Genomic DNA, 55565 nt, shown 5'->3' on the forward strand with positions numbered 1-55565 from the left:
CTCGGTCTCGGCCCTCGACTCGCGGACGTCCTCGACGCGCCCGTCCACCTGTTCGACGACGCCGATCTCGTGGCCGACGCCGCGCAGCGGTTCGGCTCCGTCGGCACCGACTTCCTGCTCGTCCGCATCGGCACCCGCATCGGCACCGCGATCCGCGTCGTCGGCGACGACGGCGCCCCGGTGGAACGCTCCATCGGCGCCCGCGAGCTCGCGCACGTCGGTGCGGGTGGCGACCCCGGCGAGCTGTGCCTGTGCGGCCGCGACGGCTGCGTCCACGCGTGGGCCGCGGCTCCCGCGATCGCCCGGCGCCTGGAGACGCCGGGCGCAGACCACGCGACGGTGCTCACCGCCGCCGGCGCCCGGCTCGGCACGTCGCTCTCGGTCATCGCCGCCGCCGTCGACCTGCCCACGATCGTCCTGAGCGGTCCGGACGGGATCGTCTCCCCGGAGTTCGTGGACGCGACGGCCGCCGCGGTCCGTGCCGCCTCGCACCCCTCCCTCGGACCGACCGTGGTGCCGAGCGCGCTCGACGACGCCGTCCTGCTGGGCGCGGCGACCCGCGTGGTGGCCGCCGAGTTCAGCCCGCGCTGACGGACGCGCCCGTCATCCGTCCCCTCCCGCCCGGAAGGGATGGGAGACTCGATCCCGCGAGGCGGCCGTCCGTCGTCTCGATCCGTCCTGGGAGGGAATCCGCATGAAGGTACTCGTGATCGGCGCGACCGGCAGCATCGGCGGGGTGGTCGCCGCCACCCTCGACGTGCGGGGACACGAGGTCGTGCGGGCGTCCCGCTCCGGCGAGCAGAACGTGGACGTGACCGACCCCGCCTCCATCCGCAGCCTCTTCGAGCGGGTCGGCCCGGTCGACGCCGTCGTGGTCGCCGTGGGCTCCGTGCCCTTCAAGCCGCTCACCGATCTCGACCGCGACGACTATCTCGCCGCCTTCACCGGGAAGACCCTCGCGCAGCTCGACGTCGTGCGGGTCGCCCTCGACCACGTGACCGACGGCGGCTCCATCACCCTCACCAGCGGCGTGCTCGCGCGGGAGCCGATCGCGACGGGAGCGGCGGCGGCGATGGCCAACGGCGCCCTGGAGTCGTTCGTGATCACGGCGGCGGCCGAGGCCCCGCGGGGGATCCGCATCAATGCGGTCTCCCCCGACGTGCTGGCGAACTCCCCCGGGTACTTCTCGGCCTTCCCCGGCCACCGCCCTGTCACCGACGACGAGGTCGGCCAAGCGTACGTGCGCGCGGTCGAGGGCATCGTCTCGGGGCGGGTGCTCCCCGTCTGATGGCGCTCTCCCTCACTCCCGTCCCCACCCTGACCACCGAGCGGCTGGACCTCGTGCCGCTCGGACCGGAGCATCTCGACGGCACCTGGGCGGCCCTGCAGGAGCCCGAGGTGCTGCGGCTGACCGGCACCCACGCGCGCTTCACCCGCGAGGGCGTCGAGACCTGGCTCCGGTCGCTCGCCGACCGGGACGACCGGGCGGATTGGGCGATCCTCCGTCGCGACGACGGCGCGCACATCGGCGAGGTGGTCCTCAGCGACCTGGACGAGGACAACGGCTCGGCCGGTTTCCGCATCGCCCTCGCCGGCCCGCGGTGGTTCGGCGCCGGATACGGGACCGAGGCGACGCGCGCGGTCATCCGGCACGCCTTCGACACCGTGGGACTGCATCGCGTGGAGCTCGAGGTGTACGCGTTCAACCCGCGGGCGCAGCGCGCCTACGAGAAGGCCGGGTTCGTCGTCGAGGGCCGGCGTCGGGAGGCGCTGCGCTGGGACGGCGAGTGGGTCGACGCCATCGTCATGAGCGTCCTCGCGGACGGGTGACTGCACGCCGAACGGTGGTGAGCGCAAGGGGGAGGCGGAGCACAGGTCCGTGTCGGAAGATGAGGGCATGACCGACGCGCCGCTGTCTTCCCGTCCCTGGCTCCGCTCCTATGCCGAGGGCGTGCCGGCCGACATCGACGAGCCGACGCAGACCCTGCCGCAGATGCTGGCCGCCGGCATCCGGCGGTATGCGCGCCGCCCCGCCCTCGAGTTCTTCGGTGCCGTGACCACCTACCGGGAGCTCGGCGAGCAGATCGACCGCGCCGCGGAGGGACTCCGCCACCTCGGGGTCACGAAGGGCGACCGGGTGGCGCTGGTGCTGCCGAACTGCCCGCAGCACGTCGTCGCGTTCTACGCGGTCCTGCGCCTCGGCGCGATCGTCGTCGAGCACAACCCGCTCTACACCGCGCGGGAGCTGCGCCACCAGTTCGAGGACCACGGGGCCCGCGTCGCGATCGTGTGGGACAAGGTCGCCGACACCGTCGCGGGGTTCCCCGACGACCTCCGGGTCGGCCACATCGTGAGCGTCGACCTCACGGCGGCGATGCCCCTGTCGAAGCGCCTCCTGCTGCGACTCCCCGTCCCGAAGGCCCGGGCATCGCGGGCGAAGCTGACCGGCACGCCCCGCGCGCGGCACCTGACGCCGTGGAAGAAGCTCGTGTCGCACCGGCGGCTCCCCCGCCGCACCCCCGGGCCGTCGCTGGGCGACACCGCCGTCCTGCAGTACACGAGCGGGACGACCGGGATCCCCAAGGGCGCCATCCTCACCCACGCGAATCTGCGGGCCAACGCGATGCAGGGGCGGGCCTGGGTGCCAGGACTCCGCGACGGCGAGGAGACTTTCTACGCCGTGCTTCCGCTCTTCCACGCCTACGGACTCACCCTGTGCCTCACGTTCGCGTTGAGCATCGGGGCGAAGGTGGTGCTGTTCCCGGCCTTCGATGTGAGCCTGGTCATGGACGCCGCCCGCACGAGCCCGCCGACCTTCCTCCCCGCCGTCCCGCCCATCTACGACCAGCTGGCCCGCGCGGCCGCCCGCGGCACGGTGGACCTCTCGACGGTGCGGTTCGCGATCTCCGGGGCCATGAGCCTCCCCGTGGCGACGGTGCGACGCTGGGAGGAGGCCACCGGGGGACTGCTCGTCGAGGGGTACGGGATGACCGAGGCCTCCCCGGTCGCGCTCGGCAACCCGATGGGTCCGACGCGGCGCCCCGGCACCGTCGGCGTCCCGTTCCCGAGCACGGAGATCCGCGTCGTCGACCCCGACGACCCCGATGTCGACGTGCCCACGGGCGAGCCCGGTGAGCTGCTGCTGCGCGGACCGCAGGTCTTCCAGGGGTACTGGGGGCGCCCCGGCGATACGGCCGAGACCCTGTTGCCGGACGGCTGGCTCCGCACCGGCGACATCGCCGAGGTCTCTCCCGACGGGTTCGTCACCATCGTCGACCGCCGGAAGGAGCTCATCATCACCGGCGGCTTCAACGTCGCGCCCAGCGAGGTGGAGAGCGCGCTGGAAGCCCACCCGGACGTCGTCGCCGCCGCCGTCGTGGGGCTCCCTCGGGCGAGCGGCGGCGAGGAGGTCGCCGCGGCAGTGGTGCTCCGCGAGGGCGCGGCGGCGGACATGGACGGGCTCCGCGACTTCTGCCGCACCCACCTGACCGCCTACAAGGTGCCGCGCCGGATCACCGCCGTCGACGACCTCCCCCGGTCGCTCATCGGCAAGGTGCTGCGGCGCGAGGTGCGCGACCGGCTGCTCGCCGAGCGCGGGGCCTGACGCTCGGGCTCAGCGCCCCTCGGCGGCCTCGGTATGGTGGCGGATGACCTCGGCCACGACGAAGTTGAACCACTTCTCCGCGAACTCCGGGTCGAGGTGGGCGTCCTCCGCGAGCGCGCGGAGCCGGGCGACCTGCTGCTCCTCACGGTTCGGGTCGGACGGCGGCATCGCGTGCTCGGCCTTGAGGTGGCCCACCTGCTGTGTGGCGCGGAACCGCTCCGCGAGCAGGAAGATCAGGGCCGCGTCGATGTTGTCGATGCTCGCACGCAGCCGGAGCAGTTCGGCCTTCGGATCCTCAGCGGCAGTCATGCCCCTACTCTAGAGCCGCGGATCACCCGGCCTCCGACGAGGGGCACCGCTATCGTGTGCTCATGAGCAACGACCAGTCGCCGGCCTCCGCTCCGCACGACGGCCAGGGCGGTCCCGCCCCGGACTCCGTCCCCGCCCCCGTCGACGCCGCGCTGGTCGGAGCCGCGGTGGAGGCGCCCGATGCCGCCGCGAAGCCGTCCGTCCCCGTGGTGATCGAGCCGACCACGCCCAGCCGCTCGTTCTGGACGCGGATCGATCGGCCGTTCGTCTTCGGGTTCCTCGTGACCCTCGGAGGCCTCGGGGCGATCGTGATCGGCAGCGCGCTCTACAACCTCTCCACCGTCCTCATCTACATCGCGCTCGCCCTGTTCGCCGCGCTCGGCCTCGACCCGGCCGTCCGCTTCCTCGAACGCCGCGGTATCTCCCGCGCGCTCTCCGTCGTGGTGACGATCCTCGCTCTCATCGTCGTCGTGGCCCTCGTCCTCTGGATGATCGTGCCCATCGTCGTCGATCAGATCGCGGGGTTCGTGAAGTCGGTCCCCGGCATGATCCAGGACTTCACGAAGTCCGACCTCTACGCCACCCTCAACAACCAGTTCGGTGACCAGTTCCAGGACCTCGTGTCGGAGGTGCAGAAGTTCCTCTCCGACTTCGGCAACCTCGCGACGATCGGCGGCGGGGCGCTCCAGGTGGGCGCGTCCATCGCGAGCGGGATCTCGGGCGCGATCGTGGTGCTCGTGCTGACGCTGTACTTCCTCGCGACCCTGCCGGCCATGCGCCAGGGGATGCTGCGTCTCGTCCCGGCCCGCGACCGCGACCGCGCCGGCGACATCTCCCAGCAGATCACCGATTCGGTCGGCGGCTACGTGATGGGGATGGTCATCCTCGCGTTCTGCAACGCGACCCTCGCCCTCATCCTCTACACCGTGCTCGGCCTGCCGTTCCCGCCGCTCATGGCCGCGATCGCCTTCTGCGTCACACTCATCCCGCTCGTCGGCTCCGTGCTGTTCTGGATGATCGGCACCATCCTCGCGCTGTTCACGAACCCGATCGCCGCGCTGGTCTTCGCCGCGATCTACCTCGTCTACATGCAGATCGAGGCGTACGTGCTCACCCCCCGGGTCATGAACAAGGCGGTGGCCGTGCCGGGCTCGCTCGTCGTCATCGGCGCCCTCGCCGGCGGCACGCTCCTCGGTCTGCTCGGCGCCCTCGTGGCCGTGCCCGTCACCGCCTCGATCCTCATCATCGTCAAGCAGGTGGTCGTGCCGAAGCAGGACTCCCGCACCTGACCCCACCCCTGCACAACTTCGGAGATCCGAGGCGACACGCCGTGAGCCCAGGGTCCTCCGCGGCGTGTCGGGCGAGATCTCCGAAGCTGTGCACGCGGCGGTCGAGAACGACGAAGCGCCCGACCCCTGAGGGCCGGGCGCTTCGCGGGGAGACGACTCAGATGAGGTCGTTGTCCGTCAGCCACTGCTTCGCGATGTCCTCCGCCGACTTCTGGTCGACCGTGCTCTGCACGTTGAGGGCGACGAGCTCCTCGGCGGTCAGCTTGGCGCTGATGCCGTTGATGACGTCGGCGATCTCGTCGGCCACGTCGCTGGAAGCGATCGGGACCACGTTCGAGGCCAGGATGATGTTCTCCGGGTCTTCCAGCGCCACGATGTCCTCGGTCTGGAAGGCCGGGTCGGCCGAGTAGATGTCCGCGACCTGGATCTCGCCGGCGAGCAGCGACTCCAGCGTCGTGGGACCGGTGGCCGAGAACGCCAGGTCGACGCCGTAGACCTCCTTGGCCGCGGCGGGACCGTACGGACGCTGCTCGAACTCCGGAGCCGCGCCGATCGTGACCGGGGTGGTGACGTCCGCGAGGTCGGCGATCGAGGTGAGGTCGTTCTCCTCGGCGAAGCTCTTGAGCACCGTGTAGGTGTCCTGGTCGGAGGCCTCGGCGTAGTCGAGCGCGGTGAGGCCGTCCGGGAGCGCGTCCTTCAGGGCCGCGTAGACGTCGTCCGGGCTGGTGGCGGTCGCATCCTTGTCCAGGTACTCGAGCAGGTTGCCCGTGTACTCGGGGAACAGGTCGATCGCCCCGGACTCGACGTCCGGCATGTAGGCGTCGCGCTGGCCGATGCTGAACTGACGGTCGACGTCGAAGTCGGCGGCCTCGAGCGCCTGCGCGTAGATCTCGGCGATGATCTCGTTCGAGTAGTAGGCCTGCGAGCCGATGACGATGGTGTCGCTGCCCCCACCGTCGCCGGCGTCGTCGGTCGGCGCGTCCAGCGGGTTGCTGTTGGCGCAGCCGGAGAGGGCGAGGGCGGCGGCGAGCGCGACGCCGCCGGCAAGGGCGAGGCGGGACTTTCGTGCAGTGAACATGGACTTCCTCTTCTCTGGGGGACGATGCTGTGGTTCAGGCGGGTGCGGCCGCGCGGGCGGTTGCCCGAGCGCGGCGGCGTTGCGGACGGGTGCGCACACCGCGGGGCACCGCGGCGTGCTGGGCGAGCGCGAGCAGGAGGTCGACGAGGAGCGCGAGCACCGCGACGAGGATCGCGCCGCCGAGCACCTGGTCGAAGCGGCGGAGCGGGATGCCCTGGATGATCGGCCAGCCGAGGCCGCCGAGGTTCACGTAGGCCGCGATCGTCACCGTGGCGATGACCTGCAGCAGCGCCGAGCGGAGGCCGCCGACCAGCAGCGGCATGCCGAGCGGCACCTCGACCTTCCAGAACACCTGCCAGCCGGTCATCCCCATCGCCCGCGCCGCGTCGATGGTGCGGCGATCGACCGCCTCCAGGCCCGTGTAGGCGCCGGCCAGCAGGGACGGGATCGCCAGGACGACGAAGGTGATGATCGCCGCGAGGGGCGTGCGCAGCACCCCGAGCAGGAGCACCAGCAGCACCATGAGGCCGAAGGACGGGATGGCGCGGGCCGCTCCGGAGACGGCGACCGCGATCTCCCGCCCCTTCCCGGTGTGCCCGATGAGCCAGCCGAGCGGTACGGCGATCACCGCGGCGATCAGCACGGAGACCACCGTGTAGAAGACGTGCTGGCTGAACAGGACGGGGAGCGAGTACGTCCCGACCCAGCGGTCGGGAGAGAACAGCCAGGCGAAGGCCTCGGTGAACACGTTCATGCGGCCGTCCTCAACGTGATCGTCCGCCGCGCAGCGGCAGGGGTGGCCGCCGCCCGCGTCCACGGCATGAGGGCCCGCCCGAGGAGGACCAGCAGGAGATCGATGACCAGGGCGATGACGACGACGGCGACGATGCCGGTGAAGACCTCGGCGAGGATGCGGCGCTGGAGGCCGTTCGTGAACAGGTAGCCGAGGTTCGTGACGCCGACGAGGATGCCGACCGTCGCGAGCGAGATGGTGCTCACCGCCGCCACTCGGAGGCCCGCGAGGATGACCGGCCCGGCGAGCGGGAAGTCGACCGTCCAGAAGCGGCGGAACCCGCCGTAGCCCATCGCGACCGCCGACTGCCGGATCGCGGGGTCGACCGAGTCCAGGCCGTCGGACACCGCGCGGACGAGGATCGCGATCGCGTAGATCGTCAGGCCGATGACGAGGTTGGCCGGGCTGCGCGCCGGGTAGCCCGCCACCGACGGCAGCAGGATGAGGAGGGCGAGGGAGGGGATCGTGTAGAGCAGCCCGGTGAGGACGATGACCGGACCCTTCACAAGCTGATAGCGCCAGGCCACCCACCCCAGCGGGAGCGCCAGCACGAAACCGAGCACGATCGCGATCGCGCTCTGCTGCAGGTGCACCGCGGTGAGCTCGAGGATCAGCCCGAGGTTGTCGCCGACCCAGTTCACGGGGCCGCCTTTACCGTGTCGGCTCCGTCGACCACGCCCTCCGGCGCATCGACGATCGCCCCCTGCGTGCGGCCCTCGGAGTCGACGACCACGGTTCCCCGCGGGGTCTGCTTGAGGTGCAGCGCGCGGCGGCCGCGGTCGGCCCCGATGAAGGAGGAGACGAAGTCGTCGGCCGGGTTCTCGATGATCTCGCTGGGGCTGCCGACCTGCACGATCCGGGCGCCCTTGTCGAGGATGACGACCTGGTCGCCGAGGAGGAAGGCCTCGTCGATGTCGTGCGTGACGAACACGACCGTCTTGTCGAGCTCGTGCTGCAGCCGCAGGGTCTCCTGCTGGAGGTCGGCGCGGACGATGGGGTCGACCGCACCGAACGGCTCGTCCATGAGGAGGATATTCGGATCGGCGGCGAGCCCGCGGGCCACCCCGACACGCTGCTGCTGACCACCCGACAACTGACTCGGGTACCGGTCGGCGAGCGCCTGGTCGAGGCCGACGGTCGTGAGCAGCTCGCGAGCACGCTCGTGCGCCTGCGCGCGCTTCACTCCGTTCAGCCGCAGCACGGTGGCCACGTTGTCGATGACGGTGAAGTGCGGCATGAGCCCGGAGTTCTGCATCACATAGCCGATGCGCCGGCGCAGGGCGACCGGGTCGCCCGAGAGCACGCTCTCCCCGTCGATCTCGACCTCTCCCGACGTCGGCTCCACCATGCGGTTGATCATCCGCAGCAGGGTGGTCTTGCCGCAGCCGGACGAGCCGACGAACACGGTGGTCTTGCGGGAGGGCAGCACGAGGCTGAAGTCGTCGACGGCGAGCGTTCCGTCGGGGAAGCGCTTCGTGACGTTGCGGAACTCGATCATGAGGGTGTCTCTCCGACGGTCGTGCGGACGTGCGGTCGTGGGTCGTGTGGGACTAGGCCGAGACCTCGACGCCCGGGGCGAAGGCGACGTAGCCGGAGAAGTCCTTGCCGACCCGGTCGAACGCCGACGGGTACGGGTGCGGGTACGACCACGCGAGATCCTTGTGCAGCTCTCCGTCGACCTGGACGGAGTAGTACTGGCACTCGCCCTTCCACGGACAGGTGTACGGCGTGGGGCTCTCGACGAGGACGTCCGGCGCGACGGCTGCCGGCGGGAAGTACCAGTTCCCCTCGATGCGGATGAGGTCGTCCTGGTCGGCCTCGGCGATGACGTTTCCTGCGAGTACAGCCTTCATGGTCCTGCCTCCTCGGATGTGGGTTCGAGCGTATAAGACGGGTGCGACATCCGGCACGGGGTTGCGCGCGTGGTCGTCAATCTGGGACACAATGCGCGTTCTGTTCGTCACGCGACCGGGATCGGATTGCCCGGATCAGGCCGAGTCGCGGCCGTAGCCCTCCAGCAGCCGCAGCCAGATCTCGCTGATCGTGGGGTAGGAGGGCACGGCGTGCCAGAGTCGGGCGATCGGGACCTCGCCGACGATCGCGGTGGTCGCGGCCTGCACGAGCTCGGCGACCTCGGGGCCGACGAACGTCGCACCGATCACGACGTCGCGGTCGGAGTCGACGACCAGGCGCGCCTGCCCGGCGAAGCCGTCCTCGTACAGGCTCGCGCCCGCCACCCACCCGAGGTCGTAGTCGACGACGCGGACGGCGGTGCCGGCGTCCTTCGCTGCCGCCTCGGTGAGTCCGACGGACCCGACCTCCGGGATCGAGAAGGTGACCTGGGGCACCGCGGCGTGGTCGGCCGTGGCGACGTGACGGCCCCAGGGCGCGTCGTCCACCGCGTCGCCCTTCGCCCGCGCGACGATGACGTCGCCCGCGGCGCGCGCCTGGTACTTGCCCTGGTGGGTCAGCAGCACGCGGCCGTTGACGTCGCCGACGGCGTACAGCCAGTCGTGCCCGGGGACGCGGAGGGTGTCGTCCGTCTCGATCCAGCGGCCCGGCTCGAGTCCGACCGCGTCGAGCCCGATGTCGGCGCTGCGGGGAGAGCGTCCGGTCGCGACGAGCACCTCCGCCGCGGTCACCGTCTCGCCGTTGTCGAGAGTGATCGTGACCCGGTCACCGTCGCGGTGCACCGCCGTCGTACCGGTGTCGGTGCGGACGTCGACGCCGAGCTCACGCAGGCCGTCGGCCACCCGCTCTCCGGCGAAGGGCTCCATCCCGCCCAGCAGCCCGCTGCGCGCGAGCAGCGTCACCGACGAGCCGAGCGCGGCGTACGCGGTGGCCATCTCGACCGCGACCACGCCGCCGCCGATGACCGCGAGACTGTCGGGCAGCTCCTCGGCGCTGGTCGCCTCGCGGCTCGTCCAGGGCGAGGCCTCCCGCAGACCCTCGATCGGCGGGATGACCGCATCCGAACCGGTGCTGATGGCGACCGCGTGGCGCGCGCGCAGCACCCGGGTGCCGCCGTCCTGGTCGGTCACCGTCACCTCGCGCTCGCCGGTCAGCCGGCCGTGCCCCCGGGCGAGGTCGATGTGGGCGGACTCCAGCCACTTCACCTGCCCGTCGTCGGACCAGTTGCTCGTGAAGGAGTCGCGACGCTCGAACACCGCGCGCACGTCGAGGGAGCCGGTCACGGCCTGCGCGGCGCCGGCGACGTGCTGCGCGGCACGGAGCGCCTGGGCCGAGCGGAGCAGCGCCTTCGACGGCATGCACGCCCAGTACGAGCACTCCCCGCCGACGAGCTCGCTCTCCACGATGATCGCGGTGAGACCGCCCTGCACGGCACGGTCCGCCACGTTCTCCCCGACCGGACCACCGCCCAGCACGATGAGGTCGTATTCGTCGGTCTTGTCGGCAGCAGTCATGCTCGCCCCTCTCGTGGCCGCGGCGGTCCGTGGCCCAGTCTCGCTCATGAGGAACGTCGAGTCACGGGTGAGTTGTTCCCGTCCGCCGATATGCCCGTCCTTCCCGTTCGGTTCCCGGTTCCGATGTTCCGGGTGCACGACCTGGATGCACGACGTTCCTTCCTCCGACGTTTCGGATGCACGACCTGAGGACGGCCGCACGACTCGGACGGGACGATCCCCCGGCAGCCGTCCCCCGGTCGTGCATCCGAAACCTGAACGACCGGGACTGCCCGGACCAGCCCGGGGGTGGTTCGATCCCAGCCGAGTCGTTCTTCGTGGTCCCGTCAGAGAGGTCGGGTCAGAAGGGTCCGGTCAGAAGGGTCCGGTCAGAAGGGTCCGGTCGGAAGGGTCGGGTCAGAAGGGTCGGGCAGACGTTCCGGATGCACGACCTCGGGACGGATGCACGACCGGGACGGGGCGATCCGCCGGCAGCCGTGTCCTGGTCGTGCATCCGCAACAGGACCGACGGAGTCGACGGGACAGACGGAGTCGACGGGACGGACGGTGCCGACGGGACCGTCCGGGACCGTACTGGGGTCAGGCGACGACGGCGGGGCGCGCGGGACGCGTGTCGGCGAAGGCCCGGGGATAGGCGCGACGGAGGGCCACGACGATGAGGGTCGCCGCGGTCACCTTGATGAGGTCGCCCGGGAGGAAGGCCAGGGTCGAGAGGGCCGTGAGGTCGAGGGGAACGCCGGTGACGAGGGCCTGGACGGGGATGCCGAAGGCGTAGACGACGAGCACACCGCCGACGAGGGCCGCGAGCGCGGTACGCCACCAGGTCGGGCGGCCGGTGCGCATCAGGAGTCCGATGACGACGACGCCCGCGATCCAGCCGAGCAGGTACCCGGCCGTGGGGCCGACGAAGACCCCGAGACCTCCGCGTCCGCCCGCGAGGACGGGAAGACCGACCGCCGCGAGCACGAGGACGAGGGCGACCGACCACGGTGCGACCCGGGGGCCGAGGACGAGACCGGCCAGCATGACGGCGAGCGTCTGTCCGGTGATGGGCACCCCACCGGGCAGCGGGACGACGACCGTGCCGAGCACGATGATGAGCGCGGCGAAGACAGCGACGCGGCCGAGGGTCGCGGAGGTGTCGCGGGGGGTGGATGCCATCGGGTGTCCCTTCCTGAACGGTGTTCACCTGAACACCGTTCACCAGGGTAGGGGCGCCCGCACATCCCGCGCAAATCACTCCGCAGCGGGCTCCACACTCCTGGTCCGCGGGGCGAGGACGGCCGCCGCCGCACCGATCACCGCGGCGAGCGCGAACACTCCCGCGAACGCATCCACTCCGGCAATGGCCCCGAGCGTGACGAAGAGCGAGCCCGTGACGGCGAGGGCGAGCGCGCTTCCGAAGGAGTCGGCCACGGTCATCGCCCCGCTGTTGAACCCCTGCTCCGCCGGGGAGGACATCGCGAGGACGAGCGCACTGGATCGCGGGCTCATCAACCCCATGCCCGCACCCGCGACGACCCAGGCGAGGGCGGCGAGCAGCGGGGTGGCCTGCGTAACCGTGATCGCCAGGATCAAGGCGATCCCGATGACCACGAGGACCGTCCCCACCCGCACCGCGGTCACGCTCGACAGGCGCTCGCCCATCCGCCCCTGGACGGTCGCCGCCGCCGACCAGGCGAGCGCACCCCCGGTCAGCGCGAGCCCGGCGAGGGTCGGCGACAGCAGGTACCGATCGGTGAGCAGGTACGGCAGGTAGATCTGCGCCCCGAAGAACGCCGCCGCCCCGAGACCGCGCACCAGGATCACCGACGGCAGGCCCCGGCGGGCGATGAGCGCGCCCCGCGGAAGGAGCGGGCGCACCGCCGCGATCGCGATCACGACCGCGGCCGCCGACAGGAACGGCCCGGCGACCGGGACCTCGCCCACGAGGTCGAGGGCGAGCACGGCGGAGGCGGCGAGCACCGACCACCCCAGCCGTCCGAGAGCCCACGGCGTGGTGGCGTCTCCGCTGCGCGCGAGGCCGCGGAGGGCCGGGACGACCATCAGCAGCGCGAGCACGACGAGCACCACGACCCCGAGGAAGACCCAGTGCCAGCTCCATACCTCCGTGACCGCACCCGCGATCGTCGGACCGATCAGCGAGGGGATGACCCACGCGGCGGCGAACCCCGCGAAGATCGCCGGATGCAGGGACGTCGGGTACACCCGGGCGACCACGACGTAGAGAGCCACCATGAGTCCGCCGTTGCCGAGCCCCTGCGCGAAGCGTCCCGCGACGAGGACCTCCATGGTCGGCGCGAGCCCCGCGACGAGCAGTCCCACGGTGAACAGGGCGACGGACGCGTATAGCGGCGCCACGGGGCCCCGCCGATCGGACCAGTTGCCGGCGACCACCATGCCGATCACGCTCGTCGCGAGCGGTCCGGCGAAGGCCAGCGCGTACAGCCGCTCGCCGTCGAGGTCGGCGCTGACCGCCGGCATCACCGTGGTGACCGCCAGCGATTCGAAGGCGCCGAGGAACACGAGGGCGCACGCGCCGATCGTGATCCAGACGTACTCGCCGCCGAGGATGCGGGACGGGGCGGGCGTGGACGGCGCGGTGCGCCCGGTCTCGGTCGTCATGAGGACGACGCTAGAACCTCAAGAATGGTTGAGGTCAAGTCCCGGATGGACGCAGGTCCGGAAGGGAGTCAGCGGAGCGGGAGGATGCTCGTCGGCGCGGGAGCCTGCGCCTCGTGCCGGACTCCGAGCGGTGCTCCCGTCCGCTCGTCGAGGTCGAGCAGCGTGACGGTGTCGGAGCGCTGACCGGCGACGAGGAGCTTGCCCTGGTAGACGAGGTGGTGTCGCGGCCAGTCGACTCCGGAGTCGGCGAGCGCGACCGGCTCCAGGGCATCGCCGCTGCCGCGCACCCGCAGCGCCGCGATGGTGTTGCTGCCACGGAGGGCGGTGTAGAGGAACTGACCGTCCTTGGAGCGGGTGAGCTCGGCAGGGAAGTCCACGCCGACCTGCGCGATGGGGCTGGCCGGAGCCGAGGAGACGACACCCCAGGTGCCGTCGGCGGCGGCCGCGAGCGTGAAGACCTCGCAGGAGTACTCGGTCACGACATGCAGGTGACCGCTCGGATGCACGACCATGTGGCGCGGACCGGTGCCGCGCGGGAGCACGACCTCCTGGTCGAGGACGAGCCCGGGGCCCTGCAGGCGCCAGAACCGGACGAGATCGAAGCCGAGGTCGGTCGTCGCCACGCGGCCGTCCGGCAGGAAGGCGGCGGCGTGCGCGTGAGATGCGCGGCCCGTGGCGCCGTACGGGTCGACCGCCGCGATGCCGTCCCCGGCGGGCGTGGCGGGGGCCGCATCCGGGTCGCCGTCGCCGAAGAGGGCGGCACGCAGGGCTGCCGCCGCATCCTCCTTCGCCGGCACGAGACGACCATCCGCGGCGAGTCCGAAACGGACGACCCGCCCGTCGCCGTAGCAGCTGGCGACGAGCGTCTGGCCGTTCGGCGACACCGCGAGATGACAGACGCCGTCCCCCGTCGCCACCGGATCGCCGAGCGGCGTCAGCGCCAGCTCCCCCGTGCGCGCGAACGCCTGCAGGGCGGCGTCGCCCTCCAACGCCGCGTACACGACGTCGAGGGACGGATGCGCCGCCAGCCACGACGGCGACGGCGTCTGCGTCACGGGTCCGCGGTAGGCGAGCGTCGCGGCCTCACGGCCCTCGTCGCCTGCCAGCACGCCGATCCCCTCGGCGGAGCCCTCCATCGCCGGGCCGTAGCCCCCGAGCCAGAACCGCGTCATGCCGGTCAGTCGAGCAGGTCGTGGCGCACGATCACCTGATCGCGCTCCGGACCGACGCCGATCACCGAGATGCGCGTGTTGCTCATCTCCTCCAGCGCGAGCACGTAGTCCTGCGCCGTCTGCGGAAGGTCCTCGAAGGTGCGCGCGGTCGAGATGTCCTCGCTCCACCCGGGGAAGTACTCCAGGATCGGCTTCGCGTGGTGGAAGTCGGTCTGGTTCACCGGCACCTCGTCGAACCGCTCCCCGTCCACGTCGTAGGCCACGCACACCGGGATCTTCTCGAGCCCGGTGAGGATGTCGAGCTTCGTGAGCACGAGGTCGGTGATGCCGTTGATGCGCGTGGCGTACCGCGTGATGGGGGCGTCGTACCAGCCCACGCGGCGCGGACGCCCGGTCGTGGTGCCGAACTCGAAGCCCTGCTTGCGCAGCCACTCGCCCTGCTCGTCGAACAGCTCGGTCGGGAACGGACCGGAGCCGACGCGGGTCGTGTAGGCCTTGACGATGCCCACGATGCGGTCGAGGGCGCCGGGGCCGACCCCGGAGCCGGTCGAGGCGCCGCCGGCCGTGGCCGAGGACGAGGTGACGAACGGGTAGGTGCCGTGGTCGATGTCGAGCATCGTGGCCTGGCCGCCCTCGAACACGACGACCTCGCCGCGGTTCAGGGCCTGGTCGATGAGGTAGCCCGTGTCGGCGACCATCGGGCGCAGACGCTCGGCGTAGGAGAGCAGGTCGTCGACGATCTCGTCGCAGGTGACGGCGCGGCGGTTGAAGACCTTCACCAGGAGGTGGTTCTTCTGGTCGAGGGCGCCCTCGACCTTCTGGCGCAGGATGTTCTCGTCGAAGAGGTCCTGCACGCGGATGCCCACGCGGTTGATCTTGTCGGCGTAGGCCGGACCGATGCCGCGGCCGGTGGTGCCGATGTTGCGCTTGCCGAGGAAGCGCTCGGTGACCTTGTCGAGTGTGCGGTGGTACTGGGTGATGATGTGCGCGTTGGCGCTGACCTTGAGCCGCGAGACGTCGATGCCACGGGCGGACAGGGCCTCCAGCTCGGAGAAGAGCACCTCGAGGTCGATGACCACGCCGTTGCCGATGACCGGGTTCACGCCGGGCGACAGGATGCCGGAGGGCAGCAGGTGCAGGGCGTACTTCTCATCGCCCACGACGACGGTGTGCCCGGCGTTGTTCCCGCCGTTGAACTTCACCACCCAGTCGGTGCGCTCACCGAGCAGATCGGTGGCCTTGCCCTTTCCTTCGTCTCCCCACTGCACGCCGACGATAACGATTCCTGGCATGGGTAACCCCTTGGCTTTCGCCGGGTTTGCACCGGCCGATGAGCTGGCCCTCTTCGGGCGCTCCCATCCTATCGGCAGGCCTCGGACAGCCCCCGGGAAGGCCGATACGGGACGGAATACGCACCTTCCCGGGGCCGCGGAGGCACCTTTTCGGTCCCGCATCGTGCCGGGCGGGACGGCAGAGGGGGCCGCTACAGTGGCGACGGAGGTGGCGATGACGCGGTGGTGGCTCTATGTCCGACTCTCGGCGGCGGCGCTCGCGGTGGCGGCGATCGTCGCGCAGCTCGTGCGCACGCTGGAGATCGCCCTCGCCGCGGACACCGCGTGGGGCGCGCACCTGCCCACCGTGTTAGCGAACTTCTTCAGCTTCTTCACGATCCTCTCCAACGTGCTGGCCGCGGTGGTGCTGGCCGTCGGCGGGATCTGGGGGCTGACGCACCGCGACGCGAGAGTCGAGCCGACGTGGCTGGCGACGCTGCTCGTGTGCGCGAGCACCTACATGATCGTCACGGGCGTCGTCTACAACACGCTGCTCCGCGGGATCGCGCTGCCGCAGGGGGCCACGGTCGCCTGGTCGAACGAGGTGCTGCACGTCGTCATCCCGCTCGTCCTGCTCGCCGACGTGCTGTTCGCGCCGCGTCGTCGTGCCCTCGGCTGGGGCACCGTGGGGATCGCCGCGATCTTCCCCATCGTGTGGGTGGTCTACACGCTGCTCCGCGCGAACCTCGTGACCGCACCCGCGACCGGGAACCCGTGGTGGTACCCGTACCCCTTCCTCGATCCCGCACTGAACGGCGGCTACGGCGGCGTCGCGCTCTGGGTGCTCCTCATCGCCGCGATCATCCTCGCCACGGCCGCGCTCGTCGTGGGGATCGGGCGGCGTCGGGCCCGGCCGTGACCCACCCCTTCCCGTGCGCCCCACCCCCTTGCGGACGTACGAAAAGGGGTGGGACGACCGGAAGGGGGTGGGTCGGCGATCAGACGAGGAGCGCGTCGGCCTCGAGATAGCGCTCGAGGGAGTCGTCGAGCTCGTCCAGCCACGGGGTGTGGTGTGCGGCGGCGAGCGTCCCGGTCATGACCGAGGGGTACACGCGGTCGCGGTAGCCCATGATGTCGGCCTTCTTGTCCCGCTTCCAGGCGAGGAAGATCTCCACGACGCGATCGAGGTCGAACGCCGGATAGTCGGTGCACTCCAGCAGGTCGCGAATGTAGTCGGCCTGGAAGCGGATCTCCGTCGCCGCCGAGTCGATCTCCGCGAACCGCTTCCGCCACGCGGCGATGGACGCGGCGCGCTCGCCCTCGTCGGGCAGGGCGATCCGGCCCAGGATGACGTCGCGCACGAACCACGCCTGCGCGTCGAACATGTTGAACGTGAACCACTGGTCCTGCGCGCCGAGGTAGGCGAGGCGCGGGTTGCCCTGCCAGAGCACGCCCCGGTACAGCCCGTCGGGGTAGACGTTGTTCGGCGAGGACAGGGCGAGCTCCGCGGGCAGGAACGGGTACTTGTGCAGGTAGCCGGTGCAGAGGATGACCGCGTCGACCTCCTTCGAGGTGCCGTCGGCGAAGTGCACGGTGCGGCCCTCGAAGCGCTCGACGCACGGGCGCTCCTCGAAGCCCTCCGGCCAGTCGTAGCCCATCGGCGCGGTCCGGTAGCTCGCGGTGACCGAGCGGGCGCCCATCTTGAAGGCCTGGCTGCCGATGTCCTCCGCCGAGTAGCTCGACCCGATCACGAGCACGTCCCGCCCGGCGAGGGCCTCCGCGCCCCGGAAGTCGTGCGCGTGGGCGACGGATCCGGGGAAGGTCTCGATGCCGTCGAAGTGCGGCACGTTCGGGAAGGAGAAGTGTCCGCTGGCCACGACGACCCGGTTGAACTCCTCCGTGGTCGTGCGCCCGGTCGGCAGGTGCTCGCTGGTGAGACGGAACACCTCACGGTCCTCGTCGAACTCCACCCAGCGCACCGCGGTCTCGAAGCGGATGAGGTCGCGCACCTGCGTCTTCGCGAGGCGCCCGGCGATGTAGTCCCACAGCACCGGACGCGGCGGGTACGACGAGATCGGCCGTCCGAAGTGCTCGTCGAAGGTGTAGTCGGCGAACTCCAGGGCCTCCTTCGGGCCGTTCGACCACAGGTTGCGGTACATGCTGGAGTGCACGGGCTCGCCGTACTCGTCCAGCCCGGTGCGCCAGGTGTAGTTCCACTGGCCGCCCCAGTCGGCCTGCTTCTCGAAGCAGACCAGTTCGGGGATCTCCGCCCCCGCACGGGCTGCGGATTCGAAGGCCCGCAGCTGCGCCATCCCCGAGGGGCCGGCGCCGATGATCGCTACTCGTTCACTGTTCGTCACGTATCGTCCTCAAACTCTTCCGTCATGTATCGGGCGCAGCCGTATCCGGGAGAGGAGGACAGTTCTTCCCCGGTGGGAGCGGAACGCTCGACCTGCCCGGACAGTGGCTGCTCTTCGACGTTAGCAGTGCCCCGCGGCGACGCTGGCGGGAATGCGACGACGGCTGTCGCTTCCGCGCATCGCCGATGTCGGCGGCCGGTGCCAGGATCGGACGGTGCGACAGGACATCAGGGCATCGGAGCGGCTCGACCCGCAGGGCTCGCCGGCGCGATCGCGCGGCGCCTTGGTCCTGCTCGCGGCAGTGGTGACGGTGGTGCTCTGGGCCTCGGCCTTCATCGGGATCCGTGGCGCGGGGCCGCACTACGACCCCGGGGCCTTGGCGCTGCTGCGCATGGCCGTGGGCACCCTCGTGCTGACGATCATCGCGCTGCGGCACGGCATCCGGCTCCCGGAGCGCCGCCACTGGCTGCTGATCGCCGCGTGGGGTGTCGGATGGTTCTGCATCTACAACCTGGAGCGAGCGAAGTTCCTTTAAAAGAAAGAAATTCCGGCGCTTCGAGGTGCATCCAGCCTACATCTTTGCACTGTGAGCCACGTCCCGAACCGCGTCGGATGGACACTCCTTGCGAAAATCTTCCGCTTAACGCATGATTGAACCGTTAAACGGAAGGAGTCTCATGGCCGCGAACGAGTTGCCCCCCGGTTCAGCGAAGCTGCACCTGACCCCCGGGGTGGAGTTTCTACACGAGCGGGAGACAGTTTTCGCGGGCATGGTCGCGGGGTGGGGGGCTCAGATGCGTGGCGGCCGCGGCCTCCGGAAGGCGTTCGTAGCTCGCAGCCAGTCGCAGGTGTGCGCGTTTCAAGAGTTCGTAGACGAGTGGCCTTGGAACTGGTCGTCGCGGATGTTCGACGAGTGGGCGTCGGAACTGGAAGCGCGGGGGCTAGCGTTGTCCACGCGCCGCAACTATCAATACTCGATCCGTGGTTTCTGCGAGTACTTGTTGTCGCCTCACTACGCGTGGGTCGAGGAGTGCGAGGACCGATTTGGCACGCACCCGGTCCAGATCGTGCACGAAGAGAACTCCATTCGGCACACTCCGGGAGTGGATGGCGACCCCAGGCGTCGTGGACTCTCGTCGGATGAGTTACAGCTGCTTTTTGACCGAGCGGATCGGGAAGTAGACATTCGACTAACAGAGAAGAGGAAGGGCGCCACGCTCGCATACCGAGACGCCACTCTCTTTAAAGTGATATTCGCATGGGGATTGAGGGCAAATGAGGCATGCCACCTCGAGATCACCGACCTATTCCGATCCCCGAGACAACCGCAGTTCGGCAACATCGGCGTTGTCCAAGTTCGGATGGGCAAAGGTTCCCAGGGGAGCGGTCCGAAGAGTCGCACAGTCGCGACCCTCTACGAGTGGGCTGTCGAGGCGTTACAGGACTACCTCAGCGAGGTGCGGCCGCTCCTCGCGAAGCCGGGGATCTCCGGTAACACCATATTCCTCACCGAGAGAGGCACCCGAATGAAGCCGCGTGACATCGCTGACCGCTTCGCGTTCTATCGGGACGAGCTGTCCCTCGACCCCTCGCTGACCCCCCACTCGCTCCGTCACTCCTATGCCACAGGCCTCGCGCTGCAGAAGGTCGACGCAAAGTTCATCCAGGAACAACTCGGCCATACCTACGCGTCCACGACCGCGATCTACACGCACCTCGCATCGGATTTTATGAACAGCATGATGCGAGACGCGATTCGAAAGGTCACAGGAGAGCCTGAACACGGTTAAATCGTGAGAGTGATCGAGTACGAGTGGTGCCTACGTGACCTGATGAACTCCGCGCGCCTTTTCAAAGCGGCCGACATCCAGAGGGCGCTCAAGTCTCGGGACGTCGACATGTCCTACAGCCAGGTCTACCGACTCGTCACTGAGAAGCCCGACCGGCTCAACCTCCACGTGCTCGTCGCTCTCATGGACATCTTGAAGTGCAGCGCGGACGACCTCATCCGCCCAGTCGCCGCCAACACCCCTTCCGTACGCACGGGAACCGCCCTCAACGCCGATGTCCCCGGCGGGTCGTCGGCCTTGAGAGCCAGCGGCGCGCGGCCCAAACGAGCCCAAATCCTCCCAGATGCACCCACTTGATGAACTTGTCCAAAAAGTCATAGCAATCCTTACGCCCGACGCCGAGCCGAGCTTCACAGACGCAGTGGCGGCAGCCACTACTGCGGTGTTGACCAGCACCTCACAGGCGCGCCGCCTGCTCGCTGCATTGACGGATGATCCCTCTATGCCCATCCGCGGTGATGTTCGCATGCCACGCGCGCTACACAGAATCGTGTGGGAAGCGGACCCGTCGCAGCAACACTTTCGCCTGCCCGCCTGCGAGAGATGCTCTGCTACGCCCAAGCGCTCGCTCGTTAGCGTTGCGTCGGCGCGGATGTGTCCTTCCTGTGCCCAGACGCTTACGCGCACGACTCTCGACTGTGCGGAGTGCGGCAACAGCGTCCGCAACGCGCGGCGTTCGGGCGAATTGGCGTACTGCCGACCCTGCTGGCGCAGTCTCTGCGACAGACGCACCAGGATCGCGGTCACCGCGACGGAAACTGCCGGACTCACTGTGACCGCTTCGGAGGTCGAACGAGCACTGGAGGCGGCGTCTCCGAACGTCGCCAAACAGCTTCAGGTAGCACTCGAACTCGCATCCGACCCAATAGCCCTGCTGAGCAACCCGGCCAGCGGCACCCCCGCTCTCGGTCGCCTGTACCTCGAGCTGCGAGAACACTCTCCTGACCTACCTCCCGTCCTATGCGCAGTGTGCCGGACGGAAAAGCCACTCCCGAACCGAACGAGTCAGGGCCGAACCTGCACACCGTGCGCCACGAAGGCACGGGCGCAGAGCTGCAGCAAATGCAAGAAGATTGCCCCGGTCTCTTCCAGACTCCCGGACGGCTCACCGCTATGTCAGACCTGTGCTCGTACGCTGCCGGATAGGCTACGCACGTGCAGTTCCTGTCACAAACTACGCCCGGTAGCTTCATGGCGCGACAAGGAGCCACTCTGCTCATCGTGCCGTCTCGCCGCCGCAGTGGACACCTGCACCAGGTGCGGCCTAATAGGAGAATGCCGATTCGCAGGCACATCGCGCGCTGTCTGCGAGAAGTGCCGTCGTAAGGTCGTGCGATGCTTCAGCTGCGGGGCCATGCGCCGAGTACACGCCCGAGACGATCTCGGCAACCCGCTCTGCGCCACGTGTCGACGTAAACCCGGCCATCAATGCGCAGGCTGCGGCAACATCCGTCCTGTCATAGCCCGAGTCGACGGGGCGCCATATTGTGACCACTGTTGGCGCCATCACCCGGCGAGTTTCAATGACTGTGCCGTGTGTGGCGAGCGTGGACGAGTTCGGCGGTCCGGACTGTGCGACCGATGCACGATCAGGAACATCATTGCGTCCCTGTTCTCCTCGCAAGCGCTTTCACTCCACCCTGAGATGACGGCAGTTCGCGACGGGTTGTTGGCGCATTCCGCGGGCAAGGACCTCCATGTCTTCCTCAGCACGAAATCGTTTCGAATACTAGAGACGCTGCTCTCGGCCGATACCCCCATCACGCACGAAGCTCTCGACGACATCGGAGTCGATCAGACAACGCGACACGTTCGCTCTCTCCTCGTCGAGTACGGAGTTCTCGAGCCAGTCGATTTCCACCTGAGGAGATTCGAACTGTGGATACCAGACATCGCAGAGAATATCGCTGGCGCAACTGAGAGAACGGCGTTCATTCAATACGCACGATGGAAGCACGTGCGGGAGCTCCAGGCACTGCCTGCACCGATCATGGGGTCGCGGACCACGTCACGCCGACGTGAGCTGTATATCGTCATCGACCTGCTGAGCTGGTTCGATCAACGCAGGATCTCCTTACGCGATATCACTCAGTCGCAACTCGATGAGTGGGCGCTCACGGGAACGGAGCGGCATCGTGTAACGGGATTCTTGAGGTGGGCAAGGCGGAACGGTCTCGCCAGAGAGTTGACGGTTTTCCGAAGGAAGCCCCCCGGCCCCACACCAGGAGGACCAGCAGATGAGGAACGAAAGTCGCTGCTACACCAGATCCTGCACGATGCGTCTCTCGCGCCGGGGACGAAGCTCGCGGGAGCGCTGCTGCTGCTCTACGGAGTCGATCCGTATCGCCTCGTTCGCATCACATTGGATCAGATCGACACTTCGGACGGCTTGGCGCGAATCGACCTCGGCCCGGAGACGCTCTACCTGCCAGAGGAACTCGGGCTCGTTGCGTTGGCAACCCAGGAGGCGAGAGAAGCTCAGCGCTTACAGCACACCGTCGAAGACACCTTCTGGCTATTCCCGGGCACGCGATCGGGGTACCACCTCGCAAACACCACCTTGACCTCGAGGTTGCATCGGGCAGGGCTTTCCGTTGCGAATACCCGCAGGGGCGCTCGCACGTCGCTGGCCGGCCAGCTCCATCCCACTATCCTCGCGGCGCTCACAGGCATACACATTCGCACAGCCGTCAAGTGGTATGAAGCGCTCGCTGTTTCCCGCTCCACGTACGTTGCGGCGTTGCTCGAAGACGGCCGGTTGTCCCCGACCACCTAGAGCGTGTCTGACACATCGATCGGTGACTCATTGAGAGCCTGCGAGGGTGTCGCGGTTGCAGGTGCCCTCGAATGCGCAGGGCATTCCGAACGCCAGGTCAGAGAAAGCAGGATTCCGGAGGTTGGTGGATACTGCGGACTCTGCCGGACGTGGGCGCCGGTCACCCGCACCCCTTCGGTCCACCGGGCGCCCACATCTCCGATCGATCTGAGAGTCCTGCTGGCGCTCTGGAAGCTCAGCAGAGGGCCAGGTCACCGTCTCCCGACAGCAGCGGCTCAACGACTGCGAAGGTCGGGAAAAGGGTGCGGAAGCAGCGTGTCGATCGACACTTCGAATACCTGCGAGATCGCGATGATAGAACGCAACGCCGGGTTCATCGGCTCGCCTCGCCTCGACTCACCGCTCTCGTACTGCCGATAGATGAAACGGCTGAGGTTCGCGCGTGAAGCCACCTCTTCCTGGCTCAATCCAGCTTCTTGCCGAAGCTGGCGGAGGCGCACGCCGAGGCTCTGTGCGAACACAGCCCATTCGACGTCGCTCGTCCGCCTGCGCCCAGTCACGTCTCTAGCGTTTCCGGGATTGCTTACCGGTATGGGCTTACAGGTATGCCATAATTTTGGTGGCCATACGAAACAATCGACTTCTGCCGGATCCTCTCCACTCTGCACGTGTGCTGCCCGCCCTTCGGACACCGCGGTCGCACCGCAGGGCAGGCCCGTCGCGTGCGACCGCGATTGTGAGGGTGATCGTGGCACAAACGGCATGGTCGGCTTGGTGGCGAACCACAAAGCACCCCCCGCCCGCAGCCTGGAGCTACGCCTTCGAGGAGCTCACAAGCGACGACACAGCTGACGAATGGGCGCTGGCCGCCGCGATCTTCATAGCCCAGTATCGGCGTCGCCACTCGCAGGGACCTACGTTTCGGGAGCTTTTCGAACACTTGCTCCCCGAGTCGGGCGGAATACCGTCTCGTCTTCCGACGGATTGGGACGCTTCGGATCGCCGACGCGCAGCCAATGATCTCCGTCGGCATGTAGCCATCGAATGGCGTCGTCGTGGCTATATCGGGTACGACAAGCAAGTGGCGCGGAGTCTGAGAGTAGGTCCGCGCTTCCGCGCGCAGTCTCGAGCGCGGAACACCCGAGCGCGCGAAAGCAGCCATGAGCGCCCCGGGGAGTCCTTGGCGAACCGCGTTGAGTCGGAGGACTCGCTGAGTGCGGACGCCGCGCACGTGCTGCTGCGTGTGACTCCGACTGTCTTGCGACGGCTCACCCGCCGTGGCTACCTGCATGCTGTGGGATGCGGCTCGCAATTGCGGTACCCGTCCTGGCAGTTCGCCGGGCGCCCGAAATTCAAAGTTGTGCCGGGAGCCTCAACCGTTGTTCCCGCCATCCCAAAGCACTGGGCAACAGTGACGATCAACTCGTTCATGACGACCCCGAACCGGCACCTTGAGGGAGACGGCGGCTTAGTTTCCCCGGTCGATTGGTTGATGCGCGGAAACGATCCGCGCCGCGTCGCCGACGCGCTTGAGGCATCGGAGGTGTCCAGTGCCCGGCGCGCCGCAAGACCCTGAGGGAGGTTCCCTCTCATATCAAGACAGCAGTCGCGATCGCGACAACGGCCAGGACCACCGCCAGGACCAGGACCAGGACCAGGAGGGGATCGAAGCAGTTCTCGAATCGTTCACGCGCCTTGTGCAGGCCGCGGCGGAAGCTGGGCGCGATTGGAAGCTCGTCGACGCACTGCTCCACACGATGGTGGACCTCGTACTCGAGACCTCAGGCGATCTGTTCGCGCCGCCTGAAACGTCCGTCGCCGAGGCGCTCACCGACAGTGAGTCAGCGGCAGCCCAGACCATAGCGCCCGGTAGGTCGAACCGCCGGCTTCGCGTCGAATACCGGCTTCGGCTCGAAGCCGTCATCGATTCCTGGAGCGATGACGAAACAGCCGACTTCCTGATGATCGGCCTGCGCCAGGTCCGACGGCGCGCGCAGCAGGGCTCCCTCTACTACTTCCTCGTGAACCGTAAACGTCGATATCCGGTGTGGCAGTTCGACAGATTCTGCACGGTTGTCGAGGGCATCGCAGTGGTAGGACAGGCATTCCCAAAGTCCTGGCCGGCTGACCGTGTCTATGCATTCATGACGGACCCGTCCCTCGAACTCAGGCACCTAACTCCAGCACAGTGGTTGCTCGGCCACCGCGACCCTCACCGGGTTGCGGCAGTCATCGCCTCAATTGCAGACAGGTGACTTGAGGTGGCCTGGGCCGAACATCGACTCAGATTGCGACGACCGCCAAAGCGATGACGAGATCGTTCGTGGGCAGTGCCCCCGGGGTCGCGGGCTCGCTATCAATTCTCAGAGGACAGCAATGAACAATGACTCGTCTTTGGATCCACAAGCGCGACGAGTGCTGGCTGCGATCGAGGTTGGGCACCAGCTCGGAGGTCATCGACTGGCCCGCGAGGAGGTCGATCGCGTTCGGCGAATACTAGCTGGGAACCTGTCGCCAGAAGCAGCTCGAGTCGAAATGCGGGCGGCACTTCGAGCGCTAGTCGACAACGACCGATCGCAGCCGCCTACCCCGTGAATGAATCGTCCGCCAGCGCCTGAGCAGCACCGATGACTTCATCGAATCGGCCGTCACGGATCGCAGTGATCGCAGTGTCCTCATTATGAAGAAACGGATTGGCGCCGACAAACCACAGCCGGGCCACCTGGTCACCTTCGGCGCCGCTAACCGTGCGCCAGACCGCGTCGGCGCACTCGAGGCGCCGGAGTGCGTCCTGGCTAGGACGGTTCCCACCTTCCTCGCTCCAACTGAGCGCAGCTCGCGTGTCTCTGGAACCTGCCAGCGTTGAAACGAGAGTCGGACCGAGGGCGGCGGTGAGACGACGAGTGAGATCGACAGTGTCCGACGAGACCATGAACGCGATCATACTTTTCTCTCGCGCTACCCTCCCCGACTTTCGAGCACCCTTATCGGAGATCGGGGGCGCTTTGACGGAGGACCACTTCGACCGCTTCACTCACGGCGAGCGATCCATCCCTTCAGAGCGCGGCCTGAGCAGCCTTGTACCCACCACTCCCGGCTGGGCGCCAACGAACACCACGGAGGGGTGCAGTTCGGCGGCACCGCCTGCAGTTAGTGGACGCGATGTCGCGATTGAAGATCCTGCGCAGCTCGTCCGACTACAGTGACGATTTTCGCACGCCGAACAGAAGAAATCGATCGCCGCCGCGTGTCTTCAGCTCATCGGACGCAACGACGGGCGCGCGATACCGAGACTGCCCGCAAGCGGCAGAGCGCGCGAGCCGCGGAAGCCACGGCTTGCACCGCCCGCGACGCCGAAGCCACCCGGGTTGCACGTGACGCTGCCAAGCGTCAGAGGACACGTTATCGCGGGATGGACCGATAGGGCCGGCTAACCGAAACCCCGAACGTCCGCTGCTGACGCCACGATGTAGCGGTGGGAACGAACAAGCGCTACCCGCATCTGCCGGCGCAGAGGGGCGAACAGCGAGAGCTGCGCGAGGCTCGCAAGCGCGGGCCGTTGCGTACCCTCGACGCACTCCAGCTGCGGTTGCACGGGCAGCCTCTCACGATCGTTCCCGAGCAAACGCGCCTATGGGGTCACGCGTGGCTGCAGTTCGGGGATACGAACGTGCGCTGCGTCGTGCAGGTGAAGCGCTGGACCGCGGATGCCGTGGGCGTCGAGGTGACGATCGACGATGAGACGCTGCGGTGCTGGATATGGCAGGGAGCGTGCCAGCGCATTTCGGCGCCGACCGACGTCTGGTGACCCTGGATCAGCGGGAGGGCTCGACCTCCGCGACGGGGATCTCCGGCCGGGCGCGGACGAACCGCACGACATGGCGGAAGGACTGGCCCGCCATCGCCACGTCCGCTGAGATCTCGACGACCAGCGGCTGCACGAGCGTCAGTCGTACCGGCTCTCGTCCTGATCGGTTGAAACGGCTCAGGGCTCCCGGCTTCACCTCCTGCGGCCACGGGTGAGATGCCGCAGGCTCCTGCAGCAGTCGGCCCAGTTTCCGCGCCGTGTTCGCCGCCAGGCGTGCCGAGCGGCCCACGATCCGCAGCTCGCCGTCTATCGGCAGCCCGACCACGAGTTCTTCGGGACGCTCGCGCGATCCGATCACGGCGGCACAGATGACGTCCAGCGTGTCATGGTGTTTCACCTTCACCCACGTTCGATCGCCGCCGACGTAGGGCTGTGCCCCGCCCTTGACGACGAGCCCTTCAATCCCCGACGCCACGAGCGCACGGAACCACCGTGCGGCTTCCGCAGCATCCGCGGTGACAGGAGAGAGGTTCAGCGGCGGAGACCACTCCCGCGCCAACTCTTCGAGCAACGTGCGCCGATCGTCCAGGCGTAGATCGCGTGCGTCACGATCCGCGATCGCGAGAATGTCGAAGGCCACATACGATGCCGGCTGTGCGCGGGAGAGCTTTGCGACGGTGCTGGAGCTGCCGTTCGTGCGGCGCAGCAGCGCATCGAAGTCCAGGCGGTCGTCCGACCACACCACGGCCTCACCATCGAGGATGACACCGTTGGGAAGCTGCGCGGCCGCCGCTACCAGTTCGGGAAAGGCGCGGGTGAGGTTCTTACCCTGTCTCGACCACAAAGTGATGTCGTCGTCGACCACGAGCAGCAGCCGAAATCCATCCCACTTCGGTTCATACCTCGCCCCGCCGGGCAGCGCATCCGCGGCCGGGACCGTTTCCACCGGCCGGGCCAACGCCACGCCTAGCGGCGGACGCAGCCCGGCCGGCAGGGGCACAGCTCAGCCCTTCACGTCTCGCGGGTCGTTGCCGTAGCTGTTGCGCTCCGCAATCTGCCCGTTCTCGTTCTTGATGATGTGCTCAACCTTACGTTCCCTCGCGAGGTCACGCCCCGCGGCCACGGCATCCTTTTTCGTCTGATGCGGGCCGCCTGTGGTCGAGCTGTCGCCGGTCACGCGGTTGTGCCATGCGCCGTCCTCGTGGAAGGTCTCAACGTCTCCGGTAGGCATGTTGCTCCTTTCGTCGTGAGCTTCATCGTCGGCCCGTCGCTCGATAGAGGGACAGCCCCTTGCGGGAAACTCGGCCGACTATGTAGCTGGCGAATCGATCCGCTTCCGGTGCTACCGCCCCGCTTCGAAGCGTTCGCGGTCTCTCGCTTCGCGCAGCAGGGTGGCTCGCCCACTGATGGGTCGCCGACGGGTGACTTGTTCAGCCTCGAAGAGCCGCCTGAATGGCTATCTCCAGATCGGTGGCGCGGTTGTCGTCGAGGTCGGGTGGGTCAGACGCGGACGGATTCGGGCGTTGCTGCAAGGGCGCGCAGGGCTGCAGGGCGCCGCGCAGCACGAACGCCGTTGAGGATCACGAACACTTCTGCGATCTCGTGCACGAGGACCACGCCGGCTAGCCCGAGCACACCGAAGAGCGCGAGTGGGAAGAGGACGACGATGATCGCGAGGGCGAGCACGATGTTCGCGGTCATGATGCGGCGGCCGCGACGGGCGTGGGCGAGGGCGCCAGGGATCAGTCGCAGGTCGTTCCTGGTGAAGGCGACGTCGGCGGACTCGATCGCCGCAGCCGACCCCTTCAATCCCATGGCGATCCCGACGGTCGCGGTCGCAAGGGCGGGGGCATCGTTGATGCCGTCACCGACCATGGCCGTTGGGCGCCCGGCTGCGAGTTGTTCGATGACCGCGGCCTTGTCCGGGGGCAGCTGCTCTGCGCGGACGTCGGTGATGCCCGCCTGCGCGGCGATCGCACGGGCGGTGCGCTGGTTGTCGCCGGTAATCATTGTGATCCTGATCCCGGCATCCTGCAGGAGCCGTAAGGTCTCTGCGGATTCGGGGCGCAGCTCGTCACGGATGCCGATGAGACCCGCGATTGTGCCGTCCGCTTCAACGACGACCACGGTCATGCCGTCTTCGGCCATCTCGTCAGCGGCCGTGGCGACTACGCCGGGGGCGAGCCAGCGGACGTTGCCGACGCGGACCAGGGTGCCGTCGACGCGGCCGGTGATGCCGTGGCCGGCGTCTTCGACCACGTCCACGGCCGCAGCTGAACTGGGTGCGGCCGCGGTGATCGCGGCAGCGAGAGGGTGGCTGCTTGTCGCTTCGACTGCTCCCGCCCAGGTCAGCAGCTCGTCGCGTGAGATGCCGCCTGCGGGGCGCACGTCGACAACGGTCGGTTCGTTGCGTGTGAGGGTGCCGGTCTTGTCCAGCGCGACTGCCTGGATGGTGCCGAGCTGCTCGAACGCCTCCCCGGACTTGATCACGACGCCGAACTTCGACGCGGAACCGATAGCGCTGATCACCGTGACCGGCACCGCGATCGCAAGAGCACAGGGAGACGCCGCGACCAGAACAACGAGTGCACGCTCGATCCACGTCGACGGATCTCCCACGACGAACCCGAACACGGCGACGAGGGCCGCTGCGATCAGCACCACGGGCACGAGAGGGCGGGCGATCCGGTCAGCAAGCCGTGCGCGGTCGCCCTTTCGTGCGTGGGCCTGCTCCACGAGGGACACGATCTGAGTGAGCGAGTTGTCGCGCCCATCCGCGGTCGCCTCGATCCGCAGCGTCGATGCACCATTCACCGAGCCCGCCGCGACCGCACTGCCGGGGTACACGTCGACAGGGATGGACTCTCCTGTGATCGGCGAGGTGTCCAGGCTTGATCGGCCTTCGACGACAACACCATCGGTGGCGACGCGCTCACCCGCCCCGACGATGAGGATGTCAAGCTCACGGACATCCGTGACCGGGAGCGTCGTGTCACCAGCGAGACGAGAGACACGCACCGTCTCGGGAATCAGGGACAGCAGCGCACGCAGACCCTCTTTCGCCCGATCCATCGCGCGGTCCTCGAGAGCTTCCGCCAGCGAGAACAGGAACGCCAATGTCGCAGCCTCACCGACGTGGCCGAGCAGAACCGCACCGATCGCGGCGATGGTCATCAGCAGCCCGACGCCGAGCCGACCCCGGAGCAGCCGGCGGATCGCACCGGGAACAAACGTATATGCCCCGGCCAGCAGAGCAGCCCACTGCAGAACGAGCGCGGGGATCTCGATACCCGCCCATTCCAGCGCGTAGCCGGCGCTCAGGAACAGGCCAGAGAGTGCGGACGGGAGCAGGGCGATGTCGCGCCACCACGGCGGACGGACCTCGTGTTCATCGTCGCCCGTGCTGTCTTTGGACGGCAGGGCTGGGCCGCAGCACGCGTCGCCTTCCTCGTGAGCCGGGGGCACGGTAGTCTGCACCGGCTCGGGAACACAGCACGCGTCACCGGCGGTATGGGGCTTGCGGGGCTCATCCGGGCCGCAGCACTCCTCACTCACGCGCAGCACTCACACTTCTCGTCCGCACACGGAACGCCCGCGTCGACGGCGACGACCGCTTCCAGCATGTGCCGCAGGCCCACCGCGATATGTGCGTCGGCGATCTCGTAGCGCGTACGACGCCCTTCCGGCGTCGCAACGACCAGACCACACCCCCGCAGACACGTTAGGTGGTTGGAGACATTCGAGCGCGTCAGACCGAGATCACGTGAAAGTTCCGCCGGGTAGCCAGGCGCGTCCAAGAGCGTGAGCAAGATCCGCGAGCGCGACGGATCCGCCATCGCGCGACCTAGACGATTCATCACATCGAGACGAGAAGCAATAGTCAGCACAAGATGACTATACAGCGATAAGTGACCAATTACGCGGTCGCGTTCAATGGGTTTCGTCTGGAATACCGTTCACTTCGATCTAACGTGAGGCGACCGTGAGCGAAGGCGCCGCTCTGCTATCGAGAGCATCAACATCAATACGCTCAGTCCGCCTATCGCGGGACCGATCCAGGGCATCAGGATGACAGCCGGCGTGATCCCCCTGTGCAGTGGAACGCTGCTGACCTTCGCGGCCGCAGTGTCTGCGGGGACGGCGGCGGCGGTTGTTCCGTCGGTGCGGATGACTTGGCTGGTGCCGGTGGTGGAGACGTTCACCACGGTGCGGCCGGTTTCGAGGGCGCGCATGCGGGCGATGGCGAGTTGTTGCAAATTCTCGTCCGTGCCGCGGAAGTCGGCGTTGTTGGTTTGGAACACATAAACCTCCGCACCCTTCACAGCGCTGTCGTGAATGACCCGGTCGTAGATGACGTCGAAGCAGATTGCGAGGCCGACGCGCGAGCCCGCGACACTCATCGCAGGAAGGTTGGTGCCCGGCGTGTATTCCCTTTGAATCATGCCGACGAGGTCTGGGGCGAGGAGCTCGTAGAACCAACGGTCGGGCACGTACTCCCCGAAGGGCACCGGGTTGGCTTTGTCGTACGCCTGTGGGGCGGTGGTTCCGGTCCAGAGTAGAGAGGTGTTGAACGTCAAGCCTTCCCGTGTGGTGGCTGAGTTCACCAGCAGCGGCGACCCGATCGTCTGGGTGAGGGCGTCCAAGCGTTCGGCAGTATCGGCTTCGCGGAGCGGGTCGCTGTCGACCGATCCTTCCGGCCACACCAGGAGGTCGAGGTCCTCACCGATCAGCGATGTAGTGGCGGTCTGCTGTGCATCGAAGATGTCGCCTTCCGATCGGGGATCGAAGTATGCGCTGGGCCCGTTACCCTGCACCCACCCGACGCGTAGATCACCAATGTAGGTGGTCGGGAATGCGGGGACGAGCGCGGCGACGGCGCCGATCAGCGTGAGGGCAACGAGGTGGCTCAGGCGTCGCCGGAGCGCCACGTCCAAGGCTCCAGCGCAGAGGAAGACGATCAGGAACGATAGCCCGGTTGTTCCTAGCCAAGAGGCCGCCTCGGCAAACAGGGTGTCGACCAGAACGACGCCGAGGCGGGCCCACGGGAAGCCGCCGTACGGCCAGGTACCCATTACGGTCTCCCGCAGCACCCAGACTCCCGCCACCCACGCGGGCGCAAGCGCCCACAGTCGTCCGCGACTGTAGCGATATGCCAGCGTGATGAGGGGGCCGCCTGCAGCGAAGAGAAGAGCCTGCAGTCCTGACAGCGCCGCCCAAGGCAAAGGCCCGAGGAAGGTGGACACCCACGAGAGGTGGGTGACGTAGAACGTGGCCCCGTAGGTGAGGGAGATGACGAATGAGGCTGGGAGGGAGCGACCGCGCAGCAGCCACAAGCTGACGGTGACGCTGGCGAACGCCAGAGGCCACCATCCCGTCTCCGGGTAGGCGAGGTCCAGACAGAACCCGGCGACCGCGGCTACAACGACAGCGCCCGGTACTGGGATGGTTCGTTTCGCGGCTGGCCGAGCAACGGAGGACGGTGCCGCCTGAGGAGATCCGTGTGTGGCGGGTTCAGGGTTCCGGATCACGGGCGCTCAGTCTGTTCAGATAGGCGTTGTAGGCGTCGAGATCAGCGTTCCCGTGGGTGTCGACGTAGCGATCGGTGGCGGCCGCGGAGGCGCTGTCCTCCCGGAACCAGCGGTGCATGACGTACAGCAGCATCAACACGGTTGGAGCTTCCCCGTACGACCACGCCAGCCCACCGGCAAGCCGCTGATCCTCGAGCGGATCCAGGCCCAGGGCCAGGGTGGGAGTGACGAAAGACGCGACGAGGATTGTGCTCCCCATCATGAGGAACACGCCGAAGAACGCGTGGAGGGCGGCCTCGGCGAACACGTCGAGAGCGCGGGCGCCGTGTCCCAATCGGACCGGTAACGGGTCGGAGGAAAGCACGGGAATGGTGAACAGCACACCGGCGGCGAGGAATACCAGTTCTAGGATGAGATGCCCTCCGGGTTGGGTGAGGATCCCGTCAGCCGCGTTCGCCAGGTAGAGGCCGTAGAACGCGAACAGATACAGCGGGATGATGCACCAGGGACTCAGCACCCAGCCGACGACGCGACTCCGCAAACCGCGATGCGTGAAATGCAGAACGTGTCGTCCGAGACCGTGGTGTGGTGTGGCACGAAGAAGCAGCGTCCCCGGGGAGCCGAGCACCAGCAGTGGGGGCACGGTCATCATGAGGGTGAGCTGCTGGAACATGAACACCGACACCAGGGCATAGCCGTACGCCTCCACCCCGAGACCGGTCACCGCGGCGAGCAGCGCGCAGCCGGTGAGGAAACTGACGGCGCGCCACACAGGCCAGCGGCGTCGCATCCTGCACAGCCGAACTGCCCCGGCCAGATACAGCACCGCGAGCACAGCCGCGAGCACCGGAAGCAGCGGAAACGGTCCAGGGCGGAACGCGACCAACGCCCCGAGCGTAGGGGGCTCGACGGGTAGCCAGTCGGTCATCGTAGGGGATCTTGCCGGACCACCCTGATCGTGCCACCTGCGACCAGGAACACCACGGCTGCGGCCGGTTGCGCCATGGCCCAGATGTCGCCGGAGAACGGGAATGGCATGACCGGGTTCCAGAGCACAGCGATCGCGGCGAATACCGGCACCCACCACCAGTGCCGCGCCTGGATAGCGAACCATCCCACGATCAGGGCGAGGATGGATGCGACGAACAACACCAGGGGTGCCCAGTTCGCCCGGATGAGGGCTGGGGCCAGGAAGAGGATGGCTGCGGCGATCAGCCCGGGCGCGAGAGCGTTTCGCTGATAGGGGGATGCGGGTTTCTGCGTCGCATTCATAGTGATGTCGTCTCTTGTGCCAGATGATTGGCTGGTTTCGGCGGATCGGGGTGGCGGGGTTCTCGGCTGCGCCACGCGGCGCTCAGAAGGAGGAGGGCCCCGACCCCCAGCGCGATGTCGGCGATGTTGCCGATGAAGAGATCCCCGTAGGCGAGGAAGTCCGTGACGTGCCCCACCCCGAAACTGGGTGGGGAAAACAAGCGGTCGATGAGGTTGCCGAGTGCTCCGCCCACGAGGAAACCGAACCCGATCGCAGCGAGAGTGGTCCCTGCGCGGGCAGCAGCGATACCCAGGATCACCGTGACGGCGATACCGAAGACAGTCAGCAGACCGGTGGCGGAGGCGCCGAAGGACAGGGTGGCGCCAGGGTTGAACGCGAGTTGCAGACCAAGGAGATCCCCGAGGAGCGGGATTCTCTCGCGTTGGCTCAGCTCGCTGAGTGCCATGCTTTTCGTGGCCTGGTCGATGAAGACGACGATCGCGGCGACGATGGCCGCGAGAGCGGACCGCCGCAGACGCTCACTCTTCACCGGCCCCAGCTTCCCCTTCTGCACGGTCGCGTCGCCGACGGGCGCGACCGGCGAGGATCACCCCGGCCGCGCTCACGCCCAGGACCAGAATGAGCGAGGAGACGAACATCAACGGCAGCAACAGCCCGTCGCCCATCGCTGCGCCGCCCGACGCTGTGCCTCCGTACTCCGCGGGTGAAGTGCTCGGTTCCGGTGTCGCACTCGAGCTGGGCTGGGCACTCTGCTCCGGGGTGGGGATGGCTGGTGAGGTCGCGGCGGGAGGGGTGCTGGCCGTAACCGAGTACGAGTACTCGCCGCTGGTGGGGTGACCGTCGCTGGAGACCACCTTCCACCGGACGGTAAACAACCCGCCGCCGGCATCCGGGGACAGATGCTGGGTGACGGCGGTGCCACTGACCGCGGGCGCATCGACCGCCACATTGGTTCCCTGGTCGTTGAGAACCTCGATATCTGTTGCACCCTCTAGATTGGTCAGCTCCGCGCTGAAGGTCAGAGTGATCTCGTCCGGCGAGTTCGGGATAGTGCCGCCAGCCTCGGGGTAGGAGGAGACCAACCCGTCGTGAGCGGCGGCCGGGGAGGCGAGGCCGAGGACACTGATGGCGGCGATGACGAGCCCCGCCAGGGCGATTCGGCGGGTGCGGGAAGCGTTGTTACGCATGGGTGAAGTGTTCTCCAGTGTGCGATTCGGGTTCGATTTGGAAAGTGGAGTGTTCGACACTCACCGGGAAATGCTCGGCCACACACTCCTGCAGCGATCGCAACAAGGCCGCGTAGGCGTCCATGGTCACGGTGTCATCAATGACGATGTGAGCGCTCAGCGTCGGGAGGTCGGTAGACACCTGACTGGCGTGCAGGTCGTGGACGGCGACCACATGGGGAAGCTCAACAATGTGTCGGCGTACCTCGTCCAGGTCCAGGCCGCGAGGAGTGGATTCGAGGAGCATGCGCCCGGAGGCGCGCAACAGGACGACAGTGCGCGGGATGATCAGTATCGCGATGACGACCCCGGCGACTGCGTCCGCCTGATACCAGCCGAGAGCGGCGATCAGGATGGCGCTCACGATAACGGCGACGGAGCCGAGCGCGTCGTTGGCGACCTCGAGGAACGCAGCCCGCATGTTGAGGTTCAGCCCGCGTCCACCCATCAGGACGAGCAGAGACGCGATATTGGCCACGAGCCCCACGATTCCGAAGAACAACAGGCTTCCCGATGCGATATCGGGAGGCTCGAACAGTCGGCGAATTCCCTCGACCAGGGCAAACAAGCCCACACCCAACAGCAAGGTCGCCTGCGCGAGAGCGCCAAGGACCTCGGCGCGTCGCAACCCAAACGTATAACGGGGAGTGGGTGCCCTGTTCATCAGATGCGCAGCCGTCACAGCCAACGCCAGGCCGATCACATCGGTGAGCATGTGCGCCGCGTCCACCAGAAGCGCGAGACTGCCAGTCAGGACCGAACCGACTACCTCGATGAGAAAAACAGACAGTGTGATCGAAAAGGCGACCACCAGCCGCTTACGGGACGTTCCCGACGCGTGGCTATGACCTGCACCCATGATCATTCTTCCTTTCGGCGACTAAATGTGGCCCGCGAAACTGCGGGTCTCCAGCGGCGGCTTCACCGCTTGCCGTTCACGGCGGAATCGATGCGGTCTCCCAAGTCCGTCCACGCCTCTAGCGTGACCGGCTCCCCATCGATGAAGAATGAGGGGGTGCTGCTGACGCCGAGCGCCTCGCCCTCGGCGAAATCAAACTGCACCCGCTCCGCCGTCGCCGGGTCCGCTACGGCCTCGTCGTACGCCGCCGTATCCAGGCCCATCTCCTCCGCGAATCCGCGGAACAGGTCAGCTCGGGACTCCTGCGCCTCGCCCCACTGCGCCTGCGTCGAGAACAACCGGTGATACATCTCCTCCAGCTGCCCCTGCTGTGCGGCCGCCTCCGCAGCGATAGCCGCATTCTTCGAATTGAAGTGACCGGGCAACGGGAAGTAGCGGATGACATACGTGATCTCACCGGCGTACTGCGCCCGGAGATCCTCAACCAGCGGGTAGAACGCGCCACACGCCTCACACTCGAAGTCCAGGAACTCCACCACTGTCACCGCGCCCTCGCCGCCATCATCCAGGACGTGGGAGTTCTCCCTCTGCACCTGCGGACCGCTCTCATCCGTGCCGGCCGATGGAACCCCCTGACTGCTCAGCCCATAAACGACGCCTGCCACAATCAGCAGAACAGCTACGACCGCGGCGACGAGCGTCGCCTTTACCCACGTTTTCATAGACACTCCTTGACACGAATGACTCTCTAAAAGCTCCCGTACGGAATGCCAGGAGCACGCCACCACACAAAGCTGCTGGCGTTCGAAGGAGCGCTCGTCAGGTGCGCGAAAGGGAAAGTTGCGTCAAGGACAGCGATGGGACGTCCGCACGCGCGTCCGCCGGCAGCGGCCTCACCGGGCGGAGCAGGACGGTCGTCTCCCGAGAAGTCGCCCTAGCAACGCGGAACGCTCGGCCCACGATGAACAGAATCACGCAGCAGAGCACGCCGATCAAGCAACCAACGCCACCGACTGTCGCTGCGTCCGTGAACTGGGCTGCAAACCCGTCACCGGAAGGCGGGTCGCCAACCTGCTCCGAGGCTGGAGCATCAGCAGCTAAAGCAGCCAGCATCACCGACACGTGCTCGGAGCTGTCCGGCGCATCCAGGTGGCTTCCGCCGAGCCAGGCCCCCGCAGTCAAGAGCACGGCTAGGCCGACCGCAGTAATGATCCTCGTTATCAGCCGCTCCCTGCTCGCCGGCCTGTACGGGCGCGCGCGGAGAGGGCGGATCATGTCAAAACGACTGTATCAGCGAAGACGGAACACCGGATCGCTGAGCCATAAGCCATTCGGTCGGGACGCCCCGGCCGAAAACAATCGTTCGCGGGACGTACGTACGGCGCCTCATCGCGGCGTGCTGTAAACGGCTCCCGTATTGAAACCAAGGTTGCGGGACAGGCTGTTTCGGCCCGGATTTTCGGCACGCGGTCAGCGAGGGTGGCGCCGCTTGACGAGGATCGTGTCGCGCCACTGTCCAGTCCAGGGGCCGTAGGTCATGAGAGCGATGCGTTCCCGGTGTCCCACGCCGCGGAAGCCGGCGCGGTCGTGGAGGGCGAGGCTGGCGGGGTTCTCGGGGAAGATGCTGGACTGCATGGTCCAGATGCCGGCGCTGTCGGCGGCTTGGAGGAAGGCGTCGAGGAGTGCGGCGCCGACGCCGTGCCCGCGAGCCTCGTGCGCGACATAGACCGAGTGCTCGACAGCGCCGCGGTACACCTCGCGAGATGACACGGGTGAGGCGGCGACCCTTCCGAGGATCGAACCGGCGGTGTCCTCGGCAACGAGCCGCCCGACGGTGAGTTTCCCTGAGTCGAAGGCTGGCCCCACGTTGGCGGGTCTGTCTCGAACGTTGCGTTGCCGGTGGCGATGCCTTCTCGGTAGATGGATTCCACCGCTGCCCAGTCGGCGGTGGTCATCGACCGGATGAGGACGCCGCTCACGGGCTCAGCGCGCGAGAGGCCTGTTCGAGGGGGTCGGTAACGACGCGGTAGTAGGCCCAGCGGCCGCGCTGTTCGCGGGTGGCGAGGCCCGCATCGACGAGCAGTTTCATGTGGTGGGAGACGGTCGGCTGGGATAGTCCGACGGGCTCGGTGAGGTCGCAGATGCATGCTTCACCGTCGCTGGATGCGGCGATCAGGGAGAGAAGTCTCACGCGCGTGGGGTCACCCAGAGCCTTGAACGTGCGCGCTATCCGCTCGGCCTCGTCGGGCGTCAGCACCCCGCCGGTGACGGGCGAGCAGCACGCCGCCGCGTCGGTCGGGAGGAGTGGGAGCGTCGTGGGCATGGAACGATTCTGGCACGTCACATTGACATTCGTCGATACATCGAGGATTCTCGATCAATCGAGTTCTGTCGATGCGTTGAGGAGCGAGTGTGATGGAGAGCGCGTTGCCTGTCGTGGTGATCGGTGCCGGCCCGCAGGGGCTCGCGGCTGCCGCCCACCTGGTCGAGCGAGACCTGCCGGTCGTTGTATTGGAGGCTGGGGCTGGCCCGGCATCGGCGGTTGCCGAGTGGGGGCATGTGCGCTTGTTCTCGGAGTGGCCGGAGTTGATCGACACGGCCGGGGCGCGGATTCTCGAGCCCACCGGATGGGCAGCGCCTACGACGGGGTATCCGACCGGTGCGCAGTGGATCAGCGGCTATCTCGCGCCGCTTGCTGCTGAGCTGGGCGATCGCGTTCGGTACGGCTCTCGGGTTGTCGGGGTGTCCCGTCTGGGTCGTGACCGTCTCGTTGACGCGGGCCGCGGCGATCAGCCTTTCACCGTGCACGTGCAGCCGAGTGAGGGGGAGGAGTATCGGTTGCAGGCGCGCGCGGTGATCGACGCTTCGGGCACGTGGTCCTCGCCCAACCCCGCGGGCGCGGACGGTCTGCCCGCGCTGGGAGAGCGGGCTGCGGCCGGGTTGCTGTCGTATTGCATCCCCGACTTCCGGGACCGTGAGAGGTTCGAGGGGAAGCACACGGTCGTCATCGGTTCCGGGCACTCGGCGGTGACGGCGGTCCTCGCGCTGGCCCGCATGGCGCGCCGCGACCCGACCACCACAGTGACGTGGGCGCTGCGCCGCGCCACCGCCGGGAACGCCTTCGGGGGTGGTGAGGCCGACGAGCTGCCGGCACGTGGGGCGCTGGGGATCAAGGCGAAGGAGTTCGTCGACGCTGGGCTGGTGTCGCTCGTGACCAGGTTCCGCGTCGAGCGCGTCACGACGGAGGAGGGCCGGCCGGTCCTCGTCGCAGAGGATGGCCGCACACTCAGCGCCGATCGCGTCGTGGTGCTCACCGGCTTCCGCCCCGATCTGTCGTTCTTGTCGGAGCTGCGGTTGGAACTGGACCCCACGTTGCAGGCGCCCGTGCGGATCGCTGCGGAGGTCGATCCGAACGTGCATTCCTGCGGTTCGGTCGCCGCGACGGGAGCTGCCGACCTTGCCCAGCCGGAGCCTGACTTCTACCTCGTGGGCGCAAAGTCCTACGGGCGGGCACCCACCTTTCTCGCGCTCACCGGGTACGAGCAGGTGCGCAGCGTCGTCGCGGAGCTCGCGGGCGACCACGAGGCCGCTCGACGGGTCGAGCTGGTGCTGCCCGACACGGGGGTATGCGGCGGTGCCGGACTGTTCGATGCTTCCGGGGCATCTCTGGGCGGTGCCTGTTGTGCCCCGCCGGCTCAGGTGCTCCAGATCGGCCGCGCCCCGGCCACCGTCTGACCGGACACATGAGAGGGGCGGATCGCATCAGCGATCCCGCCCCCTTCTCGTTGCTCAGCGCGCGAGGAGCGTGGTCTGGATCTTGTCGGAGACGGCTTCGCGCAGCGGCCGCACGGCCTCGGCGTCCCAGGCCTGGTCGCGGTGCAGCAGGAGCAGGACGGCCCATCCGAGGAGGCCGAGGGTGGTGAAGACGTCAGCCATGTTGAAGACGGCAAACCAGTCGACGGCGATGAAATCGACGACCTCTCCACTAAGCGGTTCGGTGTGCGCGCGAGTAGTGCGGTCCCACAGGTTGCCTATCGCCCCACCGGCCGCGACGGCCAGAAGAGCGGTGGGGCCCATGTTGCGTCCGCGCACAGCTCGGACGACTATCCAGGCCAGAAGTCCGGTGGTGAGTGCCATGATGCCGACGACGAGAGGTGCTCCCACGTCCCCACCGAGACCGAAGGCGACGCCGGGATTGAACACGAGACGAAGGCTCACCCCGAGGCCGAGTTCAATCTCCTCGCCGTTACCCAGAAAGGACAGTGCCCAGGCCTTCGTGAGTTGGTCGATCGCGAACGCTGCAGCGATGGCACCGGCGGCGACGGCCAGTCTGGCGACCTTGGTCATGACAGAACGTCGATGAGACGGAGGACTACGCCCGACTCGATCAGGATGTACAGGCCGAGCCCGATGAAAACGGCGGGCACGAGCCAATGCTCGATCTTCTCCAATGCTTCTGTGACGGTCTTGTTGGTGCCGACGAAGCGCGCGACGAGGCACCACACGGCGACGAGCACCAAGAAGACGATGATGGTGACGATGGTGTCCGGAACGGGGTTGGTGCGGAAGACCGGCGTGTAGAGGGAGATGTTGTCGGCGCCGTTGGCGATCGTGATGCCGGCGACTCCGAACAGTCCTCCTGCGCTGATCGCACTGTCGTCGTCGTCATCGTCGCCCCGGCGCCGGAGGGTTCGGATCAGGCCATAGACACCAATTGCGAGTGGGATCAGGCCCAAGAATCCGACCCATTGGTCCGGGACGATGGTGAGGCCGGCGGCGGCGATGACGCTGATCGCGACGAGAGCGATGAAGCCGAGGTATTGCCCTGCAACGACTTTCCATCCTGGAAGGGAGCCGCGTGTCGACGCGAGAAACAGCACCGTGAGGACAACGATGTCGTCGATGTTCGTGGCCGCGAACAGTCCGATGGCGGCCGCGATGGTTCCAATCATCGGGCATCACGCCCGTAGGTCTTGCACAGATCGACCTTGTAGCCGGTCGTGGCGAGGAGTCGCTCGGCGGCTTCCAGGATGTCGATGACTTCCGGAGTGGAGACGGAGTAAAAGTTCTGTCGACCTTCACTGCGGGCGATGACAAGTCCGCATTCGCGGAGGCATCCCACGTGCTCCGACACGGTTGACTGCGCCAACCCGAGCTCGTCGGTGAGGTCCCTCACCCGAGCCTCGCCCATCGACAGTCGCCGCAGTATCGACAAGCGACTGTGATCGGCAAGCGAGTGGAACAGCGATACAGCGGCGGTCATCTCAGTTGTCATCGTCATTCACCGATTATATCGGGTTTCGCCGATGAGAACTAACCGTCCAAAAACGATCGTTTACGGCGTAGTTCTGTCAGGGAGCAGCCCGAGGTCACCACTAACGGTCTCCGGAATGGGGTTGCGGCAGGCGCTTTTGGTTGAGTCCCGTGGCCGGGCGGGTGGAGAAGTCCGTGTGGTGGCCGAGTCAGCCCCCACTTGTGGCGCTCGGCGCCCAGGTCTGACGCTTCCACCCCGCCACATACCCCCACGGGGTATGCTGAGAGGGTGAACGGATACGAGGGCAACAAGGAGGCGTTGCAGCAGCGTCTGCGTCGTGTCGAGTGTCAGGTGCGGGGGATCGCTCGAATGGTTGATGAGGACAAGTACTGCATCGACATCCTCACGCAGGTGTCCGCGGCGACGAGGGCTCTGGAGACGGTCGCGCTCTCGCTGCTGGGCGATCACTTGAGCCACTGTGTCGCGGAGGCTAGTGCCGAAGGTGGCGAGGTTGCGGCGGAGAAGATCCGTGAAGCGAATGACGCTATCGCTCGTCTCGTCCGTTCCTGACCATCTGAGATCTGGAGGATCGCATAATGACCGAACGCATCGAACTCGGGTTGAAGGACGCCAACGCAGGGTGCGCGTGCTGCGCGTCCCCGACTGATGCCGCGGCCGCGGAGACGAGTCAGTCGGCTCTCGCCCGGGACGTCTTCGTTGACGGGATGACGTGCTCACATTGCGTGTCCAGCGTGACCGACGAATTATCGTCCGTTGACGGTGTCGAGAGCGTGACCGTTTCCCTGAACGCCGGGGCGACCTCGCGTGTGACGATTCACAGCGCAGTGGCGGTTGATCCGTCGCTCATCAAGGCCGCCGTCGAGGAAGCGGGATACACGCTCGCGCCTCAGCCCAGCTGACCGGCGGGTCTCTCCACCCGACTCTGCACGCATCTGAAGCGAAGGAGGCTCATCGTGAGCCAGCAGGATCACACCTCTATGCACCACCACGGACAGCATGCCGAGGGGACACCGCCGACGGTGGCTCACGAGTCCCGAGCAGATCACGCGGCACCCGTTTCACATGCAGGCCACGACCCGCATGCCGGACACGACCCGCACGCAGGTCACGCGCAGCACGACGGGCATGCCCCACATGGCGGCCATGCGGGCCACGGCGGCCACGGCGGCCATGGGGGGCACGGGGGTCACGGTGATCATGTCGGGCAGTTCCGGCGGCTGTTCTGGATCATGCTCGTGCTGGCTGTTCCGGTGGTCGCGTTCTCGATGATGTTCTCCATGCTGCTCGGGTATTCGCTACCCGATGCGGCATGGGTGATGTGGATCTCGCCTGTTCTCGGCACGGTGATGTATGTCTGGGGTGGCGCCCCGTTCCTCACGGGCGCAGTCAGTGAGCTGCGTTCCCGCAAGCCCGGAATGATGCTGCTCATCGCCCTGGCGATCACGGTCGCGTTCCTTGCCTCGTGGGGCGCGAGCGTCGGCCTGCTGCACCACGAGCTGGACTTCTGGTGGGAACTGGCGCTCCTGATCGTCATCATGCTGCTCGGGCACTGGATCGAGATGCGTTCGCTCGCGCAGACCACGTCCGCGCTCGACTCTCTTGCCGCGCTCTTGCCCGACGAGGCGGAGAAGGTCGAGGGTGATGCCACTGTCACAGTGGCCCCGTCCGATCTGCAGGTCGGGGACGTCGTCGTGGTCCGCCCCGGCGGTCGCGTTCCCGCCGATGGGCGGATCGTGCAGGGGTCGGCGAGCATGGACGAGTCGATGATCACGGGTGAGTCCCGTCCGGTGCGCCGCGCCGACGGGGATCAGGTGATCGCGGGCACGGTTGCCACTGACTCCGGTGTCCGGGTGGAGATCACCGCGGTCGGGGAGAACACTGCGCTGGCGGGCATTCAGAAGCTGGTGACGGAGGCGCAGAGTTCGTCGTCGCGGGCGCAGCGCCTCGCGGACCGCGCCGCGGGGTGGTTGTTCTGGTTTGCCCTCGGTGCCGGTGTCATCACCGCGATCGTGTGGACGCTCGTCGGACTTCCCGATCAGGCCGTGGTTCGGACGATCACGGTGCTGGTGATCGCCTGCCCGCACGCACTCGGTCTCGCGATCCCGCTCGTCGTGTCCATCGCGACCGAACGTGCCGCCAGGGCTGGTGTCCTGGTGAAGGATCGTCTCGCGCTGGAGAGCATGCGCACCGTGGACACGGTGCTGTTCGACAAGACCGGCACACTGACCAAGGGCGCCCCCGCGGTCACCGCCATCGAACCGGCAGGCTCCCTGAGCGCGGACGAACTGCTCGCCCTCGCTGCCGCGGCCGAGGCCGATTCGGAGCATCCCCTCGCTCGTGCAATCGTCAACGCCGCGAAGGAAAAGAGCCTGACTGTCGCGGCGTCGCAGGACTTCGAGTCCTCGCCGGCGGTGGGGGTCAAGGCCCGCGTCGACGGCCGTACCGTGCAGGTCGGTGGCCCGTACATGCTCGAGCAGGAGCACGCGAGCGAGCTGGGTGTTGCAGATCAGTGGCGCGAGGACGGCGCGATCATCCTGCACGTCCTCGTCGACGGCACGGTGGCCGGTGCCCTGCGATTGGCCGATGAGATCCGTCCGGAGTCCCGGGAGGCGATCCGAGCCTTGCATGAGAGGAACGTGCAGGTGGTCATGATCACCGGTGATGCGGAGGCTGTCGCGGCGTCCGTGGCGGCGGATCTCGGCATCGACAGGTTCTTCGCCGGGGTTCGCCCAGAAGACAAGGCGTCGAAGGTGAAGGAGCTGCAGGGCGAGGGCCGCTCGGTGGCGATGGTGGGTGATGGGGTGAACGACGCACCCGCGCTCGCGCAGGCAGACGTGGGTATCGCGATCGGTGCGGGCACGGACGTCGCGATCGCGTCCGCCGGTGTCATCCTCGCCAGCGACGACCCCCGATCAGTGCTGTCGGTGATCGACCTGTCCCGCGCCAGCTACCGCAAGATGAAGCAGAACCTGTGGTGGGCAGCCGGCTACAACCTCCTCTCCGTCCCCCTCGCGGCCGGCGTGCTCGCCCCGATCGGGTTCGTGCTGCCGATGTCGGTCGGAGCGGTGCTGATGTCGCTGTCCACGATCGTGGTCGCGCTGAACGCGCAGCTGCTGCGACGACTGGACCTCGCCCCAGAAGCGGTCATCACCCGGTAGGCGTTGTCGCGGCGGCGACGTACCCTGGAGGAAAGGAGGTGGAGCGGTGTTGATCACAGTCGCGCGGCGCGTGCACGACCAGCGCACGCTCACCCGAACCCTCCTCACGGTCGTCGCGGTCGCGGTCGCGGTCATCTGTGGGCTCTTGGCGATGCACTCGATGAACACGCACGCGATGACCTCCGGGCACGGTGACACGGTCGCTGTCGGACACAGCGACCTCGCCGCTGCCAGCACCGGCCACACGGCCGGCACCGACCATGCAGGCACTCACCTTTCGCAATCGGCTCCGGGTTCTGCGGCTGCGGACGCGGGGTGTGCGACGTGCTCGGACGATCACGGGATGGCGTGGATGGCGTGCGTGCTCGCCCTCCTCGTCGCCGTCATTCTGCTCGCACGCCCCACCGGGTGGTGGCGTCAGCTGATCCACGCGCTCGCACAGCCCGCGACGCCGGCCCGGACTCACGGAGCTCTGCACTTTTTCAAGCCGCCTTCGCTCACCGTTCTCTGCATCAGTCGTACGTGATCACCGGCGTGCCGCGTCTTGCCGGCACTGCCCTTGCGCTCAGCATCCTTGCTGGGCGCTTCATCACCGACTCTTGGAGAGAAACATCATGAAGACCCGTTTCGCGGCATCCGCCGCAGTCACCCTCACCGCCCTGCTCGCCCTCGTCGGGTGCGCCGGCACCACCTCCGGCGGTGACATGGAAGGCATGAACCACGGCGGCAGCAGCAGCTCCGCCCCCGCCTCCGCGGACGCCAACGATGCCGACATCATGTTCGCGAGCATGATGAAGGAACACCACGCCCAGGCGATCGAGATGTCCGACATGCTGCTGAGCAAGGACGGCGTCGACGAGCGTGTCGTCGCGCTTGCAGAGAAGATCAAGGCCGCCCAGGAGCCCGAGATCCAGAAGATGGATCAGTGGCTCGAAGAGTGGGGTGCGGACACCTCCAGCATGGAGGGCATGGATCACGGCGACGGCATGATGTCCGAGGACGACATGCAGGCCCTCGAAGACGCCTCCGGCTCAGACGCCGGGCGTCTGTTCCTGGAGCAGATGATCCAGCACCACCAGGGCGCCGTGGAGATGGCGCAGGAGGAAGTCGACAACGGCCAGAACAGCGACGCTGTCGCGCTGGCCGAGACGATCATCGACGCGCAGACCAGCGAGATCTCCGAGATGGAAGACATCCTCGCCACTCTGTGACCCGACCCGTGGGGCGCGGCATCTACCCGCGCCCCACGGCGTCACTCGACATCGCTCGACATCACGGGGCGCGCGTGCGACCCCGCGCCATCCTCACCCTCTGGGGGTGCGTCTCAGCCGCATCCCGCTGCTACTTCGGAGTTTCATGAACCGCCGCAGACCCCTGTCCGCCCTCTCGCTCACTGCAGCGATCCTGACCCTCACCGGCTGCGCCGCACCACAGCTCGCCCCCACCGGTGCTGCGCCCCCCGTCATCGAGCACATCCACGGCATCGCCCCCGACCCTCGTGGAGAGAACTACCTCGTCGCCACGCACGGAGGGATCTTCACCCTCACATCTGAAGGCGCCGTCAGCGGTCCGATCGGAGGCCACGACTTCGACGCGATGGGCTTCACCGTCCACGGCGACGTGCTGTTCGCGTCCGGGCACCCGGGTACCCAGACGCCGCCCAACCTCGGCGCCCCGAACCTCGGCATCATCCGCAGCGACGACTACGGCGAATCCTGGTCGCCGATCGCCCTCAACGGCACGACTGACTTCCACACCCTCACAGCCGCAACCGACGGCACCCTCTTCGGAATCGCCTCCGACAGCGTCGATGTGCTCATCAGCGCCGACAACGGCGACACGTGGTCGACGGGGGCCGCCCTCTCGGCCGCGGATCTCGCCGCAACCGACAACGGCGTCTACGCGGCAGCGGAAGAAGGCCTCCTCCTCAGCACCGACAACGGCGCGACCTTCACCCCCGTCCCCGACGCCCCGCTGCTCTACACCCTCGACGCACAACCGGACGGGACGCTAGCCGGGATAGGAACCGGCAGTGCCCTCTGGGTACAGCAGCCCGATGGCACCTGGGAGAGCCTCGAACGCCTCCAGGGCGCCGCGCAAGCCTTCACAGCCCTCGCAGAGGACCGGTTCCTCGTCGTCGACGACAGGGGCATCGTCGAGATCACGCCCGACACAACCACGGTCCTGGCACCGGCCCGATGACGCGCGAAAGATCCCGACCATGATTCAACGGCGCAACCCCTTCCGGCACATGTCCGTCTTCATCGCCGGTGCCACCGTTCTCGCTGTCCTGCTCGCTATCGGCAGCTTCTTCCTCATCGGAGCGATGTTCTCGTGAACCTCCACCACCTCACACCACACCGGACCAAACAGCCCACGGGTAACCGCCTCTCGGCCCGACGATCTCCCCTCCAGCGGCATCGTCGGCTCGTGCGGCTTGGGACACTCATCGTCTTGCTGGCGGCTGTGTTGTTCGCCACCCACTTCACCATCGACCTGACGACCACCGCGAGTTCGTTCTGGACCTCCACCGTCGGGAGCTCCGAAACAGCGGTCGTCCTCGCCATCATCGGAGCCGCCCTCATCTGGCGCGAACCACCAAGGAACAACGCATGGCCCTCGACAACTACTGGGTCAACGCCGTCTGGTCCATCATCCCCACGATAGGGATCGCCGGGTTCTTCTGGTTCGTCATCCGATCGATCCTGCGAGCGGACCGCACCGAACGGAGAGCGCGAGACCGAGTAGAAGCTCAGCTTCGCGCCGAGCGGAATCAGCCGCGACCAGGGCCAGACCAGCCCCGCCGATAACGATCGTTTTCGGTGGCCTCGTCGACGTCGACGACCAGGTGTGTGGAGTTGGGTGATGCACGGCGGTTTTCTGAGACCGTTCGATGTCGCTAGGTGCCGATGACGAGGACGCTAGCGGCAGCTTCTACGACATCGTCGGTGATGGTCTCAAGGTCGTTGATCTTGAGGACGCGGATGATCTGGGGGAAGAGTCGCTCGAGGAGGCGGAAGTTTCCACGGGTGATGCGCTCGATCGCGGCGATGGCTTGAGCGTCGGTGAAGTCGTCAGGATCGAGAGTGCGCCCAAGCCGTTTCCAGTGGCGGTCGAGGACGAAGAGCAGCTCGTCTCGCGCGAGGGAGCGGTAGTGGTGGGAGAAACCGAGGCGGCTGTAGAGCTGGGGGTAGTGGCGGAAGCGCTGGTCGATGCCGGGCATGCCGATGAGGATGATCGCGATGTGGGTGCGGTCGTGTTTGTCGCGAAGTAGCTCTAGGGCGGTGGCAGTGAGTCGCTCGGCTTCGTCGATGATGAGCAGTTCGACGAGATGTGCGGAGCGTCCGGGCGGGAGAGGTTCGGGATCGAGGGTGCGGAGGTGTTCGTCCGCACAGACGCCGACCTTGCTTTCCCAGCGTTCAATGTCATGCATGAGGTCCTTGGGTCGGCAGAGAACCTCGGGGGTGTAGAAGACGGCGCGCGAACGGTTGGCGAGTGCATAGTGTTTCGCGTCATCGTCGCCGCGTGGTCCCCATCGCATGAGGAAGGGTTCAAGCGCATCCCAGTTCGCGTAACGGCGAGCGGAGTTAGTCTTCCCGACGCCCGCGTCGCCGTGGCAGATGCCGATGGTGTGCTCTTTGCGGACGGCGTTCGCGAACTCTCGGAAGCGGCGGTGTTCCTTGGTGATGATGAATGCTTCGCTCATCAGTCGTCCTCTTCATAGGTGCGCAGCCGCGGCCGTCGGCGCGGGGGCGGTGCTTCCCGTGGCTCTTCCCGAGGAGCTGTGGTGGGGATGCGGTCGTTGATCGCACGGCGCAGTTCGCGGCGGCGTGCGCGGCGAGCAGTTTCGACGTCGCGGAGGCTGAGTCGGAGGTTCGGGTGGGCTTCGTCGACGGCGATGCAAATAAACGAGTCGTGGTCGTAGACGCGAACTTCGGAGATGTCGCGGGGGTCGTAGCGGATGGTGACGGTGCGCCCGACGAAGGGTGCGAGGGTGGGTGCAAGGTAGCGCTGGCCCTGGAAATGTATGCCGTCGCGTTGCACCACCCGGTTCTTTGGAACGGTGAGGAGGAGCCCGTCGAGGTCGTCGAGGGTGTCCGGCATTCGCGGCAGCCAGCCGTCCGCAATCCATGCGTCTCGAGGGGAGGTGCCGAGTTCGCGGTGGGGTCGTTCGTTGTATGTGGTGACGAACGAGCCGATAGCGCGGTCTAGGGCGGGGAGGTCGAGTGCGGGTCGGGGCGAGCGGTGGTTAGGGCCGAGGTGGCCGGGCAGGGTGGCGAGGAGTTCGGTGTTGATGGTGCCGAAGAACCGCTCGATCTTCCCGCGCCCCTGAGGGCGGGCGACAGCGGAGTGAATGATGCGGAAGTGCAGCGCGACCGCGGTGCGTTCGAGATGGCGGCTGGTGAAGTCGGAGCCGTGGTCGACGTGGAGGATGTCAGGGAGCCCGCACATCGCCCATGCGGGATCGGTTTTGCGCCAGATCGCTTGCCTCAGTGCGAGCGCGGTGTTGAGGGCGGAGGGTGCGCCGGTGAAGACGGTGTACCCGCAGATAGCGCGGGAGTAGTCATCCAGCACCGTTGTTAGCCAGGGTCGGTCAGGTTTCCCGTCCGCTCCGGCGATGAGGATGTCGAGTTCGGTGTGGTCAGCCTGCCAGATCTGGTTCGGTCGTTCAGCGCGGCGCCGGTATACGAGCTCGTGCCGGTCTCGGTATGACTTGGGCCCATCGAGGGCCAGAGTGACAAGGGCGGGATCGAGGGAGAGCACGATCTCTCGCACGGTGGCATAGCTTGGCGCGGAAAGCTCGTGGAGTCGTGCAAACTCGGCGGTGAGTCGATGCAGGGTTGCCAGGCTGGGGCGGGGCTTGGTCAGCGCGAGCCACTCGACGAACGCCACGGTGTCAGGAGCAGTGCGCCTTTTTCCGGCGTCGGCGCGAGTGTGCGGGTCGAGGGCGGAAATCCCTCCGGCTCGGTAGAGGTGGTGCCAGCGCTGCAGTGTGCGGGTGCTGACTCCCGTGCCGCGGGCGATCGCCGCGAGGGGCACCTGGTCTTCGACGTGCAGTCGAAGCAACCGCCACCTTTCCTGGCCATCCATGACATCTACATCGGGACGTGCTCGCGCGGGGCGTGGATTCGCTGGTGCCGGTACAGGGTCGCTCGGCTCCACCCGACGAGCCGGGCTGCGTCTTCTGCAGTGCGGCCGCGTTTGCGTGCGTCGGCGACGACCTGGAGCTTCTCGGCGATCACGGCCGGATCGGAAGCGGGCCGGCCGAACTTCGTGCCGTTCTGGCGGGCGGCTGCAATGCCCGCATTGACCCGTTCGACGATGAGCTCGCGTTCGTACTCGGCGAGGGTGGCGAGCATGTTCAGCATCAACCGCCCCGTCGACGTCGCCGGATCGATGCCATCGGAAATCGATCGCACATGAACGTCACGTTCGCGCAAGAGATTCACCGTGTTGAGAACATCGATCAGGGAGCGCCCCAACCGGTCCACCCTCCACACCACGACCGTGTCGTCTGCCTCCGCGTAGTTGAGGAGACGCTTCATGCCGGGCCGCTCAACCGCCGCACGACTTCCGGAGGTGACATCCGAGAACACATCTCGTCTCTGCACGCCGGCGCCGATGAGCGCGTCGAGCTGAAGCTGCGCATCCTGGGCCGCCGTGCTTACGCGGGTGTATCCGAGAAGCCTCACCCGATCATTCTGACTCGAAAACCCTCACCAGGGACAGTGCTGAGACAATTCTCGTTGAGACGAGTTCCCGAGACACCCTGCATGCCGGAAGCACGCCGGTCGCGGTGCTCAACCCACGGGATGTCAGAGGCGTCTTGAAAAGCTTTTGTTTTGTGAGACGCCCTGGTTACTGGGTGGGGCACTGGCGTTGCGCCGTCCGGTCGAAGGTGGGCGCGGGCCGCGCCTCCGCTTCCTCCACGGTGTCGGCGACGCCGTTGCGCTGGATGTCGTCGATCAGCCAGTCCATCTCGAGGATCTCGTTCCGCTGCGCCTTGCTGATCTCGGCGGCGAGTTCGCAGACGCGGACATCCTGGATCTGGGCCCGCTCGGAGCGGGTGATGGCAAGCGAGTGGTGAGGGATCATCGCGCTCATCCAGTCGGTGTCGTCGACGGTGATCTGGCTGCGGTCGAAGGCTATCCCGCCGCCGATGAGCAGCACGCTGGCGGCGACGACGGCGATGTTCGCCTTGGTGTTCTTGTACATGTTGAGCATCCAGGCCAGCATCACCAACCCCATGGTGCCGCCCATGGTGAGGGCCATGAACACGCGACTCTCGCTGAAGCGGACGTGGCTCCATTCCCAGGAGCCGACAAACATCACCCAGTACATGACGACCATGCCGGTGAGGATCATCGCCCCGAACCGCAGGTACATCTTCCATGAGTGCCCGCCGGAGCCGTGCTTGCTCTCCTTCGAGTGATCACTACCCTGAGGGTTCTGGTGGGCGTGCGTTCCGTGCTGCTCGTTGGAAGTCATGGTTCTCCTGGTGCAATCGGTGGCGGGCGCGGGCGCTGAGGACGGGGCAAGCGGTCGTCGGCGATGCGCCGCCCGTGAGGTTGGTGGTGCGACGAGCGCGCTGCTGCTCAGCAGCACCCTGGGTTGTGGCGCGGCGGCGGGTTACAGCGCGGCCAGCAGGTCGGCACACGCCTGCTCGCAGCGGCGGCAGGACTCGGCGCACACCCGGCAGTGTTCGTGCATGTCGGCGTGCTGCTCACACTCGGACGCGCAGGACGCGCAGGCCATGCGGCACGCTTCGAGGAGCGCGCGGACGGTCGCCGCGTCGGGCTCGGTCTGCCGGGAGAGTACTGCGCCCGTGGCCGCGCAGATATCGGCACAGTCAGCGTTTCTGCGGATGCACGTGACCAGCTCGGCGACCATGTCCTCTCCGAGGCACGCGTCGGCGCAGGCGGTACACGCCTGCGCGCATTCCACGCACGCCTCGATACAGCGCAGCAGTGTGTCCTGTGCTGCGGCGGAGCCGACCTTCGGATGGGTGGCGAGCATCTGATCTGCGACAGTCATGACTGTTTCCCCTTCCCCGGGGGCTCTCCCCGGCGCAGGTGACGCTAGGGCGAGGAAGGGGGTGCACCGAAGGGGGTTGATATACCCCCCTCGGGTATAGTATGACCGCCATGCACGGGTATGCGGATAACAAGGGCGCGCTGTTGAAACGGTTGCGTCGGGCGGAGGGTCAGGTGCAGGGCATCGCACGGATGGTGGAGAACGACGACTACTGCATCGACATCCTCACTCAGGTGTCCGCGGCGACGAAGGCGCTCGAGGCTGTCGCCCTTTCGCTACTCGGTGATCATCTCAGCCACTGCGTTGCCGAGGCCACCGCGCAGGGCGGGGCGGTGGCGGAGGAGAAAGTCCGCGAGGCGAACGCTGCGATCGCCCGGCTTGTGCGCTCCTGACCATTCCGACGAGAGGAATCCTTGATGACGATTGAACGTGTCGAACTGGGACTGAAGGACTCCGGTGCCGGGTGCAGTTGCTGCGCGGCCCCGGAAGCGCCCGCGCAGAAGACCGCCGCGCCGGCCGGGGCGACGACGCAGATTCTGGTGGAGGGTATGACGTGCGGGCACTGCGTGAGTAGCGTCACCGAAGAACTCTCTGCCCTCGACGAGGTCGAGCAGGTGAGCGTTGACCTGAATGCCGGTGGGGTATCGACTGTCACCGTTCACAGCAGCGCTCCGCTGCGCCTCGACGCCGTCCGCGTGGCCGTTGACGAGGCCGGCTACACCGTCATCCTCGCCAGCGACGACCCGCGTTCCGTGCTGACGGTGATGGAGCTGTCGCGGGCGAGCTACCGGAAGATGAAGCAGAACCTGTGGTGGGCGGCGGGGTACAACCTCATCTCCGTACCGCTGGCGGCGGGCATCCTCGCCCCGGTCGGTTTCGTGCTGCCGATGTCGGTCGGTGCGATCCTGATGTCGCTATCGACGATCGTCGTCGCCCTCAACGCGCAGCTGCTGCGCCGGCTCGACCTGCGCCCCGACGTCACCCCTAGCGCGGTACTTCAGGGGAGCTGACAGGACAGCTCTGTAGGGTCCCGTCGTGCAGGAAGGAGGACGTCGCATGCGGGCAACGGAACCGCGTCGCTGGATGAACCGGCGCCCGTCGCTGCTGCGCGCTGTCCTGTTCACCTCCACGCTGGTGCTCGGCGTGCTGATCGGACTGCTCGGCATGCACGTGCTCAGCACCGGCCCGGCACACCACGCAGCCGTCACCGCTGGCGCACACATCACGCACCACGACAGCGGGACTCACGATGCAACCCCCGTGACGGCACAGCCCGGTGCCGCGGCGCCCTGCTCCGATGGAGATGGGTGCGCGGGCGATATGGACGCCATGGGATTCATGGCGTGCGTGCTCGCGCTCCTCGCCGCAGCGATCGTCCTCACCATCCGCCCCGGGCCGGGTTTCCTCCTCCCTCGGACCGCCATCGTGCCACCCGCTACGTATCCAGTGGTGCGGGCACCGGTCCGCCCGCCGAACCTGACCGTCCTCTCCATCAGTCGTACGTGAACTGTGTTTGCCCCTCGCAGACACGGGGCGCTTTCACGCGCCCGCACACGCCCACCTCACGACATTGGAGTAATCATGAAGTTCCGCACTCTCACCGTCAGCGCCGGCCTCCTCGCCGGGGCGCTCGTCCTCGCCGGATGCGGTGACACCACCGCCGGCAGCAGCGACATGGAAGGCATGGACCACAGCAGCAGCGCGACCGCCGATGCGAGCGACGCGACGTTCAACGACGCGGACGTCTCCTTCGCGATGGGCATGGCGATGCACCACCAGCAGGCCATCGAGATGTCCGACACGCTGCTGGCCAAGGACGATGTCGATGCGGAAGTCGCCGCCCTCGCCGAGGACATCAAAGCCGCCCAGACCCCCGAGATCGAGACCATGAACCAGTGGCTAGAAACCTGGGGACAGGACACCGGCATGGGAGGCATGGACCACAGCGACGGGATGATGTCCGAAGAGGACATGACGGCCCTCGAAGAAGCCGACGGCGAGACCGCTTCCACGCTGTTCCTCGAGCAGATGATCGTCCACCACGAGGGTGCTATTGACATGGCGCAGACCGAGCTGAACGAGGGTGAGAACCCCGACGCTCTCGCCCTCGCGCAGAAGATCGTCGACGACCAGGAAGCCGAGATCGCGCAGATGGAGGACATGCTCACCCAACGGTGAGCATGTCCCCTCCCCACCGGGTGGCTGTCCCCGACAGACGGCCACCCGGTGTCGCCCATCTGCGCCCTGGAGAAAATATGCCCGCCCATCCCGCCCATCGCCGCGCCGTCACCGCGCTCACCCTCGCCACCACCGCGATGTTGATCCTGACCGGTTGCATCGGGCCCACCGACCCTGATCACGACACACAGGTCGCCCTCGAACACATTCACGGGCTCGCCGAGAACCCGGGCACCGGCGGCCTCCTCATCGCCAGTCACGGCGGCATATACCAACTCGACGCACTCACCCGCGATGCAGAACTCACCGGCCCCATCGCCGGAAACGACTTCGACGCGATGGGATTCACCGCCGCCGGTGGTGCGCTCTACGCCTCTGGACACCCCGGCAAGAACAGTCCCGGCCACTTCGGGTCCGGCAACCTCGGACTCATCCGTTCCGACGACGGCGGTGACACCTGGCAGAACGTCTCACTGGCAGGTGAAGCCGACTTCCACGACCTCACCGTCAGCCCCCGCGACCCGAACCGCATCTACGTGAACAACTTCGGTATCGTCCACCGCTCCGACGACGGCGGACACAGCTGGAACAACGGCGCCGGCATCGACGCATGGGACATCCTCGTCGACCCCGCCGACCCCGACGTAATCTACGCGACCACCTCCACCGGCTTGCACATCAGCCGCGACGGAGGCAGGACCTTCACCCTCGAGCCGGAAGCACCGAGAATGGTCCTCATCGCAGCGTTCAGCGATGGACGCCTCGTCGGAGCAGGTACCGACGGACAGCTCGTGTATCAAGCACCCTCGGGCAATTGGGCCTCAGGCAGCGAGCTCGGTACAGGACTGCAAGCCCTCACCACCACCAAAGCCGACGGGGTCATCGTCGCCGAAGACCGCGGTATCCGACTCTTCACCAGCCCGGACAGCCCCGGACAGGTGTTGTTCCGACCAGACCCCCACCTGTAAGAACTCGCGGCGTACGACTTCACCAAGGACTGACGGCCAAGCGACGGTAATCGCCCAGAGGGCAAAGCCCCCTAGCTGCTGAAGCGTGCGTCAGCGAATGACCGAAGTCCACCGCCACGAAGCACTCAAGTCCACAGACCAGGTGCACGACACGCCGAGAACCGATCCGCCGAAACCCCCTGCCGAAACCAATCCTCGCCGGAACGGCAGAGGTACCGTTTTCGGCATGGCACATGAAGTCGGCTACGCCCGAGTCTCCAAGCGCGAGCAAAACCCGGACGCGCAGGCCGCCGAGCTTCGCGCCGCCGGCTGCGAACGGGCCTGTTCGACGTCGCCGAAACCGACCCCACCATACTGACCGTGGAGAACCTAGCCAGCCACCTGCCCACGTCGACCCGCACCACGCAACCGCTCGCCCACAGACGTCGGCGTTTCCCCCGGGGACCCTGATACGCCGCCGCAGACTCCAGGAGGCAGCGCAAGAGCTCTGCGACAACCCCGCACTCAATCTGGCAGCGCTGGCCCACGATCCGGCTAGACCGATGCCGCCCACCTCACCGGCGACTTCCGAGCCCACCTCGGAACCACCCCCAGAACCTGCCGACAGACAGCGCAGACCATCGACCCCGCTCGATGGCTCCCGCGGCGCGAGTCGACCGCACTGGCAACTTCGCACTTTCAAACTTCGTAAGTTACCGACAGCCCTCAACAGTGCCGAACGGACCCTCGACGCCGGGACCGCCGCTATGGTCGTGAACCTGGCGCCGCTCATGGTCGTCGTCTTCAGCGGTCTCTTCCTCCGGGAGGGATTCCCCCGCCCCCTGGTGATCGGCGCCCCCATCGCCTTCCTCGGGGTGGTCCTCATCGGCATGAACTCCACCAGCAGCACCGGCCCCGACCTCACGGGCCTCCTGCTGGCCCTTCTCGCCGCGGTCATGTACGCGGGGTGCACCCTGCTGCAGAAACACCTGCTCACCTCGGGGGTCGACGCCACCACGCTGACCTGGCTCGGGGCGGCCGCCGGCACGATCGCCCTGCTTCCCTGGCTCGGCGCGTTGATCGCCGACGTGCAGACGGCGCCCCTCGACGCGACGCTGTGGGTGGTCTACCTCGGCATCTTCCCCACCGCCATCGCCTTCACCACCTGGGCGTACGTGCTGCAGCGCAGCACCGCGGGGAAGACCTCAGCGACGACCTACGTGGTCCCGGCCCTCGCGATCCTGCTGTCGTGGCTGATCCTCGGGGAGGTGCCCACCCCGCTCATGTTCGTGGGCGGCGCGCTGTGCCTGCTCGGCGTGCTCATCACGCGAATGCGCGGGCGGCGCTCGCGCTGAGCGCGCCGCCCGCGCGGGTCCAGGTCGGTCCGCGCGGATGCGATTACGCTGGTCGGCGGAGGGGCGCGCCGTGCGGGCCCGCGTGTGACTGAGGGAGACGAAGACCGATGACCGACGCCGACGCGCAGACCCCGCCGACGATCTCCGCACCCCCGCCGCCGCCCGCGTCCCGCCACGGTACCCCGCTACCTACGCGCCCAGCGGCTTCTCCGGCGGCGCACACGCCGGCTAGTCATCGGCGCTTTGGAGTGAGGTGCTCGACGCCGACACCGTGGAGTGGTTCCGGGAGAACGGCGGCCTCACCCGCACCAATGGAGACCGCTTCCGCGACCGGCTGCTCGGCGTCGGCGGCTCGAAGGACCCGCTGGCCG

The 55565-nt window shown here is 67.3% G+C and carries 61 protein-coding genes and 2 pseudogenes; 27 read left to right on the forward strand and 36 right to left on the reverse strand.

The window, feature by feature from the left end; translation table 11 throughout:
• The 4 genes from D8M34_RS12935 to D8M34_RS12950 all read left to right on the forward strand — a co-directional run.
• On the forward strand, window positions 1–591 hold a 591-nt coding region (locus D8M34_RS12935; RefSeq protein ID WP_126894213.1), incomplete at its 5' end, for an ROK family protein.
• A 103-nt stretch (window positions 592–694) separates the two neighbouring features.
• Complete coding sequence (locus D8M34_RS12940) at window positions 695–1288, forward strand: short chain dehydrogenase (protein WP_126894214.1); 594 nt, start codon at window positions 695–697, stop codon at window positions 1286–1288.
• Window positions 1288–1830 (forward strand): GNAT family N-acetyltransferase, encoded by a 543-nt coding sequence (locus D8M34_RS12945; RefSeq protein WP_025104204.1) that lies wholly within the window; start codon window positions 1288–1290, stop codon window positions 1828–1830. The genes D8M34_RS12940 and D8M34_RS12945 overlap by 1 nt, the downstream gene beginning before the upstream one ends.
• Before the next feature lie 67 nt (window positions 1831–1897).
• Window positions 1898–3604: a long-chain-fatty-acid--CoA ligase gene (locus tag D8M34_RS12950; protein ID WP_126894215.1), complete on the forward strand. Its 1707-nt coding sequence runs from the start codon at window positions 1898–1900 to the stop codon at window positions 3602–3604.
• A gap of 9 nt (window positions 3605–3613) precedes the next feature.
• On the opposite strand, the gene D8M34_RS12955 is transcribed toward D8M34_RS12950, so the two are convergent.
• Window positions 3614–3913, reverse strand: a complete 300-nt coding sequence (locus D8M34_RS12955; RefSeq protein WP_025104206.1) for a chorismate mutase — start codon at window positions 3911–3913, stop codon at window positions 3614–3616.
• 62 nt (window positions 3914–3975) lie between these two features.
• Here D8M34_RS12955 and D8M34_RS12960 point away from each other — a divergent pair, with 62 nt between their 5' ends.
• Window positions 3976–5202 carry an AI-2E family transporter gene (locus D8M34_RS12960; protein ID WP_126894216.1) on the forward strand — a complete coding sequence of 409 codons (1227 nt, stop codon included), beginning with the start codon at window positions 3976–3978 and terminating at the stop codon, window positions 5200–5202.
• 157 nt (window positions 5203–5359) lie between these two features.
• On the opposite strand, the gene D8M34_RS12965 is transcribed toward D8M34_RS12960, so the two are convergent.
• The 10 genes from D8M34_RS12965 to D8M34_RS13010 form a co-directional block, all read right to left on the reverse strand.
• A complete protein-coding gene (locus D8M34_RS12965) occupies window positions 5360–6280 on the reverse strand; it encodes an ABC transporter substrate-binding protein (protein ID WP_025104208.1) in 921 nt (306 codons plus the stop codon).
• Window positions 6281–6314: 34 nt separating this feature from the next.
• Window positions 6315–7034, reverse strand: a complete 720-nt coding sequence (locus D8M34_RS12970; protein WP_126894217.1) for an ABC transporter permease — start codon at window positions 7032–7034, stop codon at window positions 6315–6317.
• Entirely contained in the window at window positions 7031–7714 is a 684-nt protein-coding gene (locus D8M34_RS12975) for an ABC transporter permease (RefSeq protein ID WP_025104210.1), read from the reverse strand. The genes D8M34_RS12970 and D8M34_RS12975 overlap by 4 nt, the downstream gene beginning before the upstream one ends.
• A complete protein-coding gene (locus tag D8M34_RS12980; protein ID WP_025104211.1) occupies window positions 7711–8571 on the reverse strand; it encodes an ABC transporter ATP-binding protein in 861 nt (286 codons plus the stop codon). Before D8M34_RS12980 ends, D8M34_RS12975 begins: the two co-directional genes overlap by 4 nt.
• 52 nt (window positions 8572–8623) lie before the next feature.
• Window positions 8624–8926, reverse strand: a complete 303-nt coding sequence (locus tag D8M34_RS12985) for a DUF427 domain-containing protein (RefSeq protein WP_085604301.1) — start codon at window positions 8924–8926, stop codon at window positions 8624–8626.
• Window positions 8927–9061: 135 nt separating this feature from the next.
• The gene (locus D8M34_RS12990) at window positions 9062–10498 is read right to left on the reverse strand and encodes a dihydrolipoyl dehydrogenase family protein (RefSeq protein WP_126894218.1); all 1437 of its coding nucleotides are present in this window, start codon (window positions 10496–10498) and stop codon (window positions 9062–9064) included.
• Window positions 10499–11077: 579 nt separating this feature from the next.
• Window positions 11078–11659: a biotin transporter BioY gene (locus D8M34_RS12995; protein ID WP_025104214.1), complete on the reverse strand. Its 582-nt coding sequence runs from the start codon at window positions 11657–11659 to the stop codon at window positions 11078–11080.
• 75 nt (window positions 11660–11734) lie between these two features.
• On the reverse strand, window positions 11735–13123 hold the full coding sequence (locus D8M34_RS13000; protein WP_025104215.1) for an MFS transporter: 1389 nt from the start codon (window positions 13121–13123) through the stop codon (window positions 11735–11737).
• A gap of 68 nt (window positions 13124–13191) precedes the next feature.
• Window positions 13192–14295: a lactonase family protein gene (locus D8M34_RS13005; RefSeq protein WP_126894219.1), complete on the reverse strand. Its 1104-nt coding sequence runs from the start codon at window positions 14293–14295 to the stop codon at window positions 13192–13194.
• A 5-nt stretch (window positions 14296–14300) separates the two neighbouring features.
• Window positions 14301–15587: an adenylosuccinate synthase gene (locus tag D8M34_RS13010; protein WP_025104217.1), complete on the reverse strand. Its 1287-nt coding sequence runs from the start codon at window positions 15585–15587 to the stop codon at window positions 14301–14303.
• Window positions 15588–15801: 214 nt separating this feature from the next.
• On the opposite strand from D8M34_RS13010, the gene D8M34_RS13015 reads away from it, so the two are divergent.
• Window positions 15802–16485, forward strand: a complete 684-nt coding sequence (locus D8M34_RS13015) for a Pr6Pr family membrane protein (RefSeq protein ID WP_126894225.1) — start codon at window positions 15802–15804, stop codon at window positions 16483–16485.
• A gap of 79 nt (window positions 16486–16564) precedes the next feature.
• Here the strand turns inward: D8M34_RS13015 and D8M34_RS13020 are convergent, their stop codons facing one another.
• Complete coding sequence (locus tag D8M34_RS13020) at window positions 16565–17926, reverse strand: NAD(P)-binding domain-containing protein (protein WP_126894220.1); 1362 nt, start codon at window positions 17924–17926, stop codon at window positions 16565–16567.
• Window positions 17927–18140: 214 nt separating this feature from the next.
• Here D8M34_RS13020 and D8M34_RS13025 point away from each other — a divergent pair, with 214 nt between their 5' ends.
• From D8M34_RS13025 to D8M34_RS13040, 4 genes are all read left to right on the forward strand, one after another.
• Window positions 18141–18461, forward strand: a complete 321-nt coding sequence (locus D8M34_RS13025; RefSeq protein ID WP_238695657.1) for an EamA family transporter — start codon at window positions 18141–18143, stop codon at window positions 18459–18461.
• 142 nt (window positions 18462–18603) lie between these two features.
• A complete protein-coding gene (locus D8M34_RS13030; RefSeq protein WP_025104220.1) occupies window positions 18604–19716 on the forward strand; it encodes a tyrosine-type recombinase/integrase in 1113 nt (370 codons plus the stop codon).
• Window positions 19717–19725: 9 nt separating this feature from the next.
• Window positions 19726–20073: a helix-turn-helix domain-containing protein gene (locus D8M34_RS13035; RefSeq protein ID WP_231729555.1), complete on the forward strand. Its 348-nt coding sequence runs from the start codon at window positions 19726–19728 to the stop codon at window positions 20071–20073.
• A 1348-nt stretch (window positions 20074–21421) separates the two neighbouring features.
• Window positions 21422–22552: a hypothetical protein gene (locus D8M34_RS13040; protein ID WP_126894221.1), complete on the forward strand. Its 1131-nt coding sequence runs from the start codon at window positions 21422–21424 to the stop codon at window positions 22550–22552.
• Between the two features lie 275 nt (window positions 22553–22827).
• Here the strand turns inward: D8M34_RS13040 and D8M34_RS19415 are convergent, their stop codons facing one another.
• Window positions 22828–23112: a helix-turn-helix domain-containing protein gene (locus D8M34_RS19415; RefSeq protein ID WP_025104223.1), complete on the reverse strand. Its 285-nt coding sequence runs from the start codon at window positions 23110–23112 to the stop codon at window positions 22828–22830.
• A 990-nt stretch (window positions 23113–24102) separates the two neighbouring features.
• On the opposite strand from D8M34_RS19415, the gene D8M34_RS13050 reads away from it, so the two are divergent.
• The gene (locus D8M34_RS13050; RefSeq protein WP_025104224.1) at window positions 24103–24807 is read left to right on the forward strand and encodes a hypothetical protein; all 705 of its coding nucleotides are present in this window, start codon (window positions 24103–24105) and stop codon (window positions 24805–24807) included.
• 329 nt (window positions 24808–25136) lie between these two features.
• Here the strand turns inward: D8M34_RS13050 and D8M34_RS13055 are convergent, their stop codons facing one another.
• Window positions 25137–25496, reverse strand: a complete 360-nt coding sequence (locus D8M34_RS13055; protein ID WP_025105252.1) for a hypothetical protein — start codon at window positions 25494–25496, stop codon at window positions 25137–25139.
• Window positions 25497–26027: 531 nt separating this feature from the next.
• Here D8M34_RS13055 and D8M34_RS13060 point away from each other — a divergent pair.
• Window positions 26028–26360 (forward strand): hypothetical protein, encoded by a 333-nt coding sequence (locus tag D8M34_RS13060; protein WP_025105251.1) that lies wholly within the window; start codon window positions 26028–26030, stop codon window positions 26358–26360.
• A 7-nt stretch (window positions 26361–26367) separates the two neighbouring features.
• Here D8M34_RS13060 and D8M34_RS13065 read toward each other — a convergent pair whose 3' ends face one another.
• The 13 genes and pseudogenes from D8M34_RS13065 to D8M34_RS13125 form a co-directional block, all read right to left on the reverse strand.
• Window positions 26368–27324 (reverse strand): ATP-dependent DNA ligase, encoded by a 957-nt coding sequence (locus D8M34_RS13065; protein WP_342343179.1) that lies wholly within the window; start codon window positions 27322–27324, stop codon window positions 26368–26370.
• 39 nt (window positions 27325–27363) lie between these two features.
• Window positions 27364–27591 (reverse strand): DUF2188 domain-containing protein, encoded by a 228-nt coding sequence (locus D8M34_RS13070; protein WP_025105249.1) that lies wholly within the window; start codon window positions 27589–27591, stop codon window positions 27364–27366.
• Window positions 27592–27860: 269 nt separating this feature from the next.
• Window positions 27861–29825 (reverse strand): heavy metal translocating P-type ATPase, encoded by a 1965-nt coding sequence (locus tag D8M34_RS13075; RefSeq protein WP_085604976.1) that lies wholly within the window; start codon window positions 29823–29825, stop codon window positions 27861–27863.
• 86 nt (window positions 29826–29911) lie between these two features.
• Window positions 29912–30247: a Cd(II)/Pb(II)-sensing metalloregulatory transcriptional regulator CmtR gene (gene cmtR / locus D8M34_RS13080; RefSeq protein WP_029989944.1), complete on the reverse strand. Its 336-nt coding sequence runs from the start codon at window positions 30245–30247 to the stop codon at window positions 29912–29914.
• 69 nt (window positions 30248–30316) lie between these two features.
• Window positions 30317–31888, reverse strand: coding sequence for an apolipoprotein N-acyltransferase (lnt, locus tag D8M34_RS13085; protein ID WP_238695659.1), 1572 nt, complete (start codon window positions 31886–31888; stop codon window positions 30317–30319).
• The gene (locus tag D8M34_RS13090; protein WP_025105246.1) at window positions 31872–32816 is read right to left on the reverse strand and encodes a cytochrome c oxidase assembly protein; all 945 of its coding nucleotides are present in this window, start codon (window positions 32814–32816) and stop codon (window positions 31872–31874) included. The genes lnt and D8M34_RS13090 overlap by 17 nt, the downstream gene beginning before the upstream one ends.
• Window positions 32813–33160, reverse strand: coding sequence for a DUF6804 family protein (locus tag D8M34_RS13095; protein ID WP_025105245.1), 348 nt, complete (start codon window positions 33158–33160; stop codon window positions 32813–32815). The genes D8M34_RS13090 and D8M34_RS13095 overlap by 4 nt, the downstream gene beginning before the upstream one ends.
• A complete protein-coding gene (locus tag D8M34_RS13100; protein ID WP_231729554.1) occupies window positions 33157–33714 on the reverse strand; it encodes a signal peptidase II in 558 nt (185 codons plus the stop codon). The genes D8M34_RS13095 and D8M34_RS13100 overlap by 4 nt, the downstream gene beginning before the upstream one ends.
• Complete coding sequence (locus D8M34_RS13105) at window positions 33680–34348, reverse strand: copper resistance CopC family protein (protein WP_085604275.1); 669 nt, start codon at window positions 34346–34348, stop codon at window positions 33680–33682. The genes D8M34_RS13100 and D8M34_RS13105 overlap by 35 nt, the downstream gene beginning before the upstream one ends.
• Window positions 34341–35246 (reverse strand): cation diffusion facilitator family transporter, encoded by a 906-nt coding sequence (locus D8M34_RS13110; RefSeq protein WP_025105242.1) that lies wholly within the window; start codon window positions 35244–35246, stop codon window positions 34341–34343. The genes D8M34_RS13105 and D8M34_RS13110 overlap by 8 nt, the downstream gene beginning before the upstream one ends.
• Before the next feature lie 62 nt (window positions 35247–35308).
• Complete coding sequence (locus D8M34_RS13115) at window positions 35309–35968, reverse strand: DsbA family protein (RefSeq protein WP_085604272.1); 660 nt, start codon at window positions 35966–35968, stop codon at window positions 35309–35311.
• Between the two features lie 748 nt (window positions 35969–36716).
• Window positions 36717–37201, reverse strand: a pseudogene (locus D8M34_RS13120) (N-acetyltransferase family protein).
• A gap of 20 nt (window positions 37202–37221) precedes the next feature.
• Window positions 37222–37569: an ArsR/SmtB family transcription factor gene (locus D8M34_RS13125; protein WP_025105239.1), complete on the reverse strand. Its 348-nt coding sequence runs from the start codon at window positions 37567–37569 to the stop codon at window positions 37222–37224.
• Between the two features lie 92 nt (window positions 37570–37661).
• Between D8M34_RS13125 and D8M34_RS13130 the strand changes: the two genes are divergently transcribed.
• Window positions 37662–38981 (forward strand): FAD-dependent oxidoreductase, encoded by a 1320-nt coding sequence (locus D8M34_RS13130; protein WP_085604269.1) that lies wholly within the window; start codon window positions 37662–37664, stop codon window positions 38979–38981.
• Window positions 38982–39035: 54 nt separating this feature from the next.
• Here the strand turns inward: D8M34_RS13130 and D8M34_RS13135 are convergent, their stop codons facing one another.
• From D8M34_RS13135 to D8M34_RS13145, 3 genes are read right to left on the reverse strand one after another with little or no spacing between them, the layout of a single operon-like run.
• On the reverse strand, window positions 39036–39593 hold the full coding sequence (locus D8M34_RS13135) for a signal peptidase II (protein ID WP_025105237.1): 558 nt from the start codon (window positions 39591–39593) through the stop codon (window positions 39036–39038).
• Window positions 39590–40198 carry a cadmium resistance transporter gene (locus D8M34_RS13140; RefSeq protein ID WP_025105236.1) on the reverse strand — a complete coding sequence of 203 codons (609 nt, stop codon included), beginning with the start codon at window positions 40196–40198 and terminating at the stop codon, window positions 39590–39592. The genes D8M34_RS13135 and D8M34_RS13140 overlap by 4 nt, the downstream gene beginning before the upstream one ends.
• Entirely contained in the window at window positions 40195–40527 is a 333-nt protein-coding gene (locus tag D8M34_RS13145; protein ID WP_025105235.1) for an ArsR/SmtB family transcription factor, read from the reverse strand. Before D8M34_RS13145 ends, D8M34_RS13140 begins: the two co-directional genes overlap by 4 nt.
• 261 nt (window positions 40528–40788) lie before the next feature.
• On the opposite strand from D8M34_RS13145, the gene D8M34_RS13150 reads away from it, so the two are divergent.
• Both D8M34_RS13150 and D8M34_RS13155 read left to right on the forward strand, forming a co-directional pair.
• Window positions 40789–41070, forward strand: coding sequence for a metal-sensitive transcriptional regulator (locus tag D8M34_RS13150; protein WP_126894222.1), 282 nt, complete (start codon window positions 40789–40791; stop codon window positions 41068–41070).
• 26 nt (window positions 41071–41096) lie between these two features.
• Complete coding sequence (locus tag D8M34_RS13155) at window positions 41097–41420, forward strand: heavy-metal-associated domain-containing protein (protein ID WP_025105233.1); 324 nt, start codon at window positions 41097–41099, stop codon at window positions 41418–41420.
• A gap of 159 nt (window positions 41421–41579) precedes the next feature.
• Here D8M34_RS13155 and D8M34_RS19545 read toward each other — a convergent pair whose 3' ends face one another.
• Entirely contained in the window at window positions 41580–41720 is a 141-nt protein-coding gene (locus tag D8M34_RS19545; RefSeq protein ID WP_238695660.1) for a hypothetical protein, read from the reverse strand.
• Window positions 41721–41750: 30 nt separating this feature from the next.
• Between D8M34_RS19545 and D8M34_RS13160 the strand changes: the two genes are divergently transcribed.
• The 4 genes from D8M34_RS13160 (at window position 41751) to D8M34_RS13175 (ending at window position 45881) form a co-directional block, all read left to right on the forward strand.
• Entirely contained in the window at window positions 41751–43679 is a 1929-nt protein-coding gene (locus D8M34_RS13160) for a heavy metal translocating P-type ATPase (protein WP_025105232.1), read from the forward strand.
• A gap of 49 nt (window positions 43680–43728) precedes the next feature.
• Window positions 43729–44205 carry a DUF6153 family protein gene (locus D8M34_RS13165; protein WP_161973072.1) on the forward strand — a complete coding sequence of 159 codons (477 nt, stop codon included), beginning with the start codon at window positions 43729–43731 and terminating at the stop codon, window positions 44203–44205.
• Between the two features lie 88 nt (window positions 44206–44293).
• On the forward strand, window positions 44294–44890 hold the full coding sequence (locus D8M34_RS13170) for a DUF305 domain-containing protein (protein WP_025105230.1): 597 nt from the start codon (window positions 44294–44296) through the stop codon (window positions 44888–44890).
• A gap of 145 nt (window positions 44891–45035) precedes the next feature.
• A complete protein-coding gene (locus D8M34_RS13175) occupies window positions 45036–45881 on the forward strand; it encodes a F510_1955 family glycosylhydrolase (RefSeq protein WP_085604263.1) in 846 nt (281 codons plus the stop codon).
• Between the two features lie 697 nt (window positions 45882–46578).
• On the opposite strand, the gene D8M34_RS13185 is transcribed toward D8M34_RS13175, so the two are convergent.
• From D8M34_RS13185 to D8M34_RS13205, 5 genes are all read right to left on the reverse strand, one after another.
• Window positions 46579–47385, reverse strand: coding sequence for an AAA family ATPase (locus D8M34_RS13185; protein WP_025105228.1), 807 nt, complete (start codon window positions 47383–47385; stop codon window positions 46579–46581).
• Window positions 47385–48770: a Mu transposase C-terminal domain-containing protein gene (locus tag D8M34_RS13190; protein ID WP_025105227.1), complete on the reverse strand. Its 1386-nt coding sequence runs from the start codon at window positions 48768–48770 to the stop codon at window positions 47385–47387. Before D8M34_RS13190 ends, D8M34_RS13185 begins: the two co-directional genes overlap by 1 nt.
• Window positions 48771–48775: 5 nt before the next feature.
• Window positions 48776–49372 carry a recombinase family protein gene (locus D8M34_RS13195; protein ID WP_025105226.1) on the reverse strand — a complete coding sequence of 199 codons (597 nt, stop codon included), beginning with the start codon at window positions 49370–49372 and terminating at the stop codon, window positions 48776–48778.
• Window positions 49373–49538: 166 nt separating this feature from the next.
• On the reverse strand, window positions 49539–50168 hold the full coding sequence (locus tag D8M34_RS13200; protein WP_197426480.1) for a DUF305 domain-containing protein: 630 nt from the start codon (window positions 50166–50168) through the stop codon (window positions 49539–49541).
• Between the two features lie 141 nt (window positions 50169–50309).
• Window positions 50310–50714, reverse strand: a complete 405-nt coding sequence (locus D8M34_RS13205; RefSeq protein WP_025105224.1) for a four-helix bundle copper-binding protein — start codon at window positions 50712–50714, stop codon at window positions 50310–50312.
• Between the two features lie 110 nt (window positions 50715–50824).
• Between D8M34_RS13205 and D8M34_RS13210 the strand changes: the two genes are divergently transcribed.
• From D8M34_RS13210 to D8M34_RS13245, 8 genes and pseudogenes are all read left to right on the forward strand, one after another.
• Window positions 50825–51106 carry a metal-sensitive transcriptional regulator gene (locus D8M34_RS13210; RefSeq protein ID WP_025105223.1) on the forward strand — a complete coding sequence of 94 codons (282 nt, stop codon included), beginning with the start codon at window positions 50825–50827 and terminating at the stop codon, window positions 51104–51106.
• A 156-nt stretch (window positions 51107–51262) separates the two neighbouring features.
• Window positions 51263–51724, forward strand: coding sequence for a heavy-metal-associated domain-containing protein (locus D8M34_RS19555; RefSeq protein ID WP_081811644.1), 462 nt, complete (start codon window positions 51263–51265; stop codon window positions 51722–51724).
• Between the two features lie 46 nt (window positions 51725–51770).
• Entirely contained in the window at window positions 51771–52220 is a 450-nt protein-coding gene (locus D8M34_RS13220) for a DUF6153 family protein (RefSeq protein WP_126894224.1), read from the forward strand.
• A 75-nt stretch (window positions 52221–52295) separates the two neighbouring features.
• Window positions 52296–52892 (forward strand): DUF305 domain-containing protein, encoded by a 597-nt coding sequence (locus D8M34_RS13225; RefSeq protein WP_025105220.1) that lies wholly within the window; start codon window positions 52296–52298, stop codon window positions 52890–52892.
• A 77-nt stretch (window positions 52893–52969) separates the two neighbouring features.
• Entirely contained in the window at window positions 52970–53860 is an 891-nt protein-coding gene (locus D8M34_RS13230) for a F510_1955 family glycosylhydrolase (protein WP_025105219.1), read from the forward strand.
• Between the two features lie 97 nt (window positions 53861–53957).
• Window positions 53958–54218: a hypothetical protein gene (locus D8M34_RS19560; protein ID WP_231729549.1), complete on the forward strand. Its 261-nt coding sequence runs from the start codon at window positions 53958–53960 to the stop codon at window positions 54216–54218.
• Between the two features lie 184 nt (window positions 54219–54402).
• Entirely contained in the window at window positions 54403–55194 is a 792-nt protein-coding gene (locus tag D8M34_RS13240; protein WP_274543269.1) for a DMT family transporter, read from the forward strand.
• A gap of 166 nt (window positions 55195–55360) precedes the next feature.
• Window positions 55361–55565: pseudogene (locus D8M34_RS13245) on the forward strand (M3 family metallopeptidase); the annotation flags it as partial.

The sequence above is a fragment of the Microbacterium sp. HSID17254 genome (assembly GCF_003989315.1).
Lineage (GTDB): Bacteria > Actinomycetota > Actinomycetes > Actinomycetales > Microbacteriaceae > Microbacterium.

What these genes read in the sequence shown, in the direction of transcription:
- D8M34_RS13230 (WP_025105219.1), top strand. Translation starts at nt 52,970, where the DNA reads ATGCCCGCCCATCCCGCCCATCGCCGCGCCGTCACCGCGCTCACCCTC.
- D8M34_RS13070 (WP_025105249.1), bottom strand. Translation starts at nt 27,591, where the DNA reads ATGCCTACCGGAGACGTTGAGACCTTCCACGAGGACGGCGCATGGCAC.
- D8M34_RS12990 (WP_126894218.1), bottom strand. Translation starts at nt 10,498, where the DNA reads ATGACTGCTGCCGACAAGACCGACGAATACGACCTCATCGTGCTGGGC.
- D8M34_RS13000 (WP_025104215.1), bottom strand. Translation starts at nt 13,123, where the DNA reads ATGACGACCGAGACCGGGCGCACCGCGCCGTCCACGCCCGCCCCGTCC.
- D8M34_RS12965 (WP_025104208.1), bottom strand. Translation starts at nt 6,280, where the DNA reads ATGTTCACTGCACGAAAGTCCCGCCTCGCCCTTGCCGGCGGCGTCGCG.
- D8M34_RS12985 (WP_085604301.1), bottom strand. Translation starts at nt 8,926, where the DNA reads ATGAAGGCTGTACTCGCAGGAAACGTCATCGCCGAGGCCGACCAGGAC.
- D8M34_RS13220 (WP_126894224.1), top strand. Translation starts at nt 51,771, where the DNA reads ATGCGGGCAACGGAACCGCGTCGCTGGATGAACCGGCGCCCGTCGCTG.
- D8M34_RS13055 (WP_025105252.1), bottom strand. Translation starts at nt 25,496, where the DNA reads ATGATCGCGTTCATGGTCTCGTCGGACACTGTCGATCTCACTCGTCGT.
- D8M34_RS13140 (WP_025105236.1), bottom strand. Translation starts at nt 40,198, where the DNA reads ATGATTGGAACCATCGCGGCCGCCATCGGACTGTTCGCGGCCACGAAC.
- D8M34_RS13210 (WP_025105223.1), top strand. Translation starts at nt 50,825, where the DNA reads ATGCACGGGTATGCGGATAACAAGGGCGCGCTGTTGAAACGGTTGCGT.
- D8M34_RS13185 (WP_025105228.1), bottom strand. Translation starts at nt 47,385, where the DNA reads ATGAGCGAAGCATTCATCATCACCAAGGAACACCGCCGCTTCCGAGAG.
- D8M34_RS12970 (WP_126894217.1), bottom strand. Translation starts at nt 7,034, where the DNA reads ATGAACGTGTTCACCGAGGCCTTCGCCTGGCTGTTCTCTCCCGACCGC.
- D8M34_RS13175 (WP_085604263.1), top strand. Translation starts at nt 45,036, where the DNA reads ATGAACCGCCGCAGACCCCTGTCCGCCCTCTCGCTCACTGCAGCGATC.
- D8M34_RS19545 (WP_238695660.1), bottom strand. Translation starts at nt 41,720, where the DNA reads ATGATCACCGTGACCCCCGTGCCCCCCATGGCCGCCGTGGCCGCCGTG.
- D8M34_RS13240 (WP_274543269.1), top strand. Translation starts at nt 54,403, where the DNA reads ATGCCGCCCACCTCACCGGCGACTTCCGAGCCCACCTCGGAACCACCC.
- D8M34_RS13160 (WP_025105232.1), top strand. Translation starts at nt 41,751, where the DNA reads ATGCTCGTGCTGGCTGTTCCGGTGGTCGCGTTCTCGATGATGTTCTCC.
- D8M34_RS13125 (WP_025105239.1), bottom strand. Translation starts at nt 37,569, where the DNA reads ATGCCCACGACGCTCCCACTCCTCCCGACCGACGCGGCGGCGTGCTGC.
- D8M34_RS13145 (WP_025105235.1), bottom strand. Translation starts at nt 40,527, where the DNA reads ATGACGATGACAACTGAGATGACCGCCGCTGTATCGCTGTTCCACTCG.
- D8M34_RS13095 (WP_025105245.1), bottom strand. Translation starts at nt 33,160, where the DNA reads ATGAATGCGACGCAGAAACCCGCATCCCCCTATCAGCGAAACGCTCTC.
- D8M34_RS12945 (WP_025104204.1), top strand. Translation starts at nt 1,288, where the DNA reads ATGGCGCTCTCCCTCACTCCCGTCCCCACCCTGACCACCGAGCGGCTG.
- D8M34_RS13090 (WP_025105246.1), bottom strand. Translation starts at nt 32,816, where the DNA reads ATGACCGACTGGCTACCCGTCGAGCCCCCTACGCTCGGGGCGTTGGTC.
- D8M34_RS13200 (WP_197426480.1), bottom strand. Translation starts at nt 50,168, where the DNA reads ATGACTTCCAACGAGCAGCACGGAACGCACGCCCACCAGAACCCTCAG.
- D8M34_RS12980 (WP_025104211.1), bottom strand. Translation starts at nt 8,571, where the DNA reads ATGATCGAGTTCCGCAACGTCACGAAGCGCTTCCCCGACGGAACGCTC.
- D8M34_RS13010 (WP_025104217.1), bottom strand. Translation starts at nt 15,587, where the DNA reads ATGCCAGGAATCGTTATCGTCGGCGTGCAGTGGGGAGACGAAGGAAAG.
- D8M34_RS12940 (WP_126894214.1), top strand. Translation starts at nt 695, where the DNA reads ATGAAGGTACTCGTGATCGGCGCGACCGGCAGCATCGGCGGGGTGGTC.
- D8M34_RS13105 (WP_085604275.1), bottom strand. Translation starts at nt 34,348, where the DNA reads ATGCGTAACAACGCTTCCCGCACCCGCCGAATCGCCCTGGCGGGGCTC.
- D8M34_RS13205 (WP_025105224.1), bottom strand. Translation starts at nt 50,714, where the DNA reads ATGACTGTCGCAGATCAGATGCTCGCCACCCATCCGAAGGTCGGCTCC.
- D8M34_RS12995 (WP_025104214.1), bottom strand. Translation starts at nt 11,659, where the DNA reads ATGGCATCCACCCCCCGCGACACCTCCGCGACCCTCGGCCGCGTCGCT.
- D8M34_RS13190 (WP_025105227.1), bottom strand. Translation starts at nt 48,770, where the DNA reads ATGGATGGCCAGGAAAGGTGGCGGTTGCTTCGACTGCACGTCGAAGAC.
- D8M34_RS19560 (WP_231729549.1), top strand. Translation starts at nt 53,958, where the DNA reads ATGACCGAAGTCCACCGCCACGAAGCACTCAAGTCCACAGACCAGGTG.
- D8M34_RS13135 (WP_025105237.1), bottom strand. Translation starts at nt 39,593, where the DNA reads ATGACCAAGGTCGCCAGACTGGCCGTCGCCGCCGGTGCCATCGCTGCA.
- D8M34_RS12950 (WP_126894215.1), top strand. Translation starts at nt 1,898, where the DNA reads ATGACCGACGCGCCGCTGTCTTCCCGTCCCTGGCTCCGCTCCTATGCC.
- D8M34_RS13040 (WP_126894221.1), top strand. Translation starts at nt 21,422, where the DNA reads ATGACGGCAGTTCGCGACGGGTTGTTGGCGCATTCCGCGGGCAAGGAC.
- D8M34_RS13115 (WP_085604272.1), bottom strand. Translation starts at nt 35,968, where the DNA reads ATGAAAACGTGGGTAAAGGCGACGCTCGTCGCCGCGGTCGTAGCTGTT.
- D8M34_RS13170 (WP_025105230.1), top strand. Translation starts at nt 44,294, where the DNA reads ATGAAGACCCGTTTCGCGGCATCCGCCGCAGTCACCCTCACCGCCCTG.
- D8M34_RS13155 (WP_025105233.1), top strand. Translation starts at nt 41,097, where the DNA reads ATGACCGAACGCATCGAACTCGGGTTGAAGGACGCCAACGCAGGGTGC.
- D8M34_RS13110 (WP_025105242.1), bottom strand. Translation starts at nt 35,246, where the DNA reads ATGGGTGCAGGTCATAGCCACGCGTCGGGAACGTCCCGTAAGCGGCTG.
- D8M34_RS12955 (WP_025104206.1), bottom strand. Translation starts at nt 3,913, where the DNA reads ATGACTGCCGCTGAGGATCCGAAGGCCGAACTGCTCCGGCTGCGTGCG.
- D8M34_RS13130 (WP_085604269.1), top strand. Translation starts at nt 37,662, where the DNA reads ATGGAGAGCGCGTTGCCTGTCGTGGTGATCGGTGCCGGCCCGCAGGGG.
- D8M34_RS19555 (WP_081811644.1), top strand. Translation starts at nt 51,263, where the DNA reads ATGACGTGCGGGCACTGCGTGAGTAGCGTCACCGAAGAACTCTCTGCC.
- D8M34_RS13005 (WP_126894219.1), bottom strand. Translation starts at nt 14,295, where the DNA reads ATGACGCGGTTCTGGCTCGGGGGCTACGGCCCGGCGATGGAGGGCTCC.
- D8M34_RS13030 (WP_025104220.1), top strand. Translation starts at nt 18,604, where the DNA reads ATGGCCGCGAACGAGTTGCCCCCCGGTTCAGCGAAGCTGCACCTGACC.
- D8M34_RS13015 (WP_126894225.1), top strand. Translation starts at nt 15,802, where the DNA reads ATGACGCGGTGGTGGCTCTATGTCCGACTCTCGGCGGCGGCGCTCGCG.
- D8M34_RS12960 (WP_126894216.1), top strand. Translation starts at nt 3,976, where the DNA reads ATGAGCAACGACCAGTCGCCGGCCTCCGCTCCGCACGACGGCCAGGGC.
- D8M34_RS13225 (WP_025105220.1), top strand. Translation starts at nt 52,296, where the DNA reads ATGAAGTTCCGCACTCTCACCGTCAGCGCCGGCCTCCTCGCCGGGGCG.